The sequence below is a fragment of the Glutamicibacter sp. 363 genome (assembly GCF_052379505.1).
GTDB lineage: Bacteria > Actinomycetota > Actinomycetes > Actinomycetales > Micrococcaceae > Glutamicibacter.
On the sequence record NZ_JBQSYR010000026.1, the window covers coordinates 1 to 56,770 of the forward strand.

General features: G+C 62.4%; 50 protein-coding genes and 5 riboswitches. Of the genes, 28 read left to right on the forward strand and 22 right to left on the reverse strand.

Annotated elements, in window-relative coordinates; all coding sequences use genetic code 11:
* On the reverse strand, positions 1-139 hold a 139-nt coding region (locus ACT3UA_RS14885; RefSeq protein WP_444617166.1), incomplete at its 3' end, for a MerR family DNA-binding transcriptional regulator.
* Between the two features lie 177 nt (positions 140-316).
* Between ACT3UA_RS14885 and ACT3UA_RS14890 the strand changes: the two genes are divergently transcribed.
* The 3 genes from ACT3UA_RS14890 (at position 317) to ACT3UA_RS14900 (ending at position 2,813) form a co-directional block, all read left to right on the forward strand.
* A complete protein-coding gene (locus ACT3UA_RS14890; protein ID WP_141393522.1) occupies positions 317-970 on the forward strand; it encodes a Pr6Pr family membrane protein in 654 nt (217 codons plus the stop codon).
* Between the two features lie 155 nt (positions 971-1,125).
* Positions 1,126-2,415, forward strand: a complete 1,290-nt coding sequence (locus tag ACT3UA_RS14895; protein ID WP_096285746.1) for an adenylosuccinate synthase — start codon at positions 1,126-1,128, stop codon at positions 2,413-2,415.
* Positions 2,416-2,453: 38 nt separating this feature from the next.
* Positions 2,454-2,813 carry an NUDIX domain-containing protein gene (locus ACT3UA_RS14900; protein ID WP_096285744.1) on the forward strand — a complete coding sequence of 120 codons (360 nt, stop codon included), beginning with the start codon at positions 2,454-2,456 and terminating at the stop codon, positions 2,811-2,813.
* Here ACT3UA_RS14900 and ACT3UA_RS14905 read toward each other — a convergent pair.
* The 3 genes from ACT3UA_RS14905 to ACT3UA_RS14915 form a co-directional block, all read right to left on the reverse strand.
* Positions 2,794-4,080 carry a HipA domain-containing protein gene (locus ACT3UA_RS14905; protein ID WP_444617122.1) on the reverse strand — a complete coding sequence of 429 codons (1,287 nt, stop codon included), beginning with the start codon at positions 4,078-4,080 and terminating at the stop codon, positions 2,794-2,796. The two genes, ACT3UA_RS14900 and ACT3UA_RS14905, sit on opposite strands and share 20 nt — an antisense overlap.
* A 1-nt stretch (position 4,081) precedes the next feature.
* Entirely contained in the window at positions 4,082-4,363 is a 282-nt protein-coding gene (locus ACT3UA_RS14910; RefSeq protein WP_096285740.1) for a helix-turn-helix domain-containing protein, read from the reverse strand.
* 594 nt (positions 4,364-4,957) lie between these two features.
* Positions 4,958-6,487, reverse strand: coding sequence for a sodium:solute symporter (locus ACT3UA_RS14915; protein WP_444617125.1), 1,530 nt, complete (start codon positions 6,485-6,487; stop codon positions 4,958-4,960).
* A 438-nt stretch (positions 6,488-6,925) separates the two neighbouring features.
* Here ACT3UA_RS14915 and ACT3UA_RS14920 point away from each other — a divergent pair, with 438 nt between their 5' ends.
* The 3 genes from ACT3UA_RS14920 to ACT3UA_RS14930 all read left to right on the forward strand — a co-directional run bounded on the left by ACT3UA_RS14920 (position 6,926) and on the right by ACT3UA_RS14930 (position 9,790).
* Entirely contained in the window at positions 6,926-8,581 is a 1,656-nt protein-coding gene (locus ACT3UA_RS14920) for a thiamine pyrophosphate-dependent enzyme (protein WP_096285736.1), read from the forward strand.
* 266 nt (positions 8,582-8,847) lie between these two features.
* Positions 8,848-9,216, forward strand: a complete 369-nt coding sequence (locus tag ACT3UA_RS14925; RefSeq protein WP_444617127.1) for a hypothetical protein — start codon at positions 8,848-8,850, stop codon at positions 9,214-9,216.
* 142 nt (positions 9,217-9,358) lie between these two features.
* Positions 9,359-9,790 carry an SRPBCC family protein gene (locus tag ACT3UA_RS14930; protein ID WP_176484155.1) on the forward strand — a complete coding sequence of 144 codons (432 nt, stop codon included), beginning with the start codon at positions 9,359-9,361 and terminating at the stop codon, positions 9,788-9,790.
* Between the two features lie 6 nt (positions 9,791-9,796).
* On the opposite strand, the gene ACT3UA_RS14935 is transcribed toward ACT3UA_RS14930, so the two are convergent.
* The 8 genes from ACT3UA_RS14935 to ACT3UA_RS14970 form a co-directional block, all read right to left on the reverse strand.
* The gene (locus ACT3UA_RS14935; protein WP_444617129.1) at positions 9,797-10,540 is read right to left on the reverse strand and encodes a polysaccharide deacetylase family protein; all 744 of its coding nucleotides are present in this window, start codon (positions 10,538-10,540) and stop codon (positions 9,797-9,799) included.
* Positions 10,541-10,856: 316 nt separating this feature from the next.
* Positions 10,857-11,135, reverse strand: a complete 279-nt coding sequence (locus tag ACT3UA_RS14940) for an HPr family phosphocarrier protein (RefSeq protein ID WP_444617131.1) — start codon at positions 11,133-11,135, stop codon at positions 10,857-10,859.
* Positions 11,136-11,189: 54 nt separating this feature from the next.
* Positions 11,190-12,899, reverse strand: a complete 1,710-nt coding sequence (gene ptsP, locus ACT3UA_RS14945; RefSeq protein ID WP_444617133.1) for a phosphoenolpyruvate--protein phosphotransferase — start codon at positions 12,897-12,899, stop codon at positions 11,190-11,192.
* A complete protein-coding gene (locus ACT3UA_RS14950; protein ID WP_444617135.1) occupies positions 12,896-14,890 on the reverse strand; it encodes a PTS fructose transporter subunit IIABC in 1,995 nt (664 codons plus the stop codon). The genes ptsP and ACT3UA_RS14950 overlap by 4 nt, the downstream gene beginning before the upstream one ends.
* Before the next feature lie 2 nt (positions 14,891-14,892).
* A complete protein-coding gene (locus ACT3UA_RS14955; RefSeq protein ID WP_096285721.1) occupies positions 14,893-15,870 on the reverse strand; it encodes a 1-phosphofructokinase family hexose kinase in 978 nt (325 codons plus the stop codon).
* On the reverse strand, positions 15,867-16,643 hold the full coding sequence (locus tag ACT3UA_RS14960; protein WP_096286019.1) for a DeoR/GlpR family DNA-binding transcription regulator: 777 nt from the start codon (positions 16,641-16,643) through the stop codon (positions 15,867-15,869). Before ACT3UA_RS14960 ends, ACT3UA_RS14955 begins: the two co-directional genes overlap by 4 nt.
* A 202-nt stretch (positions 16,644-16,845) precedes the next feature.
* Positions 16,846-17,340 carry a CoA-binding protein gene (locus ACT3UA_RS14965; protein ID WP_096285719.1) on the reverse strand — a complete coding sequence of 165 codons (495 nt, stop codon included), beginning with the start codon at positions 17,338-17,340 and terminating at the stop codon, positions 16,846-16,848.
* Positions 17,340-18,707, reverse strand: coding sequence for an O-acetylhomoserine aminocarboxypropyltransferase/cysteine synthase family protein (locus ACT3UA_RS14970; protein WP_096285717.1), 1,368 nt, complete (start codon positions 18,705-18,707; stop codon positions 17,340-17,342). Before ACT3UA_RS14970 ends, ACT3UA_RS14965 begins: the two co-directional genes overlap by 1 nt.
* 85 nt (positions 18,708-18,792) lie before the next feature.
* A riboswitch (SAM riboswitch) is annotated at positions 18,793-18,887 on the reverse strand.
* Positions 18,888-18,925: 38 nt separating this feature from the next.
* Here ACT3UA_RS14970 and ACT3UA_RS14975 point away from each other — a divergent pair.
* From ACT3UA_RS14975 to glpX, 5 genes are all read left to right on the forward strand, one after another.
* Positions 18,926-19,564, forward strand: a complete 639-nt coding sequence (locus ACT3UA_RS14975) for a histidine phosphatase family protein (RefSeq protein WP_181150529.1) — start codon at positions 18,926-18,928, stop codon at positions 19,562-19,564.
* A gap of 159 nt (positions 19,565-19,723) precedes the next feature.
* Entirely contained in the window at positions 19,724-20,224 is a 501-nt protein-coding gene (locus ACT3UA_RS14980; RefSeq protein WP_096285713.1) for an RNA polymerase sigma factor, read from the forward strand.
* Positions 20,221-20,850, forward strand: coding sequence for a methylated-DNA--[protein]-cysteine S-methyltransferase (locus ACT3UA_RS14985; protein WP_096285711.1), 630 nt, complete (start codon positions 20,221-20,223; stop codon positions 20,848-20,850). Before ACT3UA_RS14980 ends, ACT3UA_RS14985 begins: the two co-directional genes overlap by 4 nt.
* A gap of 460 nt (positions 20,851-21,310) precedes the next feature.
* Positions 21,311-22,588 (forward strand): Na+/H+ antiporter NhaA, encoded by a 1,278-nt coding sequence (gene nhaA / locus ACT3UA_RS14990; RefSeq protein ID WP_176484153.1) that lies wholly within the window; start codon positions 21,311-21,313, stop codon positions 22,586-22,588.
* 85 nt (positions 22,589-22,673) lie between these two features.
* The gene (glpX, locus tag ACT3UA_RS14995; RefSeq protein ID WP_096285709.1) at positions 22,674-23,648 is read left to right on the forward strand and encodes a class II fructose-bisphosphatase; all 975 of its coding nucleotides are present in this window, start codon (positions 22,674-22,676) and stop codon (positions 23,646-23,648) included.
* Between the two features lie 155 nt (positions 23,649-23,803).
* Here glpX and katG read toward each other — a convergent pair whose 3' ends face one another.
* The 6 genes from katG to ACT3UA_RS15025 all read right to left on the reverse strand — a co-directional run bounded on the left by katG (position 23,804) and on the right by ACT3UA_RS15025 (position 31,395).
* Positions 23,804-25,984: a catalase/peroxidase HPI gene (gene katG, locus ACT3UA_RS15000; protein ID WP_096285707.1), complete on the reverse strand. Its 2,181-nt coding sequence runs from the start codon at positions 25,982-25,984 to the stop codon at positions 23,804-23,806.
* A gap of 95 nt (positions 25,985-26,079) precedes the next feature.
* Positions 26,080-26,532: a Fur family transcriptional regulator gene (locus tag ACT3UA_RS15005; protein ID WP_096285705.1), complete on the reverse strand. Its 453-nt coding sequence runs from the start codon at positions 26,530-26,532 to the stop codon at positions 26,080-26,082.
* Between the two features lie 147 nt (positions 26,533-26,679).
* On the reverse strand, positions 26,680-28,644 hold the full coding sequence (gene acs / locus ACT3UA_RS15010) for an acetate--CoA ligase (protein ID WP_096285703.1): 1,965 nt from the start codon (positions 28,642-28,644) through the stop codon (positions 26,680-26,682).
* 32 nt (positions 28,645-28,676) lie between these two features.
* A complete protein-coding gene (locus ACT3UA_RS15015; protein WP_096285701.1) occupies positions 28,677-29,498 on the reverse strand; it encodes an ABC transporter permease in 822 nt (273 codons plus the stop codon).
* Positions 29,499-29,503: 5 nt separating this feature from the next.
* Positions 29,504-30,520, reverse strand: a complete 1,017-nt coding sequence (locus tag ACT3UA_RS15020) for an aliphatic sulfonate ABC transporter substrate-binding protein (RefSeq protein ID WP_444617141.1) — start codon at positions 30,518-30,520, stop codon at positions 29,504-29,506.
* A gap of 62 nt (positions 30,521-30,582) precedes the next feature.
* Entirely contained in the window at positions 30,583-31,395 is an 813-nt protein-coding gene (locus ACT3UA_RS15025) for an ABC transporter ATP-binding protein (RefSeq protein WP_096286015.1), read from the reverse strand.
* 5 nt (positions 31,396-31,400) lie between these two features.
* Positions 31,401-31,508: riboswitch (SAM riboswitch) on the reverse strand.
* Between the two features lie 265 nt (positions 31,509-31,773).
* Positions 31,774-31,873: riboswitch (SAM riboswitch) on the forward strand.
* A gap of 16 nt (positions 31,874-31,889) precedes the next feature.
* Between ACT3UA_RS15025 and ACT3UA_RS15030 the strand changes: the two genes are divergently transcribed.
* Together ACT3UA_RS15030 and ACT3UA_RS15035 are read left to right on the forward strand one after the other, a co-directional pair.
* Entirely contained in the window at positions 31,890-33,224 is a 1,335-nt protein-coding gene (locus ACT3UA_RS15030; RefSeq protein WP_096285697.1) for an acyl-CoA dehydrogenase, read from the forward strand.
* 64 nt (positions 33,225-33,288) lie between these two features.
* A complete protein-coding gene (locus ACT3UA_RS15035) occupies positions 33,289-34,692 on the forward strand; it encodes an LLM class flavin-dependent oxidoreductase (RefSeq protein ID WP_096285694.1) in 1,404 nt (467 codons plus the stop codon).
* 81 nt (positions 34,693-34,773) lie between these two features.
* On the opposite strand, the gene ggt is transcribed toward ACT3UA_RS15035, so the two are convergent.
* On the reverse strand, positions 34,774-36,597 hold the full coding sequence (gene ggt, locus ACT3UA_RS15040; protein ID WP_444617144.1) for a gamma-glutamyltransferase: 1,824 nt from the start codon (positions 36,595-36,597) through the stop codon (positions 34,774-34,776).
* Positions 36,598-36,846: 249 nt separating this feature from the next.
* On the opposite strand from ggt, the gene ACT3UA_RS15045 reads away from it, so the two are divergent.
* From ACT3UA_RS15045 to ACT3UA_RS15110, 14 genes are all read left to right on the forward strand, one after another.
* Positions 36,847-37,362, forward strand: a complete 516-nt coding sequence (locus ACT3UA_RS15045) for an ASCH domain-containing protein (protein ID WP_096285690.1) — start codon at positions 36,847-36,849, stop codon at positions 37,360-37,362.
* Between the two features lie 276 nt (positions 37,363-37,638).
* Positions 37,639-37,728, forward strand: a riboswitch (SAM riboswitch).
* A gap of 146 nt (positions 37,729-37,874) precedes the next feature.
* Positions 37,875-38,909: a methionine ABC transporter ATP-binding protein gene (locus tag ACT3UA_RS15050; RefSeq protein WP_096285688.1), complete on the forward strand. Its 1,035-nt coding sequence runs from the start codon at positions 37,875-37,877 to the stop codon at positions 38,907-38,909.
* Positions 38,906-39,601, forward strand: a complete 696-nt coding sequence (locus ACT3UA_RS15055; RefSeq protein ID WP_096285686.1) for a methionine ABC transporter permease — start codon at positions 38,906-38,908, stop codon at positions 39,599-39,601. The genes ACT3UA_RS15050 and ACT3UA_RS15055 overlap by 4 nt, the downstream gene beginning before the upstream one ends.
* 25 nt (positions 39,602-39,626) lie before the next feature.
* Positions 39,627-40,538 (forward strand): MetQ/NlpA family ABC transporter substrate-binding protein, encoded by a 912-nt coding sequence (locus ACT3UA_RS15060; RefSeq protein ID WP_444617148.1) that lies wholly within the window; start codon positions 39,627-39,629, stop codon positions 40,536-40,538.
* Between the two features lie 316 nt (positions 40,539-40,854).
* Positions 40,855-40,945: riboswitch (SAM riboswitch) on the forward strand.
* Positions 40,946-41,067: 122 nt separating this feature from the next.
* Positions 41,068-42,708, forward strand: a complete 1,641-nt coding sequence (locus ACT3UA_RS15065) for an ABC transporter substrate-binding protein (RefSeq protein ID WP_444617150.1) — start codon at positions 41,068-41,070, stop codon at positions 42,706-42,708.
* An 11-nt stretch (positions 42,709-42,719) separates the two neighbouring features.
* On the forward strand, positions 42,720-43,676 hold the full coding sequence (locus ACT3UA_RS15070) for an ABC transporter permease (protein ID WP_105553530.1): 957 nt from the start codon (positions 42,720-42,722) through the stop codon (positions 43,674-43,676).
* Between the two features lie 15 nt (positions 43,677-43,691).
* The gene (locus ACT3UA_RS15075; protein ID WP_105553529.1) at positions 43,692-44,582 is read left to right on the forward strand and encodes an ABC transporter permease; all 891 of its coding nucleotides are present in this window, start codon (positions 43,692-43,694) and stop codon (positions 44,580-44,582) included.
* A gap of 38 nt (positions 44,583-44,620) precedes the next feature.
* A complete protein-coding gene (locus tag ACT3UA_RS15080) occupies positions 44,621-46,243 on the forward strand; it encodes an ABC transporter ATP-binding protein (RefSeq protein ID WP_096285675.1) in 1,623 nt (540 codons plus the stop codon).
* A gap of 50 nt (positions 46,244-46,293) precedes the next feature.
* The gene (locus ACT3UA_RS15085) at positions 46,294-47,517 is read left to right on the forward strand and encodes an acyl-CoA dehydrogenase family protein (protein WP_096285673.1); all 1,224 of its coding nucleotides are present in this window, start codon (positions 46,294-46,296) and stop codon (positions 47,515-47,517) included.
* Between the two features lies 1 nt (position 47,518).
* The gene (locus ACT3UA_RS15090; RefSeq protein ID WP_444617153.1) at positions 47,519-48,931 is read left to right on the forward strand and encodes an NtaA/DmoA family FMN-dependent monooxygenase; all 1,413 of its coding nucleotides are present in this window, start codon (positions 47,519-47,521) and stop codon (positions 48,929-48,931) included.
* A 78-nt stretch (positions 48,932-49,009) separates the two neighbouring features.
* Positions 49,010-49,426, forward strand: coding sequence for a CoA-binding protein (locus tag ACT3UA_RS15095; RefSeq protein ID WP_444617155.1), 417 nt, complete (start codon positions 49,010-49,012; stop codon positions 49,424-49,426).
* An 86-nt stretch (positions 49,427-49,512) separates the two neighbouring features.
* A complete protein-coding gene (locus ACT3UA_RS15100; RefSeq protein WP_444617157.1) occupies positions 49,513-49,929 on the forward strand; it encodes an MmcQ/YjbR family DNA-binding protein in 417 nt (138 codons plus the stop codon).
* 5 nt (positions 49,930-49,934) lie between these two features.
* The gene (locus ACT3UA_RS15105; protein ID WP_176484151.1) at positions 49,935-50,258 is read left to right on the forward strand and encodes a putative quinol monooxygenase; all 324 of its coding nucleotides are present in this window, start codon (positions 49,935-49,937) and stop codon (positions 50,256-50,258) included.
* 159 nt (positions 50,259-50,417) lie between these two features.
* Complete coding sequence (locus tag ACT3UA_RS15110; RefSeq protein ID WP_444617168.1) at positions 50,418-51,779, forward strand: FAD-dependent oxidoreductase; 1,362 nt, start codon at positions 50,418-50,420, stop codon at positions 51,777-51,779.
* 70 nt (positions 51,780-51,849) lie between these two features.
* Here ACT3UA_RS15110 and ACT3UA_RS15115 read toward each other — a convergent pair whose 3' ends face one another.
* Positions 51,850-54,078: a 5'-nucleotidase C-terminal domain-containing protein gene (locus ACT3UA_RS15115; RefSeq protein WP_444617159.1), complete on the reverse strand. Its 2,229-nt coding sequence runs from the start codon at positions 54,076-54,078 to the stop codon at positions 51,850-51,852.
* Positions 54,079-54,270: 192 nt separating this feature from the next.
* Here ACT3UA_RS15115 and ACT3UA_RS15120 point away from each other — a divergent pair, with 192 nt between their 5' ends.
* Complete coding sequence (locus ACT3UA_RS15120) at positions 54,271-54,627, forward strand: zinc ribbon domain-containing protein YjdM (RefSeq protein ID WP_096285659.1); 357 nt, start codon at positions 54,271-54,273, stop codon at positions 54,625-54,627.
* A gap of 4 nt (positions 54,628-54,631) precedes the next feature.
* Here ACT3UA_RS15120 and ACT3UA_RS15125 read toward each other — a convergent pair whose 3' ends face one another.
* Both ACT3UA_RS15125 and ACT3UA_RS15130 read right to left on the reverse strand, forming a co-directional pair.
* A complete protein-coding gene (locus tag ACT3UA_RS15125) occupies positions 54,632-54,838 on the reverse strand; it encodes a hypothetical protein (protein ID WP_096285657.1) in 207 nt (68 codons plus the stop codon).
* Positions 54,839-55,007: 169 nt separating this feature from the next.
* Positions 55,008-55,715, reverse strand: a complete 708-nt coding sequence (locus ACT3UA_RS15130) for a GmrSD restriction endonuclease domain-containing protein (RefSeq protein ID WP_444617162.1) — start codon at positions 55,713-55,715, stop codon at positions 55,008-55,010.
* Positions 55,716-56,770 lie beyond the last annotated feature (1,055 nt).

Consider the following 56,770-nt stretch of genomic DNA (forward strand, 5'->3'; position numbering starts at 1 on the left):
CTAGCTGCGCAGGATCATACGAGCGATAGCCGCTGAACTCGTCGACGTGGGCGGGCACAAGCAGCCCGGCGGTGTCCCAGTGCCGAAGCATCCGGTGAGTCACCTGACCGATCTGCGCAAACGCTCCAATGGATAACATGCTTTAAGTTCTCCGCCCTGACACCGTGTGAGAGTCAAGCCCTCGGTTGGTTCTGGGGCTATTGTTGCACCGCAACGGGTGCCATTGGCGTTTCCTGGGTCCGGTAATTTTCCGGAAGCTACAGGTCGCTTAGCTAAAGCCATTGGATACTACAGCGCTAGACGATAATCTTCGAAGGTGAAGACGCCTCAAAAAACCGTGCGCTATCTCAACCTCGCTCGAATCTTCTGGGCGCTGGTCACCCTGGGCGCTATTTTGGCCACTTATGCGGACACCGCGTCGCGAGGCCCGGTGCAAGCGATGAATTTCTTTGGCTACTTCACGATCCAGTCGAACCTGATCGTGGTAGGCGTCGGGCTCGTCGCCGGGGTGATGGGCCTAGCCAAGGGTGCCGCGGTGCCACGCTGGGTTGTGGGCCTGCGGGCCTTGGCCAGTATGTGCATGGTGGCCGTCGGGCTGATCTATATCACCTTGCTGGCACCCTTGGGAGCTGCCGGCGGGGTGCCGCTGCCGTGGGCGAATTGGGTGATGCATATTCTCGGCCCAATCCTGGTTCTGGCCGATTGGCTCTTGGCTAAGAAGCGGAAGGCCTTGCCCTACACGGCGGTACCGGTGCTCCTGCTTTACCCGCTGCTCTGGACCGGGGTGGTGCTGGTTCGCGGGGCCGTCGATGGGTGGGTCCCCTATCCCTTCCTCGACCCGGATCAGGGATACGGAGTCATCGGCTTGTACGTTGTTTCCATTGCCGTGGCCTTCGCGGGAATAGCCTTTCTCGTCGTCGCATATGGCCGGCGGGGACGACACCGTGACGCTGAGCTCGAGATTCCCTAATCGTTTCGGTAAACTTTGGTCGTAAGAGCCCCTAACTCTTACATTGAGCCCATTGGGCCAAGTGAGAAGTACAGGGGCATATTTTTTGCCCGGCACCGTGCCGGGACGGCGTGAAGAGCGCCGTAACCGCTGCTTTATGCAAGGGGGAGGATCCCATGCCAGCAATCGTGATCGTCGGAGCCCAGTGGGGCGATGAAGGCAAAGGCAAGGCTACCGATTTGCTCGGTGGACACGTCGACTATGTAGTCAAGCCAAACGGCGGCAACAACGCCGGGCACACCGTGGTCGTCGGCGGTGAGAAGTACGAGCTCAAGCTCCTTCCAGCCGGCATCCTGTCGCCAAATGCCACTCCGATCATCGGCAACGGTTGCGTGGTGAACCTCGAAGCGCTCTTCGAAGAAATCGATGGCCTCGAAGCCCGCGGCGCCGATACCTCGAAGCTGCGCGTTTCGGCCAACGCCCATCTGGTGGCCCCGTACCACCAGACCATGGACAAGGTCACCGAGCGTTTCCTGGGCAAGCGTGCCATTGGCACCACCGGCCGCGGCATCGGCCCCGCTTACATGGACAAGGTTGGACGCCTCGGCATCCGCGTGCAGGACGTCTTCGACGAGTCGATCCTGCGCCAGAAGGTCGAAGGCGCGCTGCGCCAGAAGAACGAACTGCTGGTGAAGATCTACAACCGGCGCACCGTGATCGTCGAGGACATCGTGGCGTACTTCCTGTCCTATGCCGATCGCCTGCGCCCGTTGATGATCGATTCCACCTTCGAGCTGAACAACGCGCTGGACGAGGGCAAGGTGGTGCTCATGGAGGGCGGCCAGGCCACCTTCCTGGACGTTGACCACGGCACCTACCCGTTTGTCACTTCCTCGAACCCCACCGCTGGCGGCGCCTCGGTCGGTTCGGGCATCGGCCCGACCCGCATCAGCCGTTCGATCGGCATCATCAAGGCCTACACCACTCGCGTGGGCGCAGGCCCTTTCCCCACCGAGTTGTTCGACGAGATGGGGATCTACCTGCAGACCACCGGCGGCGAATTCGGTGTGAACACCGGTCGCCCGCGCCGTTGCGGCTGGTATGACGCGGTGCTCGCCCGCCATGCCTCGCGTGTAAACGGCTTCACCGATTACTTCGTGACCAAGCTGGATGTGCTCACCAACATTGAGCAGATTCCGGTCTGCGTGGCCTACGACGTTGACGGCGTGCGCCACGACGAAATGCCGATGACGCAGACCGAGTTCCACCACGCGAAGCCGATCTTCGAGTACTTCCCGGGTTGGACCGAGGACATCTCCGAAGCCCGGAGCATGGAAGATCTGCCAGAGAATGCGCGCAACTACATCCTGGCCCTGGAGAAGATCAGCGGCACGCGGATCTCCGCCATCGGCGTGGGTCCGGACCGCGATCAGACCATCGTGCGCCACGATCTGCTTAAGGATTAATTTCTAGACATTTGGGAGCCGTCGCAGTTCATTGATTGATGAACTGCGACGGCTCTTTTTTCGTGCGCTCGAACCTAAGACGTGTTGGTAGTGGGATTCAGGCACCCCAAGATGAAGTCCTAGGATTGGATGGCGGGCATGGTGGTTTCTCCGAACATGCACACCCAGCCCGTGGGTGGATCAAGAAGAAACTCGAATTCCAGAACAGATTACTGTCAGCGGGCATTACCGGGCACGAGGCCGGGCAGGTTCTGGCAGTCCGCAAACGAGGTACGGCAACTTTCATGGTCCCGGGTGGCAAGCCTGAACCAGGCGAGTCTCCTCTCGATGCGGGCGTGCGCGAAGTGAGTGAGGAACTAGGGTCCAGCTCCCTTTTCGCTAGGCACTTGGCGGGGTGAGCCGGCCGATGCGTTTTCTGGTGTCATCGGCAACGTCGAGGATCATGGGGGTGAACCAGCCTTCTGCGCGCGATTGCTCGATGAGCGCCGGGAGCGCATCAAGCATCTCTCCCAGGGCGGTACGGATCTGCCTGGCGGCAATTTTCGAAGGGACACCCCAGGAGGCCGCTTCATCCATCAGATGCCTTCCATCGACCTCGTCGATGTGCGCACCGGCGCCTACGTGCAGGGACAGCTCGCGATCGGCATGCGCCCATGCGGCGGTGGGGACCACATCGTAGGCCGGCGCCAGTCGCACGGTTCCGCGGTCGATGGTCAATCCGATGTTCCGGGCGTGCATGTCGCAGTTCCCCAAGGCCAGATTCACGGTCAGGTATTTGAGCAGCAGTTCTCGCTCTTGCGGAGGATTTGAAGCGTTGTCGGTGAGGACCTGGGCGACTAGCTTCAGCGTGGGGGAGTTCTCTGCGGGTTTCTGGTACTTCTGCTTCATGCCGAGCGCTTGGCAGAAGTCCTCCTGGTGGATGCGCCGCACCGGTTTGGATCGGGCGTCGCGGTCGTAGCGTTCAACCAGGATTGCTTTGCGGCCTTGGACGGTGATGACTTCGGCGGCGGCGGCGATTTGGCGTTTGGAGCGGCTCAGGCGCACGGAGGCTTCGACCAGTCTCAGGCCGAACAGTTCCAGCTCGGCGATGGACGGCCATTGTTCGGTGCCGTCTTCATTCAGCCGCGCGGGTTTGAGGATGTGGGTGGTGGGACTGCCGTCCAGGGGCATGCCGATGCGGGGTCCGTCGCGGACTACGAGCAGCTTGCCTTGGAGTCCTCCCAGGCTCACCCGGATGGAGCTGTCGATGCCGATGCCCAGGGGTGCTGTGGGCAGGCTGGCGATGGCTTTGGCCAGTTCCTCGTCGGTGGTCCAGCGGATTTTGTGCGGTTCGTTGTTGGGCTCTTCGCCCAGGGGGAGCACTTGGACGGCGCCGGCGCAGTCCTTGCCGTAGGCGCCGAGCATCATGAAGGTGTCCTCGTGCGGGATTCTCGCCTTGTCGGCGAGCATTTTGCGGACGTCGTCTTCTGGCAGCAGGCCGTCCAGGAAGTGGACGCATTCGACCCAGGGGTAGGGTTCTTCCCGGATGGGCAGCTTGGTGGACAGCAGTGCGCTGCTGTTTTGAGCTTCGGGGGTGTACTGCAGGGATATGGTGCCGAAGCCGTGATCGGTGATGGTGGCCGTGTGCACTCCGTCGAACCATAGCGCCAGTTGCGGGTCTGCCACGTCAGCTCCTCTTGACTCGGTGGTGGATGCTGCGGGCGTTGCGGGCCATGCTGTTGCGGATGGCGTTGGTTTCGCCGGAGTGGCGTGGGGCGATGAGCAGATCCAGGCCGAGGAGGGACATGATTTCGAGCAGGATGTTGGCGTTGCCGAGCTTGCCGTTTTCGATCGCGCTGATGGTGTTGCGGGAGATGCCGAGCTGGTCGGCGACGTCCTCTTGGCTCAGTCCGAGGTCGATGCGCTGTTTGCGCAAGGTGCTTCCTATGGCTTTGGGGTCGTTTCGCATGCGCCCGCCTTTCTCTTAAAGCCCATTTTATCGTGAATTAACCCCAATGACATCATAATGTACTGATTTTTGCGTTTTAGTAGGTCGGTGACTTTAATGAGCAGAATCCTGTGCATTAGTGCATGGTGAGCATTAACGCCCAGAAGTTTGGTCTTTAATTGCCGTGCGCCGCTAAAGGCCAAAAAACTGCGCATTACCGCTAAGGTGCCAAAAGGCCAGCACCACCAGCAAGCTGATCATCATGGTCACCGTGGCAATCATCATGCTCGGCCTAGGGTAGCTGCCGCACCTACTATTTCAGGTGATGAAAATATGAGCATTAACGACAGATCGGAAATAAAGGGTTTCAATTTGGCGGGAGCGATAAAGATGCCGAGATTCCAACGCTGCAAAACTGCTGTTTCCAAGTTCCCGTACGGCAAAGACGCGTCCTGCTGAATTGTGAACTCATAATTTCATGGCCCTCCCGGATTCCTGCGCAGCCTATTCCGTGACGCTGGATGCCGAATAACAAAACGAGCCCCGTGCTCAGCGACGTTCACGGCTGAGCGCGGGACTCGAATACGAGGGTTCGCCCCGATGTTGCCTACTGGTCTAGAGTGCTGACTCCTGTGCCGTAGTGCTGGCCGGAGCGTCCTGGATCTTGCCTGCCACTCGTTGATTCCAATGCTCGATGACCTGCGCGGAGGTGGGTCGGGTGAGCAGGGAGACGATCACGAAGGTCAGCGCCGAGGCAATTAGTCCGTAGTAGATCGGCTCATTTGCGTATACGCCGGCGAATTTTTCCTCGGCCTGGATCTCTAAGATGATCATAGTGCCCAGGGTGACGACTGTACCGGCCGCCATGGAGACCGCGGCACCGATGCCGTTTCCGCGCTTCCAAATCAGCCCGCCAATGATGGCGACCAGCAGTCCGCCGACCAGAATGTCATAGGCGATGGTGAGCGCAGCGACCACATCATCAACCAGAATCGCCAGCGAGACCGTGACTATGCCGAGGAGCAGGACCCAGATGCGGTTTGCGCGCACGTCATGCTCCGGATTTTCGTCGGAGTTGGCCTGGACGGTCTTGCCGAACCAGCTGGCAACAAAGGGGGTGACGTCGGCGCGTGCCACGGTGGCCGCGGCGATCAATGCGCCGGATGCGGTTGACATCATTGCAGCCACCGCAGCGGCCATGACCAAGCCGCCTACGGCAACCGGCAGCAACTGGGTTGCGACCTCCGCGTAGACCACGTCCTGGTTGGAGTCAGCTCCGACGATGTCCGGCAGGGCTACACGGGCCGCCATGCCGATAATCGCTCCGGCAGCGCCATAGATGATGCAGTAAATTCCTGCGGTGGTGCCGCCCCAGCGGGCCACCTTTGGGGTTTTAGCGGTGAATACGCGCTGCCAGATGTCCTGGCCGATGAGCAAGCCAAGGGTATAGACAACAAAGTAGGTGATGATTGACTGCAACCCGATGCCGGTGAAGCTGAAGAACTCGGCATCCACTCGTTCGCGGATGCCAGCCATTCCGCCGGCTGCGTTCAAGGCGAAGGGCAGCATCAAGAAGAAGATGCCGATCGTTTTGATGATGAACTGCACCTGGTCTGCCAGGGTGATTGACCACATGCCGCCGATAGTCGAGTAGACCACCACGATCGCCCCGCCGATGGCGATGGCGTGCCACTTCTCCCAATCGAAGAGCACCAAGAAGATCGTCGCGTACGCACTGGTGGATGTCGCGCAGAGCATCAGGGTGTAGGCGAGCATGACCATGCCCGAGGTGTTGGTGGCCGACTTGCTGCCGTAGCGCAGGGTCAGCATTTGCGACACTGTGAAGACCTTCAGTCTTTGCAATGTCGGCGCGAAGCAGAGCGAGAGCAGGATGACTCCGGCCCCGATGGCGACCACCAGCCACATTCCCGAGATGCCCCATTTATAGCCCAGCCCGACGCCGCCCACGGTGGAGGCGCCGCCGAGCACGACGGCCGCCATGGTGCCGGTGTAGAGGAAGGGGCCTAGCCGGCGTCCGGCGACGAGGTAGTCGCTGCTGTTCTTGGTGCGCGATTTTCCCCACCATCCGAAGAGCAGCATTGCCGCCAGATAAGCTGCAACGATTATTCCGTTGATGTATTCCATGAAGGTGGCCTGTGTTCTGTGAGGGCGGGCAATCGAGATTACCGTAAGTAAACTTTTGTTGCTCTACAGGCTATTGGTGATAGCGGTGTGTCGTCAAACACATGAAGCTTGCCCGGTGATTGCCTCGACGGTTGCGGGGCATCCGAGGCGCGGCCCGGCAGGCTGCGGGTGAAGTGCGGTGCGACCTGCCCGATTTACCCTTGGTTGCTGTGATGGAACACACTGACCTACCCGCCGTAATTTTATGGACAATTTGACGAGCGATATGAATGATCGCTGGGCAGTCTGTCATATTTGCGTAGCAATCCATGGATCTTGTGCGATGCTGCGTGGACTCGAGTACTGTTTCAGGACGACGCAACGTTGCATCCGGTGCCTCTGTGGCACCTTTTTTCGTATGCGCGTCCCCCGAGTTTTCGATAGAAAGACGCCTAAAAGATGAGTGAAAATGGTCAGCCGTCGACAATGAAGTCGGCCGGACACGTCATTGTCGACACCCTTGCAGCCCATGGCGTGGAGCGCGCCTACGTCGTACCGGGCGAAAGCTACCTCGACGTCCTTGACGGCCTGCACCACTCGGCCATCGACACCATCGTCTGCCGCCATGAAGGCGGAGCCACTTATATGGCCGAAGCCGATGGCAAAATGCACCAGCGCCCGGGAATCGCGATGGTCACCCGTGGCCCGGGTGCCGCGAACGCCCACGTCGGTTTGCACACCGCGTGGCAGGACTCCACTCCGCTGGTGCTCTTCGTGGGGCTGATTCCCTTCGAACACCGGGGCAAGGAGGCCTTCCAGGAATTCGATCCAAAGGCCTGGTTCGGTACCGGCGCCAAACGCGTGATGATCCTGGACCACCCCGATCGCGCCTCGGAAATCGTCGCCGAAGCCATGTTCGCCGCCATGTCCGGACGCCCTGGCCCGGTGGTGGTCGGACTGCCCGAAGATATCATCACCCGGCAGGTGCCTGCGGAGGTGCACCCTGCGATCCCTGTCGCTACCGGCGGCATGACGGTCACCGACTGGAAGGCGTTGAACGAGGCGCTGCAGGAAGCCGATAAGCCGCTGTTCATTTTCGGCGGCAACGACTGGTCCCATGAGGGGGCGGCAAACTTCACCAGCTGGCTCGAAGAGCACGACCTGCCGGCCGCCGCCGAATGGCGTTGCGAAGGAACCGTACCGTTCAACTCCCCGTCATATGTGGGGCCCATCGGGTACGGCCGTCCCAAGCCCACCTATGACCTGCTTGAAGAAACGGACCTGCTCATCTTCGTAGGCACCGTGCCCGGAGACGTGATTACCGATGGCTTCAACATCCGCCAGAACTGGGATAAGAAGAATTTCCTGGTCACCATCGACCCCTCGCTGCGTGGCCGTTCGGGGCCCGTCTCGCACCAGATCGTGGCCAAGCCCGACGTTTTCGTCCGCGACCTGATGCTCATGGATCTGAAGGTCAAGGATTCCTGGCGCGCATGGACTGGCCGCATGCGCGGCGAGCAGGAGAAGTTCGCCCAACTGCCTTCGGCGGTTCCGGCGGAAGGCCAAGCCCGGATGGCAACTCTCATGGCCAACCTGGTCGATTCCCTCCCGGAAGATGCCATGGTGACCTTCGGGGCCGGCGAGCACACCAACTGGGCGCATCGCTACTTCCCCACCAACGGCTACGCCTCGATGCTCTCGGCGCGTAACGGTTCGATGGGTTATTCCATCCCTTCGGCGGTGGCCGCTTCGCTGTCCTACCCGGGACGCCAGGTGGTCAGCATCGCCGGGGACGGCGAATTCATGATGAACGGCCAGGAGCTGGCCACCGCCACCCAGTATGGCGCCACCCCGCTGGTCATCGTCATGGACAACCAGCAGTACGGCACCATCCGCACCCACCAGGAACGCCAGTACCCGGGCCGCGTCTCCGGCACGCAGCTGCAGAACCCGGACTTCGCGCTGATGGCCCAGGCCTTCGGCGGGTACGGGGCGCGCGTCGAAAAGGACGCGGACGTTCCCGCGGCAGTCGAAGCGGCGCTCGCCGCAATCGACGGAGAGAAAACCTTTGCGTTGATCCATTTGATCGTGGAGCAGGGCGTCAAGGCCTACTAGGCGGCTCCAAGGCGCAGCGCCCAGCGAGTGCCCCGACGGCGCTCGCTGGGCGCTTTAACCTCTGCCAGGCACCCGGAAACCGGCCTCCCGAGCGATGCGAAAGCTGCCGCGGAGGACCGGGCCTTCTGCCGATGGCGTGGCGTGCGCACGCGGGCAATGATAAATCCCACTCCTATCGCCTTGGCATGCCCCGTGGGACGGTTTAAGCTGAATTCCTACGGAATACGAGAGCAATCCAATCCCAACCCACCAAGGCGGAGAATCAGATGGCACAAATGAGCGAAGAGCTCATTGAGCAGTGGGCCGATGCCACTGCCGAAATCTACAACGAATCCCTATCCGGCATCTCGCTGACCCGATTGCCGGGCGCCGTGGGGCAATACATTGAGCTGTTTGCGCAGAGTGAAGACCTGACCTTCAATCGGGGAGCCACTCCACTGGATTACTTTGAGCGCCACCCGTTCCTTGCGGTGACAGCGATCCTGAACAACGACGAAGCGCTTGAGGCGCTGGACGAGGATCAGCAAGAAGCCTTGGACGAGATGGTGGGCTTCACCGAAGCCTGGTACAACTTCGACCAGGAGCAGGAACCCGAATTGGGGACCTCCGAAGCCGATGACGAGGACGACTGGTAAACCCAGATCCCCCAGCACGAAGCCGATCCGCCCATGGTGCGCCGTGGACGGGTCGGTTTTTTGCTCGCCGAAACCGGCAGGCCGGAGCGGAAAAATGGATCCTGCTATTTCCATATCGCATGATTGGTGGGACGATGCCGTTATGAGCCAGTTCAGCGTCTTTGAAAGCACCGTGGTGATTCACCTGCCGGTGCACCGCGTCTGGGAACTGCTGACCGACTGGGCAGCCACCCCGTTATGGATGCCGGGCATTGCCACCATGCACTCTGATGACGTGCAGCTACGCGTAGGCACGCAGTTGATCTATCGGGTAGGCAAGCACGAACGCCACTACCGGATCCACGACCTGATCGAGAACCGACTGCTGGTGGCGCACACTTCCGAAAATCCAGATGGCCTCTCCTACCGTTTCGACCTGAAAGACGATGCCGGATACACCGAAGTGGTGCTCCAGGTGGCGGTGATCAATCCGGACCTCACCGTTGAGCAATGCGAAGAGCTTGCCGCCTCGGTGCGCGAGGCCGAGGGAGATATGCTCGATCAGCTCAGGCTCTACGCCGAGCAGGCTCCATAGCGGAACCTATTGGCTGTGCGGCATGCTGCGCTTGTCATAGGCCTTGGAATCCTTGAACTCGGTTCCGGAGAAAAGCTGCTCGATGGTCACCAGGGTGTAGCCCGCCTGCCGAAGTTCTTCCACCAGCTGCGGCACGGCCTGGACCGAACTTTCATGGATGTCGTGCATCAAGATGATGGAGCCGGGGTTGACTTCCTCCATGGCTATTTCCACGGTCTTCTTCGGGTCGTGATGCTGCCAGTCCAGGGTGTCCACATCCCATAGCACCAGCGGGTAGGGCACCAGCCGGTCATAAACCGCGCCGTGGGAACCGTAGGGCGGGCGGAGGATGGCGGGGCGCACCCCGGCGGCCTCTTCGATCGCTACCTCGGTCCATTGCACCTCCTGCTCGATGCCTTCGGCGGTCAACGTGGTCAGATCCTTGTGGTCAAAGGTGTGGCTGCCGATCTGGTGTCCCTCTTGGGCCATGCGCTCCAGGGTTTTCGGGTACTTCTTGACGTTTTTGCCCAGCACAAAAAAGGTGGCCGGGGTGTGCTGCGCGCCCAATTCGTCCAAAAGCCTGTCGGTGAACTCCCCGGGCCCATCGTCAAAGGTCAGCGCGGCGCACTTGGTGGCCGCGCAGTCCACGGCTGCGGGGCTTGGCTCGGCAGGTGTCTGCTGCGCCGCAGGCTGCGCGGCGCAGCCGGCAAGCAAGGCGATGGCGATAGCCAGCACGGAAAAGCGGTAGCCGCGGCGGGAGAACGAACTCATCCTTCAACCATCTACCTCCCATGGCGCTGGCGCCAAGTTGCCACGCCCCACGGCGCGAATTTCACGGCTAACTCTGCGCAGCCGGCTGCGCGGCAGCGCGCATGATGAGCAGCGCATAATCCCGGTGGGCGAATGGCTTGACTAGACGCAGCACCGAGGCCTGCAATCTGCTCATGGGTGCTCCTGCATAAACGTGTGTAAGACCAATCATCCAGCCACTGATTGAATTTTGTCAATCAGTAAATTCCGGTGCACGCAAAAGCCCCGTGCCGCACCCTTGACGGGTGCTGCACGGGGCTAAGCAGAGAAGCCTTGGCTACTCGGAGTCGTGGTCAATTTCCAGGAGCGTTACCAGCTGATCCAGGGAGGCCTCGGCTCCTTCGCCTTCGGCGCGCAGCACTACCTTGGTGCCGTATTCGGCTCCCAGCCCCATCAGCGAGAGGATGCTCGAGGCATCCAGCGCGTCCTCGGCAGGTTCTCCTTCCAGCGCGATGGTGACCTCGACCGGAAGCTCACCGGCGGCTTCGGCGAAGATTGCAGCCGGACGGGCATGCAGGCCAACCCGGCTTCCAATGATTGCTGTACGTTCTGCCATGATGGCTCCTTCTGATCGGTGGTATTCGTAAGCTTAAAGTACTTAGGTCTTCGGTTACAGTCCGAAACGGTCCAGTTCGGGCAGCTGCGCGCGCACCAGAGCGCGAGCCTCATCCGCCGAGGCCGCCTGCAAGGCGAGGCGTGCCAAATCCTGCGCGGCCGCCAGGTCCACGGTGCGCAGCACCGCCGCTACCGGAGCGAGCGCACGCTTATTCATCGACAGCGTGCTGACTCCCAGCCCGGCCAGCACCACCGCGAGCGCGGGATCCGCCGCGGCTTCACCGCACACGCCTACCGGTTTGGCCCCGGCGCCTTGCGCCCCGGCGCCTTGCGCCCCGGCGCAGGTGGCCGCGACCATGTGCAGCACCGCAGGCTGCCAGGGGTCGTTGAGTTCCGCCAGCGAACCCAACTGCCGGTCGGCGGCCATGGTGTACTGCGTCAGGTCGTTGGTTCCGATGGAGACAAAATCGCAGCGTTCCAGGATCCGCTCGGCCAGCAGTGCGGCCGAGGGCACCTCGATCATCACCCCGGCGGTGGGCAGTTTCGCCGCGGCGACCAGCGCCGCGAAATCCTGTGCCTCGGCGGGCGTGGAAATCATCGGGGCCATGGTCCAGACCTCGGCCTGGTGGGCGGCGGCCGCCTCGGAGATCGCGGTGAGCTGGCGGGCCAGCACGCCGGGACTGGTGGTATCGGTGCGGTAGCCGCGCACCCCGAGGGCCGGGTTCGGCTCGCTGGCATCGGTGAGGAATGGCAATGGCTTGTCGGCGCCGGCATCCAGCGTGCGCACCACGACCTTCTGCTGCGCGAACGCCGCGAAGACCGCACCGTAGGCCGCGACCTGCTCCTCGTGGGAAGGTTCCTTTTCGCGTCCCAGGAAGCAGAACTCGGTACGCAGCAGGCCCACGCCTTCGGCTCCGGCCGCGGCGGCCGCCTGCGCGTCCTCGCCGCTTCCGACGTTGGCCAGCAGCGGGACGCGGTGCCCGTCGGCCAGCACGCCGCTGCCGTCGAAGTCCGGCAGCTGCTCGCGGTTGGCGTAGGTGCGCGCGATGGCGACCTCGACCTCGGTGGGGTTGCGCACCACCAGCCCGTCGATGCCGTCCACGTACACCCGGTCCGCATCACGCAGCGCGGTGGTCTCGCTCGCCGCGACGATGGCAGGCAAGCCCAGGGAGCGGGCGATGATCGCGGTGTGGGACTGCGGGCCGCCGTCGCTGGTGACCAGGGCCAAGACCTTGGCCGGATCCAGGGTGGCCGTATCCGCCGGCGCCAGGTCCACCGCAACGAGCACAAAGGGCTCGTCCGAATCGGGGATTCCCGGGGCGGGGACCCCGCGCAGCTGGGCCACGATGCGCGCCCGCACATCCAGCACGTCGCCGGCGCGTTCGGCCATGTAGCCGCCGAGCGCCGCAAGCTGGGTGGCCACCGCGTCGGCGGCTTCCCAAAGCGCCGACTCGGCGCAGGTGCCCGAGGCGACAAGCTTCGTCGCGGACTTCAGCAGGCTGCGGTCGCTGGCCATCAGCGCGGTGGCCTTGAGCACCGCTTGCGCGTCTCCGGTGGCATGCGCCGCGCGTTCCTTCAGCTGTGCCGCGACCGCCGCGGTGGCCTCGGCCAGGCGGGCGGTTTCGCTCTCCACGCTGGCCCCCGGGGCAAACGGGGCGCCGTCGGCCGGGGCGCTGATCGGATCGGGCATGCGCCGCACGGTGCCGATGACCCGGCCCGCGCTGACCCCGACGCCGGAGAACTTTTCTACGCTGTGGGTGCTCATGCGCCGACCTTCGCATTCTCTACGCCCGGCGTCGCGGACTTGCGGACGAATTTCTTCAAGATAATCACCAGCGCCGCGGAAACCAGCGTGCCGATGAGCGTTGCCAGCAAGAACATCGGCCAGGTGTTGTTCATCGCGAAGAAGACGAAGGCTCCGCCGTGCGGTGCCTGGCTGACCACATCAAAGGTCATGATCAGCGAACCGGTGACCCCGGCGCCGACCATCGAGGCCGGGATGACGCGCAGCGGATCCGCCGCGGCGAAGGGGATCGCCCCTTCTGAGATGAACGCGGCACCGAGCAGCCAGGCAGCCTTGCCGTTTTCGCGTTCGGCCCCGGTGAAGAGCCTCGGGGAGACCGCGGTGGCCAGCGCCATGGCCAGTGGTGGAACCATGCCCGCGGCCATAACCGCCGCCATGATCATCAGCGGTGCCGGATTATCGGTAATCGAGCCGGCTCCCAGACCTGCCACGGCGAAGGAGTAAGCGACCTTGTTGACCGGTCCGCCCAGATCCACCGCCATCATCAGGCCGAGAATCAGTCCAAGAATTGCCGCGGCGGTGCCCGACATGCCCGATAGCCATGAGTTCAAGGCTTCGGTGAGTTTTGCGATCGGGCCGCCGAGGAAGAGGATCATCAGCCCCGAGGCGATGATCGAGCCCAGTAGCGGCACGATGACCACCGGCATCAGGCCGCGCAGCCAGCGCGGAACGTTCCACGAGCTGATCCAGCGTGCCGCCAGTCCGGCAATCAGGCCGCCGACGATACCGCCGAGGAAACCGGCTCCCATGAACCCGGCCACCGCACCGGCGGTGAAACCGGGGGCGATGCCCGGACGGTCGGCGTAGGCGTAGGCGATGTAGCCGGCCAGCGCCGGCACCAGGAAGCCCATGGACAACCCGCCGATCTTGAAGGCGACCGCGCCGAGGAAGGCCAGGAGCCCCTCGTCCGGCAGATTGAACAGCGTCGTCTCCGCCAGGTACTGATCGGCCACGTCGGTGATGTCGTAACCGCCGAGCAGGAAGCCTAAGGCGATCAGCAAACCGCCGCCGGCGACAAACGGGATCATGTAGGAGACGCCGGTGAGCAGTGCACGCTTCAGGTCGGCGCCGAAGCCTTGCTTGCCGCCGCCCTGTTCGGATTCCGCGGCGGCCGTGCCGGCGGGAACCTTGCGTGCGTTGGGATCGGTGGCCGCGGCGATGGCATCCTGCAAGAGCTTTTCCGGCTCGTCGATGCCGCGTTTGACGGGAACCTGGATCACCGGTTTGCCGGCGAAACGCGAGCGGTCACGCACGTCGACGTCTACCGCGAAGATCACCGCGTCGGCGGCTTCGATAACCGCCGGGTCCAAGGCGGTTGAGCCGGAGGAGCCCTGGGTTTCCACGGCGAAGTCGATGCCGAGCTCCTCGGCGCTTTGCGCCAGCGAGTCGGCCGCCATGTAGGTGTGCGCGATGCCCGTGGGGCAGGCGGTGACCGCAACGATCCTGGAGACCTTCGCGGTAGCAGCCGGCGCTTCGGGCTGCGCGGCAGGCACCGTGGGGCTATCGGAGATCACCGCGGAGACCAGTGCGACGATTTCCTCGTCGCTCTTGGCTTCACGCAGGGCGCCGGTGAAGGTCTTCTTGACCAGTGCGCGGGCCAGCTTGGAGAGCAGCTTCAAATGATCCTTGTCGGCGCCTTCCGGGGCGGCGATGAAGAAGATCAGATCCGCCGGGCCGTCCTTGGCTCCGAAGTCCACCGGGGTGGCCAGGCGCGCCATGGCCAGGGTCGGGATGGTCACGGCCGCCGAACGGCAGTGCGGGATCGCGATGCCCCCGGGGACGCCGGTTGCCGTTTTGGCTTCTCGGGCCAGCGCATGCTCGGCCAAAGCCGAGGCGTCGGTGGCGCGGGAGGCCTGGGCCACCAAATGCGCCAGATGGTTGATGACCTCGGAGGTCGAGGTGCCCAAGTGCGCGTCGAGGGTGACGAGCTGGGTGGTGATCAGGTCGCTCATAGCTATGATCCTTGCCTTGGGGTTAGTGCGAGAACGGTGACGGCGTCCACGGTGAGATCGGATGGTGCGGGAATGGTTGAGCCGGGAAGTGAGGCCGCCGCCGCGCCGTAGGCGATGGCGGAGCCAAGACACTGATCCGGTGCTGCCCCGGAGATGGCCGCTAGCAGGTAGCCTGCCAGCGAAGAGTCTCCGGCGCCCACGGTGCTGCGGGCGGTGATCGGCTGGTGCCAGCCATGCCAGGCGCCCTGGCCCGTTGCCAGCACGGCGCCGTGCGCTCCGAGGGTGGCAAGCACCGCGCCGGCCCCGCGTTCGAGCAGGTCGCGGCAGGTGCTCGCGGTCAGCTCGGCGTCGGCCTCGAGCTGCTCCTCGGTGAGCTGCGAGCCCACCAGTTCGGCCAGTTCCTCGGCATTTGGCTTGATCAGATCCGGGACGTGGCTTGGGCCGTGGGCAAAGAGCTGGCGCAGCGGTTCACCGGAGGTGTCCACGGCGATGTGCGGGCAATTCACCCCGAGCGCATCGCGCAGTGCCGCGGTGAGCTGGGCGTAGAAATCTGCGGGTGCTCCCGGTGGCAGCGAGCCGGCCATCACCACCCATTGGGCTGCGCCAGCGGATTCCAGCACCAGCGCGCTCAGTGCGTTCAGCGCCTCGGCCGTGAGCACCGGACCCGATTCGTTGATCTTCGTGGTGGTGCCGTCCGGGTCGGTGATGGCGATGTTGGTGCGCAAGGGCCCATCGATGGGCAGCGCCTTGAACTCAAGCCCGTCGCCGCGCAGCGCCGCGATCAAGGGGTCATTGGCCGCTCCGGGGAGCAATGCCAGGCTCTGGGCACCGGCGATCGAGATCGCCCGGGAAACATTGACTCCCTTGCCGGCGGCTTGGGTGTGGCTTCTGGCCGCGCGCTGGACCGCTCCGTGGGCCAGCGGATCCAGCAGCTCGATGGTCTTGTCCAGGGCCGGGTTGCAGGTCAGGGTGATAATCATGCGACCACTACCTCTACCTCGGCTAGTTCCAGGGCGCGGGACAGCTCGGCTTCCGGGGCGTGATCGGTGACGATCGTGTCCACCTGGTCCAGCCGCGCGAAGCGGACCAGGGTTTCCTGCTCGAATTTCGAGGAATCCACCAGGAGGACCACCCGGCGGGCGCTGGCGACCAGCGCCGTTTTGACGGCGGCTTCCAACGGGTCCGGGGTGCTCAGCCCGAAGCCGGCATGCAGGCCGTTGGTTCCGATAAAAGCAATGTCTGCGCGGTAGTTCGCGTATTCCTGTGCGGTGCGCGCCCCGCTGCTGGCGCCGGTGATTCCGCGAACTCGTCCGCCAATCATTTCCAAGGCAATCTGCGGGCTTTGCATCAGCGCGGTGGCGATCGGCAGCGCGTGGGTGATCACCACGAGCCCCGACCCTGCATTGGTTTTCACCATGCGTTCGGCGAGAATCTCGGTGGTGGTTCCCGCATCGAGAATGACCGAGGCATCGGAGACCGGGAGCAGGCTCAGCGCGCGCTGGGCAATCCGGGCCTTGGCCTCGGCGTGGATGGCAGTGCGGGCTACATAGCTTTCCTCGCGGGTGCTCGCCTCGCTGGCCGCGACCGCACCGCCGTGCACCCGGCGCAAGAGGTTCTCTGATTCCATCTGGGCCAGATCGCGGCGGACCGTTTCGGCGGTGATCTCGAAGCGCTGGGCCAGCTGAGCGACGGTTACTTTCCCGGCATTCGCCAACTGATCAGTGATTAGCCGGTGTCTTTCCTCGGCAAACATCTGCGCCTCCATGAAGTCATGATCTACAACACACGAATCTGTGTTTCCATGACTTTATGCCCGTTTGCGTGGGGTAGTCAAGATGAAATCCAAAAATATTGTGGATTAATCTTTGCTTGCGTGGGGTTATCCGTTCAAAAGACAAAAATCGGTGGGTCCTCTCCGCAGAGGGAACCCACCGATCGAGGTATTGAGCCGAGCGCTACGCCAGGATCTGGCGTTTGGAAGAAATGACTCCGGTGTTGAAGCCGGCCAGGCGCAAGCCGCCGTGGAAGCGTGCGTGCTCAATCTTGACGCAGCGATCCATGACCACGTTCAGGCCCGCCGCCTCGCCGCGTGCGGCGACTTCCTCATGCCAGGATCCAAGCTGCAGCCACAGCGTTTTCGCGCCCACCGCCACGGCCTCATCCAGTACGCCGGGAAGGTCATCGTGCTTTCGGAAGACCTCAACCAGATCCGGGGTCTCCGGCAGATCCGCCAGCGACTTGTAGACCGGCTGGCCCAGAATCTCGTCGAGCACCGGGTTGATGAAGTACACCTTGTACTTCGAGGAGGACAGCAGGTAGGTGGCGACGAAATAGCTCGCACGCGAGGGCTTATTCGAGGCGCCAACAATGGCGATGACCTTTGTATCGCGCAGGATCTGCAGGCGTTCGGCCGCGCCGGGCGCCTGCCAGGTGCGTTCTTCGATGCTCATTAGTTCGCTCCCTTCGAAGCGGCTGGCACGGCGCAGGCGGCGCCGTCATAGGTGGGAGTGTCGAGCTGTTCGTCCGCGGTGGCTGCCTGCGAGGCGCTCAGCGCCTGATCAAGGTCCCAGATGATGTCTTCGACGTCCTCCAGGCCAACCGACAAGCGGATCAGGTCCTCCGGAACGCCGGCGGCAATCATCTGCGCGGCGCTCAGCTGCTGGTGCGTGGTGGAGCCCGGGTGCAGCACCAAGGTGCGCGCATCGCCGATATTCGCCAGGTGGCTGGCCAGCTGCAACGCCTCGATGAACTTGGTGCCGGCCGCACGCCCACCCTTCACGCCGAAGCTGAAGACCGAGCCGACGCCCAGGGGAAGCAATTCGGTGGCCCGCTCATGCTGTGGGTGGGATTCCAGGCCCGCGTAGTTCACATAGCCGACGCGGTCATCGGCTTCGAGCCACGCGGCGATCTGCTTCGCGTTGGCCAAGTGGTTGTCCATGCGCTGCGGCAGCGTCTCCAAACCCTGCAGCAGCTGGAAGGCCGACTGGGCCGGCAGGGAGGGACCGAAGTCGCGCAGCTGCTCGCTGCGCAGCTTGGTCAGGAAGCCGTACTCGCCGAAGTTATCCCACCAGGACACGTTGCCGTAGCTCGGCACCGGTTCGGTCATAGTGGGGAACTTGCCGTTGCCCCAGTTGAAGGTGCCGGCCTCGATGACCACACCACCCAAGGTGGTGCCGTGGCCGCCGATGAACTTGGTCGCCGAGTGGATCACGATGTCCGCACCGTGCTCGATAGGGCGCAGCAGGTACGGCGGGGTCAGCGTGGAGTCGACCACCAGCGGCAGGTTGTGCCGGTGCGCCACCTCGGCCAGGCCCTTCAGGTCTGCAATGTCGCCGGAGGGGTTCGCCACGATCTCGGTGTAGACGGCCTTGGTGTTTTCCTGGATGGCAGCCTCAAAGTCGGCCGCCTCGTTGGAATCGACGAAGGTGGTGTTGATGCCGAAGCGGCGCAGGGAGACGTCCAGCTGGGTGATGGTGCCGCCGTAGAGCTTGGAAGAGGCCACGATGTGGTCTCCGGCCTGTGCCAGCGCCGCGAAGGTGACGAACTCGGCTGCCATGCCGGAGCCGGTGGCTACCGCGCCGATGCCCCCTTCGAGGGAGGCCATGCGCTCCTCGAAAGCCGCCACGGTCGGATTGCCGATGCGCGAATAGATGTTGCCGTATTTCTGCAGGGCGAACAGGTTCGCCGCATCATCGGTGTCTTTGAAGACGAATGAGGTGCTCTGGTAGATCGGCACGGCGCGTGCGCCATGCTCGGCATCGGGGGTGCCGCCTGCGTGTAGCGCGCGGGTGCGGAATCCAAACTTGTGGTCGGCCATGGTGGCTTACGACTCCTTGTCGACTGGGTCTTCGGCAGGAATCCCGGGTCAATGTCGCATAACCCCTGGAGTCCAGTGGAAAGCAGCTCCATCGGTTCTGGCGGTAGCACCTGATCCACCGGCTGTGGCAGGTTGCTGCGGCGTCATCAAACCAGATCTCTCGGCCGCTCGGGATGGTTAAGTAATAGTCTGTCAATATGTCCTGGGATGACCCAACAATGAGTCCTAAGGTTGCGAAGGTTGAAGCGCAGACTGATTCGGGTGCGGCGCCGCGGTTACCCTATGCTCGAATTATGGACACCGCGCTAGCACTGGTACGACACGGGCAGACCGACTGGAATCTTGCGGGTCGGCTCCAGGGCCGCACGGACATCGAGCTGAACGAGACCGGCCGCGAACAGGCGCGCGCGGCCGGGCGAGCGCTCATGGGGGAGGGGTGGGATCTGGTGCTCGCCTCCCCGCTGTCCCGCGCCCAGGAGACCGCCGCGCTCATCGCCGCGGAACTCGGCGTCGACACCGGTGCCCCGGTTGCTCACGCGGTTGAACGCGGCTTCGGTCCGCTCGAAGGGCGGGTCATGATCGAAGTGACCGAGCGGGAAGCGGCTGCGCTGGCGGGGCAAGCCGAGAGCCGTGAACTGGTGCTGCAGCGGATGCTGCTCGCCTTGACCGAACTGATTCAGGCAAACCCCGGCCGCCGCATGCTGGTGGTCAGCCATGGGGCCGCCATGCGCATCACCCGCGACGCGCTCGCCGGGACCCGCGCCGAGCGGGGAGTGGAAAATGGAGAAGTCATTCCGGTCAGCCTTGCCCGGCTCGCCGAACTCGTTCAGGAACACGATCTTGCGGACGCCCGCTAGGCTCGTTTGCCACCCAGTGATTATCCGGCACCGGGCCGGTACTGCTTAAGCACCGCTAGGCAGCCGCGGAGAATCTTTCTCGAAGAAAAATCCCCACGAAACCTCACAAAACATCGCGGCGGTACGTTTACATGGTGAAAGCACCGAACCAGGAGCAGCATGAAACAGCCATTCGAACGCATCGTCCAGGCCCACGGGCTGAGCGTCCTTCGGGTTTGCCGCGCCCTGCTCGATGAGCACCGCGCGCAGGATGCCTGGTCCGAAACGTTTCTCTCCGCGCTGAAGGCGTACCCGGAGCTGGATGAGGAGGCGAATGTCCAGGCGTGGCTGGTGCGCATCGCCCATCGCAAGGCCATCGATGAGCTCCGCCGGCACAAACCAGAACTCAGCCAAGCAGAGGTCCAGCCAGCCACTCGGGCATCGTCCGAGACCAGCGCGGAGGACCACGTGGCAAACATGGAGCTGTGGCAGGCAGTGAAGCTGCTGCCACAAAAGCAGCGGCTGGTCGTGGCCTACCGTTATCTGGGTGGGCTCGGCTATGCCCAAATCGCCGAGATTCTCTCCGGCAGCGCGGATGCTGCCCGGCGTGCTTCAGCCGACGGAATCAAGAACCTGCGAACCCACCTGTCGCAGGATCAACTACCAGGAGGCGACCGATGAACACGCAAACTCCAGACTCCAACCCGACCTCATCCGAGGCGCAGCTGCTGCGCGAGCTCCATACGCGCCTGGAGCGTAGCGCGGGGGAGCAGCAGTTGATCGATATCGCCTATCGGGTAGTGGATTCGCCCATCGGGCGGCTGCTTATGGCCTGCACGGAGGTGGGGCTGGTTCGGGTCGCCTTCGAAAGCGAGGGGCATGAATCGATCCTCGATATCCTGTCCGGCAAAGTGGGTGCGCGGATCTTGCGCGCGCCAGCAAAACTGGACAATGTCGCCTGGCAGCTCGAAGAGTACTTTGCCGGGGACCGGCAGGAATTCGAAGTGCCCTTGGACCTGCGCCTCTCGACCGAATTCCGCAGGCAAGTCCAGCTGGAACTGAGCCAGATAGGCTACGGCGAAACCTGGAGCTATGCCCGGATGGCCGAAAGGCTCGGCAAGCCCAAGGCGGTGCGCGCGGTTGGATCGGCCTGCGCCACCAATCCGCTGCCTATCGTCCTGCCCTGCCACCGGGTCCTGCGCACCGATGGTTCGCTCGGCGGCTATCTGGGTGGGCTGGAGACCAAGACCTACCTGCTCCGGATGGAAAATCCGGATCGTTCAGAACAAGCCCCGGTCCTTTTCTAGCCCGAGCCACGGAGCTAAGCCGCACAGACCTGGGGATGGTGCTCGGGGAGCGCTTGATAGCTCGGTAACGCAATGAACTATTCATCCGCGAACTCCGCGGCAAAGTGCCTCCACCTCGGGGCCCGCCCCACATGTTTTCTACCGCCGTTCTGCCCGCGTACTGGTGGCGTATTCCAATCGCTGCCTGCCCGGTTCATGTTAGTGTTGAAGCATGCCCTTTTTGGTTTCGTCCCACGTGCAGCGGTTGATCGCTGCGGTGTTCCCGAACTCAAAATTACTGACGAAACGGGCTAGCGGCACTAACGGGTGGATGAGTTCCTGGGGAACCAATGCCCATGGCGAGATCGCCGGCTGTCCACCACCGCGCTCCTGATCTGCGCGGCTCTCTGCTCTCTTTCTTGATCGGTGGATTCCGCGCGCCATCGCGCCCGCATACCTCTTCTGAGAAAGACACCTTACTTTGTCGCACCATTCTTCCGACGTAATTCGTCAAGCACCCCATTCCATCTGGCGTGGAATCCACCAGACATTAAAGCAGGACTCGGTCGGCGGCTTGTTGCTGCTGTGCGCAACGGTCGCTGCGCTGATCCTCGCCAATTCCCCCGCCGCGTCCTGGTATGAGGATCTACGGAACTTCACTTTCGGCCCCGAAGCGCTGCACCTGAATCTTTCGGTAGGCACGTGGGCAGCCGACGGGCTGCTGGCAATCTTCTTCTTCGTGGTCGGCCTGGAATTGAAGGAAGAGTTCGTTGTCGGCAAGCTTCGCAACCCACGCACCGCGTTGGTCCCCATCGCTGCCGCAATCGGCGGCGTAGCCCTGCCTGCGCTGTTCTACGCGTGGGTGATCACCAGCGCCGGGAGCGACGCGATCAACGGCTGGGCGATTCCTGCTGCCACCGATATCGCCTTCGCGATCGCGGTCATCGCAGTCGTCGGAAAGTTCCTCCCGCCGGCGCTGCGCACGTTCTTGCTGACCCTTGCGGTGGTTGACGACCTCTTGGCGATTTCGATCATCGCGATCTTCTACACCGATGATCTAGCGTGGCTGCCGCTGGCTCTGGCCCTGATTCCACTGTTGGTGTTTGCGTTCGCCGTGCAGCGCGGCGTGCGTGCGTGGTGGATCCTGATGCCACTAGGCATTGCGGTGTGGGCGCTAGTGCATGCCTCGGGTATCCACGCGACCGTGGCCGGGGTGCTGCTAGGTTTCATGGTTCCGGTGGTCGCAACCTCGCGGGCGCGGGTGAAGATCGGCACGACCAATGACGGCCAACCGGTATATGACGGGCTAGCGGCGCATTTTGCGGACCGCTGGAGCGTGCCCTCATCGGTAGTCGCCATCCCCGTGTTCGCCTTCTTCGCCGCGGGCGTGGCCGTGGGCGGGCTTTCGGGGCTGGCCGAGTCACTGCTCAGCCCGGTGGCCGTAGGCATCATTGCCGGCCTGGTGCTGGGTAAATCCATTGGCATCACCGCCTCCACCTTCCTGGTCACGAGGATTCCGGGGATCACGCTGGACCGGTCGATCAAGTGGGTGGATGTACTCGGGATGGCCTTCGTCGCCGGAATCGGCTTCACGGTCTCGCTGCTGGTTGGTGAACTCGCCTTTGGCGCAGATGGTGCCGAGGCACAGTATGTCAAGATCGGGGTGCTGTGCGGCTCGCTGCTTGCCGCCGTGATCGGCGCCTTGATCCTCGCAGTGCGTAACCGGAAGTACCGCGCAGACTCATCTTCTTCGGCATAGCTTCGAAAGCTATTGCCCGGGAGCCTGCCTGTGGTTCAAAAATTAGGTCCTGCAAGGGCCAGCGTAGTAGAAAGCAGTTGACCTGATGCCTGATATTTCTTCTCTGCATGCCGACCGAAACCTGGCCTTGGAGCTGGTGCGGGCCACCGAAGCGGCGGCTATCGCCTCTGGCCCGTGGGTGGGTGCGGGGGATAAGCTGCGCGCAGATGGGGCGGCCGTGGACGCGATGCGTTCGCTGCTTGCCTCGGTGCGATTCGACGGGACCGTGGTGATCGGCGAGGGTGAAAAAGATCAGGCACCTATGCTGTTCAACGGTGAACGCGTGGGCACCGGCGAGGGGGCGAAATGCGATGTGGCAGTCGACCCGATCGATGGCACCCGGCTGACCGCCATGGGCCTTGAAAATGCGCTGTCCGTGCTGGCCGTCGCCGAGGCCGGGTCAATGCTCGATGCCTCTTCGGTGTTCTATATGGAGAAATTAGTGACCGGCCCCGAAGCCGCGGAATACGTGGATTTGCGGTTGCCGGTGAAGGAAAACCTGCGGTTGATCGCGAAGGCAAAGTCGGTCGATATTCGCCAGTTGACGGTGAGCGTACTCGATCGTGAACGGCACCAGAATCTGGTTCAGGAAATTCACGCGGCCGGCGCTCGGACCAAGGCACTGGTCGACGGTGATGTGGCGGCGGCGATCGCGGCGGTACGTGAAGGAACCGGCATCGACGCGTTGATGGGCGTTGGCGGCTCCCCGGAAGGCGTGATCACCGCGTGCGCCGTCAAGGCCCTCGGCGGAGTGATCCAGGGGCGGATGCATCCAACCAGCGGCGAAGAGCGCGAACGCGGTCTGGCTGCGGGCCTGGATATGGACAAGGTGTATTCCACCGGTGACTTGGTCCGCAGCGACAACTGCTATTTCGCGGCCACAGGCATCACCGACGGTGACTTGCTGCAGGGCCTGCGGACCGGGCCGCGGACCATCCGCACGCAATCGATCGTGATGCGCTCGAAATCCCGAACGGTCCGCGTGATCGATGCGGAGCATTCAACCAGCAAATGGGCGTAGCGGCTAAACCCCGATAGCGAGGGCGGCCCGGCCATGCGCAATGGCGTGGCTGCGGCGCAGCAAACCAACGAATTGGATGCGTACCCTCGTGGCTCATTTAAGAACAATGGCCGCCACCCCGCAAGGGGTGGCGGCCATCGTCATGAGGCTAGAAACTACTTATTGCGCAGTTCGAAGCGGTCGGCATCCATGAGCTTGGCCCATGCTGCGGCGAAGTCCTTGGCGAACTTCTCCTTGGCATCGTCCGCGGCGTAGACCTCGGCCAGTGCACGCAGCTCGGAGTTCGAACCGAAGACCAGATCAACGCGGCTGCCAACCCAGCGGCCGTCGGTGGTCGAGTAGGTCTTCTCCTCGGCGTCCGGGGTCCACTCGAGGCCCAGCTCCAACAAGTTCGCGAAGAAATCGTTGGTCAGCGCGCCCGGGGTTTCGGTGAAGACGCCGGTGTTCGAGCCGTCCCAGTTGTTGCCCAGTACGCGCAGGCCGCCGAGGAGCACGGTCGCCTCCGGGGCGGTCAAGCCCAGCAGGTTGGCGCGGTCCAGCAGCAGGTATTCAGAAGGCAGCTGCAGGAAGCCCGAATCGTAGTTGCGGAAGCCGTCGGCTACCGGCTCCAGCCAGGCGAACTGCTCCACGTCGGTCTGCTCCTGGGTTGCGTCAACGCGCCCCGGAGTGAACGGAACGTTTAGCTGCTGGCCGGCGGCCAGCGCTGCCTGCTCGACACCCACGTTGCCGGCCAGAACCACAACGTCGGCGAAGGAAGCCTTCACGGCCGAGGTCGCGTTGAATTCGGCAACGATGCTTTCCAGCGCCGCGATGACCGGCTTGAGCTGCTCAGGCTGGTTCACCGTCCAGGAAACCTGTGGTTCCAGGCGGATGCGGCCGCCGTTGGCGCCGCCACGCTTGTCCGAGGAGCGGAAGCTTGCTGCGGCCTTCCACGCGGTGGAAACCAGCTGCTGAACCGACAGCCCGGATTCGGCGATCAGGGACTTCAATGCGGCGATCTCGGTGTCACCCAGGGTGACCTCCGGAGCTGCCGGCAATGGATCCTGCCAGGTGAGGTCCTCAGCCGGAACTTCTGGGCCGAAGTAGCGGGACTTCGGGCCCATGTCGCGGTGGGTCAGCTTGAACCAGGCACGGCCGAAGGCATCGGCGAACTTCTCCTGGTTGTTCTTGAAGTCCTCCGAGATTGGACCGTAGATCGGGTCGAAGCGCAGCGCCAGGTCACTGGTCAGCATGCGTGGTTCGCGGCGTGCGGCTGCGTTGTGGGCCATTGGCACCATGTCGTCGCCTGCCCCGTCCTTCGGGCGCCACTGCTGCGCGCCGGCCTCGGAGTAGAACAGCTCCCACTCGTAGGCGAAGAGGATGTGGAAGAACTCGTTGTCCCAGCGGGTTGGGTGGTAGGTCCAAGTGACTTCCAAGCCCGAGCCGATGGTGTCATCGCCGTGCCCGGTGCCGAAGTCCGACTTCCAGCCCAGTCCCTGCATTTCCAGCGGAGCCGATTCCGGATCGCCGCCCTTGTGGGATTCGGCGCTGGCGCCGTGGGTCTTGCCGAAGGTGTGGCCGCCGGCGATCAACGCGACGGTTTCCTCGTCGTCCATGCCCATGCGGCGGAAGGTTTCGCGGATATCGATGGCCGAAGCCAATGGATCTGCCACGCCATCCGGACCCTCTGGGTTCACGTAGATCAGGCCCATCTGGACTGCTGCCAGTGGCGCCTCCAGATTGCGTGCGCCGGTGTAGCGTTCGCTCTCCAGCCAGACCTTCTCCGGACCCCAGTAAATGTCGTCGTCGGCTTCCCAAACGTCCTTGCGGCCGCCGGCGAAACCGAAGGTTTCGAAGCCCATGTCTTCAAGGGCCACATTGCCGGTCAGCACGATCAGGTCGGCCCAGGACAGCGACTGGCCATACTTCTTCTTGACCGGCCATAGCAGGCGACGTGCCTTGTCCAGGTTCACGTTATCCGGCCAGGAGTTCAATGGTGCGAAACGCTGCTGGCCGGCGCCTGCGCCACCGCGGCCGTCATGCGAGCGGTAGGTGCCCGCCGCGTGCCACGCCATGCGGATGAAGAACGGACCGTAGTGGCCGAAGTCAGCTGGCCACCAGTCGTAGGACTTGGTCATCAGTTCGGCAATATCGGCCTTGACGGCAGCAAGATCCAGCGCCTCGAAGGCCGCGATGTAGTCGAAGTCGGGATCCAGCGGGTTGGTGGCTTCCTGGTTCTTCGAAAGAATCTTCAGGTTGAGCTTATTTGGCCACCATTCGGTATTCGCATGACCCTGGGTAGGGTGAACGCGTCCGGCTCCTACTACTGGGCACTGACCTGCAGTCGTTTCTGACATGTAGTCTTCCTTCCGATAAGGGATTGGTTTGGTACTCCGTCTCCGTGCGCCGTTGGCCCGCGGAGACGAAAATTAGTTCCTTGCGGTACTTCTTTTCAGACAGTTCCCGTAGCCGGCTGCGCTGTCTTGGCTTGTTGGCAGTCCGGGCAGAGCCCCCAGTAGATGACCTCTGCCTCGTCGATGCTGAAACCGTGGTGATCCGAGGCATGCAAGCACGGTGCGGCTCCGACGGCGCAGTCCACGTCCGCCAGCGTTCCGCAATTGCGGCACACCACATGATGGTGGTTGTCGCCTACGCGGGTTTCGTACCGGGCGATATGACCGTGGGGCTGGATTTGGCGGAGCAGTCCAAGGCTGGTGAGAAGCTTCAGCGAATCGTAGACCGCCTGGTGGGATACCAGCGGGTGCTCTTGGCGCACTGCCTCGATAATGGTTTCGGTATCCGCATGGGGATGAGCTGTCACCGCGGCGAGCACCGCGACGCGCGGGCGGGTGACCCGCATCGATGCTTCGCGCAGCACCTTCTCGATTCCCTCGGATGTTGTCATGGTACTAGCTTGCCCTATTTATTTTGAATGAGTCAAGATAATTACTCGTATCTTTTCGCTCCGCTGAAAATTCGTGGTCAGAATCGGTTAAATGAATCTGGCCGACCTTCGCAAGAGCGGATGAAGGTCGGCCAGATCCAGTGGCGGCTAGGGACGAGCGCGGCAGATCTCGTTGAGCCGGGCAATGCATGGTTCATTTTGCAAGCTGGTGGTGTCCCCTAGTCTGGTGCCTTCGAAAAGCTGGGTCAGCAGGCGGCGCATGATTTTGCCCGAGCGGGTCTTGGGCACATCGGGGACCAGGACAATATCGCGTGGTTTGGCGATCGGTCCGATCTGCGTGGTGACGGTTGCGCGCAGCTCGGCGATGAACTGCTGCTGGCGGACGAGCGTCTGCGCATCGGGTTGCGCCGCGACCAGCGAGGCATCCAGCGGCACCACGAACGCGGTGGCCGCGTGCCCGGTTTTCTGATCGGGGGTCGGGCAGACTCCCGCCTCGACCACACCTGGGTGGGTGACCAGTGCGGATTCGATCTCGATGGTGGACAGCCGGTGTCCGGAAATGTTGATCACGTCATCGGTGCGTCCCAGAATGTAGATGTCCCCATCCTCATCGAAGCGCGCGCCATCCCCGGCCAGGAACCAGCCCTGCGCGGCGTACTGCTCCCAGTAGCTGGTGTAGTAGCGTTCCGGGTTTCCCCAGACCGTGCGGGCCATGGACGGGCCGGTCTGGGTGATCACGATATTTCCCTGCTCGTTGGGCCCCACGCGGCCGCCGGAGGCGTCCACGATGTCCACCGAAACGCCGGGCAGCGCCCGCGAAGCGCAGCCGGGCTTGAAATGCTCGTCGGTAGGCAGCGGGGAGAGGACGGTTGCGCCGGACTCGGACTGCCACCAGGTATCGACCATCGGGATGCCGCCGGGGGTGTCGCGCCCCAGCTGAGCGCGCAGCCAGCGCCACGCCTCGGGGTTGACCGACTCGCCCACGGTGCCGCCCACCCGAACCGAGGACAGGTCATAGCCGGCCGGAACCCCCTCGGGGAACCAGCCCATCAGCGAACGGACCAGGGTCGGCGCGGTGTAGTAGCTGGTGACCTTGTAGCGTTCGATGATTTCGAAGTGGCGGCCCGGGTGCGGTGCGTTGGGCACGCCCTCGTAGATCACCTGGGTGACGCCGTTGGCCAGCGGGCCGTAGATCTCGTAGGTGTGCGCGGTGACCCAAGCCAGGTCCGCGGTGCACCAGTGCACGTCGCTCGCGCGTTGGGATTCGTCGGGGTTGCCGAACAGGAGATTGTGGCTGTACGCGGCCTGGGTCAGGTACCCGCCGGTGGTGTGCACCAGCCCCTTGGGCTGCCCGGTGGTTCCGGAGGTGTACATGATGAACAGCGGGGTCTCTGAATCGAAAGCCTGCGCTGCGTGCTCGGTGGACTGAGTTTCCACCGCCTCGTGCCACCACACATCGCGTCCGGCGGTCCACGGGATCTCATCCCCGGTCCGGCGGATCACCAGAACCTTTTCGATGCTGTTTTCCCCGGATACCGCAAGATCTGCGTTGGCCTTGACCGGAACCGAGGTGCCGCGGCGGAACTGGCCGTCGGTGGTGACCAGCAGCTTGGCCTTGGTGTCCTCCACCCGGAACTTCAACGCCTCCGCGGAAAAGCCGCCGAAGACCAGCGAATGGATCGCCCCGATGCGTGCGCAGGCCAGGGTGATGACGATGGTTTCGACAAGCACCGGCAGATAGATGACCACGCGGTCCCCCTTGGCCACGCCGAGCTCCTGCAGGGCGTTCGCCGCCTGGCTGACGCGCTCCTGGAGGTTCCGGTAGGTCACCGCGATGCGGTCACCGGGCTCGCCCTCGAAGTAGAGGGCGACCTTCTCGCCGTTGCCGGCGGCCACATGGCGGTCGGCGCAGTTCACCGCGGCGTTGAGCTTGCCCCCGAGGTACCAGGAGATCTGCGGGCCGCGCTTGGCTTGTGCGTCTGCCGGGATGATCTGGCTGGTGGTGTGCCATGGGGTGTCCCAGTCAAGCAGGTTCGCCGCCTCGTCCCAGAACTCCTGGCGTGCCTCGGCGTTGGAGGGCTGATTTGTACTGGCCAATTCGATGGTGGTCATTGCGGTCCTTGAACGTGATTCGAGTTGTTGGCTTAGGTCCAGCGGTTGATCGCCCAGCGTTCTGCTACCGAGAGCAGGGCATCGGTGATCTTTCCGAAGACGGCGAGCAGGATAATTGTCAGGATCAACCGGTCGATGCGACCGTTGTTCTGCGAGTCGGTGAGCAGATAGCCCAGCCCCATGGAGGCGCCGAGCAGTTCGGCGGCGACCAGGAACAGCCAGGCCTGGGCCAAGGCGAGGCGAAGCCCGGAGAAGACCGAGGGAACCACCGCGGGAAGCTGCACGGTGCGCAGCAGCTTCAGGCCGTTCAGTCCGAACGCGCGCGCGGCTTCGATGAGCTGGCGGTCCACGTGGCGCAGGGCCAAGGCAACGGTGGTGAACACCGGGAAGAATGCGCCGATGATGACCAGCGTGACCTTGGAGTCCTCGCCCATCTTCATCCACAGGATGAGCAGCGGAACCCAGGCCAGCGAAGGCACGGCGCGCAGCGCCCCGATGCTCAGGCCGAGCAGTGCGTCGGCGAGCCGGGACAGTCCGACCAGCGCGCCGAACAGCAGGCCGAGCAGCGAGCCGAAGAAGAATCCGAGCAGTACACGCTGGGTCGAAATGCCCACATGTTTGCCCAGCTCGCCGCCTTCGAGCAGTTCGCCGGCCGCGGCCACCACGGCCGCCGGAGTCGGCAAGGACCACGGCGCGACGATGCCGGTGGTCGTCACCACCTGCCAGGTGAGCAAGACGATGAGCGGCAGGATCAGCGCGAGCAGCCAGTGCGGTAGCTTCAGAAGCCTGGCGCCAAGGCTTTCGCGTGCCTGCACCGGCGTGCTGGCTTGCTGGGTTTGGTTCGCTGAAGACATGTTGCTTATTCCCCGGCGATCTTCGTCGCGTCGGCCTGGGCAGCGAACTGCTCATCCACCAGGGATTCCAGCGCTTGATCGACTGCGTCCTGGGTGGAGACGTCCTTGTTGGCCACGAAGGTAGGTCCGATATTGCGCAGCACCGAAATGAAATCCTCACCCGGCACGGTGTCCACGTCGAGGTTCGAGCGTTCCTCGATCACCTGGGTGGCGACCGGGGCCTCCAGATCTGCAACCTCGGCCAGAATGCTCGCCGTTTCACCAGGATTGGCGGCGGCCCATCCGCGAGCCTTCTCGTAGGAGTCCACCACCAGCTGGGCGAGTTCGGGGCTTTCCTCGATGAAATCTTCGCGGGCATTCAACGCGCCATAGGTGTTGAAGTCCAAGTTACGGTAGAGCAGCTTCGCGCCGTCCTGTTCGGCATCGGCCATGATCGGATCCAGGCCGCTCCAGGCATCGACCGAACCGTTGACCAGCGCGGTGCGCCCATCGGCGTGCTGCACGTTCTGCAAGGTGATGTCCGAATCGCTCAGACCGGCTTCGGCCAAGGATTGCAGCAAGAAGAAGTAGGGGTCGGTGCCCTTGGTGGCCGCGACCTGTTTGCCCTCAAGGTCCTTGACCGACTTGATATCCGAGTCCTCGTTCACCACTAGGGCGGACCATTCGGGCTGCGAATACAGCGAGATGGTCTTGATAGGTGAGCCGTTGGAGCGGGCCAGCAGTGCTGCCGAACCGGCGGTGGATCCCACATCCACGGCATCGGCGCGCAGCGCCTCGTTGGCCTTGTTCGAGCCGGCCGACTGGATCCATTCGACGCTGACCCCTTGTTCCTTAGCGGCGGCGTCCAGCCACCCCTTTTCTTTCAGGACCAGGCTCAGCGGATTGTAGGTGGCGAAGTCGATGGACAGCGTCTGGCCGTCGGCTGCGGCGTTCTCGCCCGCGCATCCGGTCAGCACCAGGGCCGAAATGCCAAGCGTTGCTACGGATAGTGCGGCGCGACGGGAAAAACGATTCGAGAGCATGGAAAATCCTTGATTTGTGCGAAGGGAAGGCCCGCGGGACCAAATGAGTGCGGTAGAAAGTGCTAGTGGTTCGTCGGATCAACGCCGAGCAGGCTCAGCAGCGCTGTGCGGTGGGCGACGAATTCGCTGCTCGTATGGCTGCGCGGGTGCGCCGCGGACAGGACTCGATCCTCGATCACAGTCGCCGAGGCCTGGCCCTCGGGTCGGCCCAGCACGACGATGCGGTCGGCGAGAGTCAGCGCCTCATCGACGTCGTGGGTCACCAGCAGCACGGTAGTCGGGAAAGACTTATGGATGGCCAGCAGCAGATCCTGCATTTTCATTCGGGTCAGCGCATCGAGCGCACCAAAGGGTTCGTCGAGAAGCAGGACGCCCGGGCGCCGGGCCAACGCGCGAGCAAGCGAAACCCGCTGAGCCATGCCCCCGGAAATTTCACGTGGGCGCAGATCTGCTGCGTGGCTCAAGCCGGTCAGCTCCAGCAGCTCGGCGATCAGCTGGCGCCCGGATTGCTTGTCGGTTCCCGGCGCAAGGCCGATGGACACGTTGTCTCGGACCGAGCGCCAAGGCAATAGCCGTGGTTCCTGGAATGCAACGGCGCACCGCTCATCTATCCCCGTCACGGCGCGGCTTCCGATGACCACCGACCCGGTGGAGGGGCGGTCCAGGCCGGAGGCCGCCCGCAAGAGAGTGGATTTGCCGCAACCGCTTGCGCCGAGAATTGCAACAATCTGGCCCGCTTCGAGGCGCAGATTCACGTCGCGAAGCACCGTGTTGCTTTCCTTCTTGGCGGTGAAAGTACGCGATAGCTCGAGGAACTCCACGTCGAGCGCCGTTGCGCTTTGGACGGTCTCGGGCAAGGCAAAGGCTGTAGTCATTTTCATCTCCATCGTTCCTGGCGGTAGCACCGGACACCGTTTGGTTTATTAACCGTGTGTGGTGGTTGCTGCGGCGTCACAGAGCCAGATCTCTTAGCCGCTCGGGATGGTTACACGACTATTACAGGCCTTCGAACGATTTCAATGCAAATCTTTCGTAACATGAAAAATATTCGATAGATGCGTCACATCATCGTGATGTTTCGATTTTTATTTCATCAATCGCGTATTTGGCCGAAAAATCGCTAAACGCTAGGTATTGCGTTCGACCTCGCTAGGCAAGTGCTGTCCTTGATGCATTTCAATCTCCATCCGCACACGACGAAATGTGACTAACCGGGTTGATGGCGATGTAAACCTCAGGCTACAAATGATTACGAACCATCCAGAGCGACCGAGAGATCTGGCTCGTCGACGTCGCAGCAACCACCCACCAAATATTGGCGCGGGACGGTGCTACAGCCAGGACCGATGGAAAGAATTGAGGACTTCCGATGTCATTTGGCGATCCCGCTGGCGACTTTAATGCGCTCAGCGACCCGTCTATTGCGGGTAGCGCGGTGGGGCTTGACGACCTTCCACAAGAACTTCCTACCCGGCAGCTGCTGAAGATCACCCCGGGCCCCGGCGCTGACGAGCAGTATGAACGGCTTGCCGGCATTTTCCGTCCGGTATTCGCGCAGATCGCCTCGGGTGCAAGAGAACGCGACCGGCAGCGGATCCTGCCATTTGAACAGGTTGGCTTGCTGAACCGCGAGCGCTTCGGTGCGCTGCGCCTGCCGGTCGCCGACGGCGGCCACGGGGCACGCTTGAGCGATGTCTTCCGGCTGCTCATCGAATTAGCCGAGGCGGACTCGCATGTGGCCCAGCTATGGCGCGCGCATATTGCCTTCGTGGAAAACGCGGTGCGCCTGGAAGATGCGCAGCTCCGCAGCAAATGGGTTGCCCGGATCAGCTCCGGGCAGATCGTGGGCAACGCCTACACCGAGGAAGGCGGCAACGCCCTCGGGTTGCTCAACACCAAGGTCACCGAGGAGGGGTCGCGCTGGCTGGTCAACGGGCGGAAGTTCTATTGCACCGGCACCATCTTCGCCGACTGGACCACCGTAGCGGTGGCGCACCCGCAACTCCCAGGGCGCCAGATCGCGGTAGTTTCCACCCAGCACAGCGGCGTGAAAATCCTCGATGACTGGGACGGTTTCGGCCAACAGCTCACCGGTACCGGCAGCACCGAATTCCACGAAGTTCCGGTGGACACCTTCATGCCGGAGGACCCCACGGATCCGGAAGCCGCGATCTTCCAACTCGTGCTCATGGCGGTACAGGCCGGAATCGGACGCGCGGCACTGAACGACCTGCGCTCCTCGGTGCAGGCGCGTACCCGCAGTTTCAGCACCGGCACCGGAGTTCCGGTGCACCGCGAACCGCAGGTATTGCAGCTCGTCGGCGAGGTCTCCGCCGAAATCTTCGCCGCGGAGTCCGTGGTCATGGGCGCGGTGCTGGAGGTCGAATCAGCCATGGCAGATGCGAACCTGAATGCCGAGGAGCGCTTTGCCGTGTGCGAACTGGCGGCCAACCGCGCCCAGACGATCGTGCAGCCGCTGGTCATCGGTGCGACCAGCAAGCTCTTCGACGCGCTGGGTGCATCCTCCACCCGCAATAGCTGCAATATGGACCGCCACTGGCGCAACGCCCGCACCATCGCGACGCACAATCCGGCGATCTACAAGGCGCGCATCGTGGGGGACTACGAGATCAACGGCGTGCAGCCCCAACGGCTGTCCGTCACCGGCACGGTAACCGGAGCAAACCGGTTCTCCGGCAGCTAGGCAACACTCTTCGAACACTGATTTTTAGACTTACCAGATTTCTTCTATGGATAGGGGCACACCAATGAGCGAGAACAAGCGCGAAATCCTTTTTAACGCCTTTGATATGAACTGCGTAGTGCACCAGTCGCCGGGCCTCTGGCGCCACCCGGATGACAAGGCGTCGACCTACAACACCCTGGGCTACTGGACCCACCTGGCCAAGGTGCTGGAAAAGGGCAAATTCGACGGGCTGTTCCTCGCCGACGTGCTGGGCACCTACGACGTCTACAAGGGCACCAACGAAACTCCGCTGCGCAGCGGTGCACAGGCGCCGGTCAACGACCCGATGATGCTCGTCTCCGCGATGGCCGCGGTCACCGAGAACCTCGGCTTCGGCGTCACCGCGGGTACCGCCTATGAGCACCCTTATGCCTTCGCGCGCCGCCTGGCCACCCTGGACCACCTGACCAATGGCCGCGTGGGCTGGAATGTGGTCACCGGCTACCTGCCGTCGGCCGCCCGAAACATGGGCCAAGAAGACCAGATGGAGCACGACGAGCGCTACAACCACGCCGATGAGTACCTCGAAGTGGTCTACAAGCTGCTCGAAGGCTCGTGGGAAGAGGACGCGGTGCAGAACAACAAGGAATCCGGCGTCTACACCGACCATTCCAAGGTGCACCCGATCAATCACGAGGGCAAGTACTTCAAGGTTCCAGGCATCGCCATCACCGAGCCAAGCACGCAGCGCACCCCGGTGATCTACCAGGCCGGCGCCTCCAAGCGCGGCACCGAATTCGCCGCGTCGAACGCCGAAGCGATCTTCGTGAATTGCCCAACGCGAGATTTGCTCAAAGAAGCGGTCGCCAAAATCCGCGACGCTGCCGAAGCCGCAGGCCGTGGCCGCCACGACATCAAGATCTTCGCCATGCAGACCATCATCACCGCCGAAACTTCGGAACTTGCCCAGGCAAAGTTCGAGGACTACAGCTCCTACGTGGATATCGACGGCGCGCTGGCATTGCTTTCGGGTTGGACCGGCATCGACATGTCCGCTTACGGACCGGATGACGTGATTGGCGACGACGTGAAGTCCAACGCCATCCAGTCCTCGGTGGAAACCTTCAAGAAGGCCAGCGGTGATACCGGCAAGCCATGGACCATCCGCCAGCTGGCCGAATGGATCGGCGTGGGCGGATTCGGTCCGGTCTCCGTCGGTTCCGGTGCCGAGGTTGCCGAGAAGCTCATCGATTGGGTTGAATACACCGACGTAGATGGCTTCAACCTGGCCTATGCTGTCACCCCAGGTACCTTCGAGGACGTCGTCGAGTACGTGGTTCCCGAGCTTCAGGCACGCGGGGTCTACAAGACCGAATACACCGAGGGCTCGCTGCGCCACAAGCTCTTCGGTGAAGGTGACCGGGTGAAGGACACCCACCGTGCCGCCCAGTACAAGATCTCCAACCGATTGGCCACCAAGGCCTAAATCCTTGAAGATCAAGCGCTAGCAAAGCCAGCGAGTCCCCGCGAAATGTTGAATTCCGCGGGGACTCGCTGGCTTTAACGGCTATTTGGCCGGGTTCACCACCATGGCCGAACCGCCTCCGCGGCGGTTTGGTTCAGCCGCCGCGATCAAGGTCCCGTCTGCGGCGATTTCCACCGCCTCAACCGCACCGATCTCAGCCTGCGGGGTGAAGGAATCACCGGCGGCGGTGAGCTTGTGCCCGAAAGCCTCAAGCGCCGGCCCATAGGCCTCGATGAATTCGGGCTCCGCCGTCACCGCCGCGGTATTGCGCTGCGAGGCGCGCGGGGCCGCGATGGCTTCGCTCAGATCCATGCCCAGGTCAATGCGGTTCACCAGGGTCTGCAGCACCGTGGTGATGATGGTGGAGCCGCCGGGGGAGCCGATGGCGAGCATCGGTTCGCCATCGCGCAGCACGATCGTGGGCGCCATCGAGGAGCGCGGACGCTTGCCCGGCTCGATCCGGTTCGGGTCGGCGGGATCGTACACCGTGGAGAAATCGGTCAGCTCGTTGTTCAGCAGGAAGCCGCGCTCGGGCACCACGATGCCCGAACCTCCGGTCTGCTCGATGGTCAGGGTGTAGGAGACGACATTGCCCCAGCGGTCCACCACCGAAAGGTGGGTGGTGGAGATATTCTCGGTATCCTGCTCAACCACCGGCTCGCTGGTTGCCGCAGGGCACACTCCGTCATAGCCCTCGATATCGCCCGGAGCCACCGGCTTCTCCGCGGCCTGTTCGGGGTTTACCGCGCACGCCCGGTCGACGCCGAAGAGCTTGTCGGTCAGGATTTCGGTGGGAACATCCACAAAGGCCGGGTCGCCGACAAACTTGCCACGGTCGGCGTAGGCCAGGGCTGTCGCCTCGAAGTAGTGGTGAAGCGCGGTGGGCCGCTCCATGCCGGCGAGGTCGAACTCGCCGAGAATATTCAGCGATTCACCGATGGTGGTTCCTCCGCTGGAGGATGGCGCCATGCCGAAAACATCGAGGCCGCGGTAGCTGACCTGGGTTGGCTGCTGCTCCACGACCTCGTATTCCGCGAGATCGGTGGTGCTCACATAGCCAGCCGGAACCGGGAGTTCGGTGTCCGCGGACGTGGGCGGAGCCTGCACCGTCTGGGATATTTCTTCGGCCATTTCGCCCTGGTAGAACGCCGAGGGGCCCTGCTTCGCCAGCAACCGGTAGGTCTGGGCAAGATCCGGGTTCTTGAAGATGCTGCCAACGTGCGGCGCATCGCCATCGGGCAGGAATAGCTCGCTGGTGGAGCCGAAGGTCGCGAAGCGTTCCTTGTTATCCAGGGTCTGTTCGCGGAATGTTTCATCGACAACGAAGCCGCGTGAAGCTACCTGGGTGGCTGGGTGCAGAACTTTCTTCAGGCTTTGGGAACCCCAATTGTCCAGCGCGCGCTGCCAGGTGGCCAGGGTGCCGGGCACGCCGACCGCCACGCCGCTGGTCACCAGTTCGGGAGTGAAGTTGTAGGGCTCGCCGGTTTCCGGATCGATGAAGGCATCTTGGGGCATTGCTGCCGGTGCGGTCTCCCGGCCGTCGATGGTGCTGATTTTTCCGGTTTTCGCGTCGTAGTACATGAAGTAGCCGCCGCCGCCGATGCCCGCGCTATAAGGCTCGGTCACGCCCAGCGCGGCCGCCGTTGCGACCGCCGCATCAACCGCGTTGCCGCCTTTGCGCAGGATCTCGATTCCGGCGGCGGTCGCTTCCGGGTCTACGGAGGAGACTGCGCCGCCGCTGCCTTTGGCCGTAGGCGTTTTGTCGGTCGCCCTGGGATCGGCGCTGGCCGGAAGGGCGGTGAAAGTTCCCAGTCCCAGCGCCAGTGCCGCGGCGCTGGCGATAGCTCTCGTACTTGCTCGTGACATACTTTGATCTCCTGAAAAGGTGGGGATGAAGCAAGCGCCAATTTACGGGAGAAGCACCTGAGACTTAGGCTGTGACACGCGTCACCGCGCATGCTTGTCGCTCATTACGCTCAGGTGAAGACTTCACTAGCGTCGGATTCACCGCCGTCGCCTCAAGGGCTTCGGAGGGCATGCCGCCACCGCGGCAGCCAGCGATCCGGCCACCGAATACAGCAGCTTCGGTGGCCGGACTGCGTTTAGGCTAGGAGAATGAGCAATGAACCTACCTCCGAGCTGCCCCCGGTAGATCTCGCCGCCGCCGCGCAAATGTGGGCTGACTACCGAAACAGCTGTGCCACCGATCCGGGCGACTACGTGGTGGAATACTTCGGAGACAGCGCTGAGCTCGCCGAGGCACTGCTGCATCAGGTAACCCACGGGCAGAAACGTGCCACCTCAAGCCTTGAAAACGAGTACCTTGCCGAGAACGAACCGCTTCCGCGGGTCGGTTCGCACTGGATCGCCTGCGACGGCTCCGGGACACCGAAAATTATCCTGCGTACCAGCGAGGTGACGCTGAAATCATTCGACCAGGTGGATGCAGATTTTGCCTTTGCCGAGGGCGAGGATGACCGTAGTCTGGCCAGCTGGCGCCGGGAACACGAAAAGTTCTGGAAACGGACGCAGCAGGCAGATTTCGCCAAGCAGTGGGAACCGGCAATGACCGGCGTGCCCGGTGAGCGGATCGTGTGCGAACGCTTCGAAGTGGTCTGGCCGCGCAGCTAGCTTCCAGGCACCTAATTCATCTCCACCTTTCGGTTCTGGAAGCTTGCTTTGCGTTCAGGCCCAGGGGCGTCCTCGCACCCGCCGAGTTCTCCTGAGTCAAGATGCGAATTCAGCGTCGTCACGTGGCGACATATGACGGGTGAGTCGCGCATTTATGGCCGGTTTTCCGCCGATCTGCGCACCGAGGTCGACTTCATGACGCGTATATAACGTCATGGTTGTTCACGAAGCGGGCACGGGCACAGACTGAAACTGTTCGATTCACCTATCGAATGGTAACCATCCAGAGCGACCGAGAGACCTGGCTCAACGACGTCGCAGCAACCACCCTCACGGGGCCGGTGCTACAGCCAGGACCGATGGAGCAGTCTGAAACACCGGCTTTGTTCCCGAGATTCAGAGCCTGGCGAAAGCCAGCGGCATCCTGAATCCGTGGATCGTCGCTGTTTGAGACTCTGCGCGGTGCCAGCACCAAGGAGAACAAATGCAAACGACGTTATCTGGACGATCACATGATTGAGATTCGCCAGCTGCATAAGCACTACGAAACGGCCCAGGGCCGTGTGGAGGTCCTCAAGGGGATCGACCTGGACGTTCAATCGGGGACAATCACCGCGGTGGTTGGGCCCTCAGGCGCCGGGAAGTCCACCTTGTCCCATTGCATCTCGCTGTTGGAAAAGCCCAGCAGCGGTCAGATCCTGGTAGAAGGCAAGGACTTGTCGGTGCTCTCTGGCAAAGAACTATGCGCCGAACGTCGTGCCATCGGCACGATCTTCCAGAACTCGGCCCTTTTGCGCCGCATGACGGTAGCCGAAAACGTTGCGTTGCCGCTGCGAAACCTGGGAGTAGTCCACCACGAGATGGAAAACCGGGTCGCCGAACTCCTGAATCGCGTAGGTCTGGCGGATTGGGCAAATTCGTACCCCGGAGAACTTTCCGGTGGCCAACGCCAACGCGTGGGCATTGCCCGAGCGCTGGCGCTGCGTCCGCGTCTGCTGCTCTCCGATGAAGCAACCTCGGGGCTCGACCCGGAATCCACCACGCAGGTGCTGGAACTGCTTGATTCCCTGCGCACCGACTTGGGCTTGGCGATTATCTTGATCACCCACGAGATGGATGTGGTGCGCCATATCGCCGACCGCGTCGCGCAACTCGATGGCGGTCGAATCGCCGAGTACGGCGAACTTCGAGGCCTGGTAGCGGATCCGGGATCGGTGACCGGTTCAAAGCTTCTGCCATTGCGCCCCGATCTGGTGCCCGCCGGCTACGACTTCACGCTGACCGTGGCCTACCAGGCGGCAAATGTGGACCCAGCCTGGATATCCCGGCTGGGAACCGAACATGGCGCGCGGGTCGCGCTGCTCGGTGGCTCCGTGGAAGCACACCACGAGGGAACGCTGGGCCGCGTTGAAATCGGTCTCGCGGGCATTGCCGCAGAACGAGCTATTGCCGTCTTGGCTGGATGGGGATTGCGCGCCACGCCACGATCCCAGCAGCTCCTCGCGAGTGTGGCCGACCGCGCGGAACGCATCGAGGTGGCGGTATGAGAATCCCAACCGAAAGCGCAGCGGTCGGTACCGACACCCCATGGAACGAACTGCCCGCCCTGATGCTTCCTGCCTATGGACAGACCTGGGCAATGGTCGGCATCGTGATGGTCTTGGTGATCATTTTTGGCGGCATCATGGGTTTGGCGCTGTTCAACACCGACCGGCAGGGTCTCTTTCCGCACGACAAGAGCCATGCGGCACTGAGCTGGTTCGTCAACATGGGACGCTCATTGCCGTTCCTGGTCTTGATGGCGGCGATTATTCCATTCACCAAATGGGTGACCGGAACCACCATCGGCATTTGGGCAGCAGTGGTGCCGATGACCATTGCGGGCATTCCCTTCTTCGCGCGGCTCGTGCAGAACGCGCTCAATGATCTGCCTAAGGAGAACCTGGCCGTCGGGCTGGTGACCGGTGGATCGCCGCTGCAAATCATCGGGGCAACCCAGATCCGTGAGGCGCTGCCCGCCCTGGCCTCCGCCGTCACGCTGAACACCATCTCGATGGTCGAGTATTCGGCCATCGCGGGAACCATCGGGGCCGGCGGCATCGGCTATCTGGCGGTCACCTACGGCTATCAGCGGTTCGACATGAATGTCATGCTTGCCACGATCCTTGCGCTCATTCTGACCGTGCAAGCAGTCCAATTCCTCGGCGATCGCATCGCCCGCGCGCTGGCCCGCCCCTAAGCGCCCTAGAACAAACGAGAAGAACATGACGACTTCACCCAAAGGCCATGACCATGGCTTCACTCTGCGTAAAAACACCGCGAAACTGCCTTGGACCATCGCGGCATGCGCGACCATTGTGGCGCTCGTCCTTGGCGCGTTGCTGGTTCAGCAAAAGTCCGCTCCAGCGCTCGCGTCCACCGAGCCCGGCAAAACGAATTTCAAGGTCCATTTTGAACCGGCAATGGCCGGGGAAGAGAAGATCCTGAAATTCGTGGCCGAGACCATCGCGCCGGATTATGGAATCGAGATAGAACCCATTGGGCTTCAGGATCCAATCCAGGCGAACCGCGCCGTGGCCGAAGGGCAGTTCGACGCGACCATCTTTGAACATGAGTGGTACATGCGGCAATCGGCAGAAGCCGCCGGCGTGGAATTGACGCCAACCGTTGAACTGTACCAATGGGGCTTCGGTCTGTATTCCACCCGCTACGAATCGGTCGAGGTTCTCCCCGAGGGGTCGACGCTGCTCCTGCCTAACGACGTCGCCAACCAGGGGCAAGCGCTCTGGCTCCTGGAGCGCGAGGGACTGCTCGGCCTGAATCCCGGCATCGAGCCGCGTACCGCGAAGATGGCCGACGTGGTTGACAACCCGCGCGGCTTCGAGCTGAAGGAAGCAGACCTCCTCGCCATGCCGCGCATGCTAGACGATGTGGATGCAGCCATCGGATACGTGTCGCAGTTCGATGCCGGAAAGGTCGGCCGCGACAAGGGAATCCTGTTCCCGGAACCGCCTAGAACCTTCGCCTCCAAGCTGATCTTCGGCACCGAGTTCTCCAAAACTGCCGATGCAGCCAAGCTAATCGAGGTGTTCTCCGATCCAAGACTGCAGGAATACCTGAAGAACACCGAGGATCCGTTGGTCCAAGGAGTGCTGACTCCGGTATCCGCCGAGTAGGGCCGCTCACTGGAACTATGCGAACGGCCAGCCTGAACCAGAGAGGTTCGGGCTGGCCGTTCGCTTTTATCCCGAATGTTTCGTTGGCGAGCGAGCAAATCCACCCTTGATCACGCGGGGCCGGGGATACTGCTGTCAAGGAAATCTTTTCAGCAGCGTCACGAACTGACTTATGACGATTAGTGACCGGCTTCAGGGCTTGTATTAGTCCCAAAGTGTGTATTGGGATGACTTCGTGACGCGCATATAACGTCATGGTTGGTCACACCGCACCTGCGCGCGCAGACTTAAATTGTTCGGCAAAGACACCGAATGATAACCATCCAGAGCGACCGAGAGACCTGGCTCGTTGACGTTGCAGCAACCATCCCGGCAGGGAGCGGTGCTAAGGCCAGGACCGATGGAGATTGCTAGATTTCGCAACGGTCCGCACAGGGGAGAAGTCTGCCTTCTTCCCGCCCCGCAATACCGCGGCAGGATCGGGATTTCGGCGTAATCCTCGGGAACTTACCGAGAGGAACACCAGAAAATGCGCAACACACCACTGAGCCTGAAGGCCGCGGCACTACTCGCAGTTCTAGGTCTTTCGCTGACCGCCTGCGGCGGCAACAGCGCATCCACCGGGGGGAGCTCCGAGCCGGCAGCTTCCGCGGAAGCAGGCACGCCGGTAGCGGGCGGAACCTTCACCTTTGCCGAGGTAACCCCGATCAACAACTGGCAGACCCAGGCCGCTCGCTTCTACGAGAAGGCGAATGTGCTGAACTCGGTGCTGGACCGGTTGACCTATTTTGATACCGAGTCCGGCAAGCTCGTAGGCTGGATCGCCTCCGAGTTCACCGCCAATGAGGCACAGACCGAATTCACCTTCACCATTCGTGATGGCGTCACCTTCTCGGACGGCACGGCCCTGGATGCCGAAGCAGTCAAGGAAAATCTGGACGCGCTGGGCTTAGGCGTGAAATCCGCGCAGATTCAACCGAACGTCGACTTTTCAGCCTACAAGGGCTCCGCGGTCGTCGGCGAGGACCAGGTCAAGGTGACCTTGAAACGCCCGGATGCGAATTTCCTGCGCTCCACCTCCTCGGTGACCGCCGGGCTGGTATCCCCGGGCACCCTGGAACTGGACAATGCAGGGCAAACCGCAATATCGCAGATCGTCGGTTCCGGACCGTTCGTCTTCGAATCCGAAAAGCCAGATGAAGAGGTCGTCTTCACCAGCCGCGATGACTACGCCTGGGCCCCGGAAACCGCAGCAAACCAGGGCGACGCGTACCTTGAAAAGCTGGTCGTCAAGTACCTGCCAGAAGTTGCCCACCGGGCCGGCGCGGCGCAGTCCGGCCAGGTCGATTTGGTCCGCGGACTGCAGCCCGTTGACGAAGAGGTGCTCAGCGCCGGAGGCGGGCAGATCTTCGCCGCCCAGGGCGTGGACCTGACGACCAACCATGCCGCGATTCGAATCGGTTCGGGCAAGCTGGCCGAGACCAAGGTGCGCCAGGCGTTGCAGGCGGGAATCGACCGCCAGGCGCTGAAGGACACGGTCCTCTCGGACAGCTACGTGCTCGCAGGTTCGATCCTCAACCACCAGGCACCGGGCTTCGTGGACCTGTCTGCCGAGCTCGGCTATGACCCGGAGAAGTCCAAGGCCTTGCTTGAAGAAGCCGGCTGGAGCGTTGGCGCGGACGGGATCCGTGAGAAGGACGGCAAGAAGCTTGAAATCACGGTGGCCAGCTCGAATAACTCCGTGGTCATCAAGCCAGCCTTCGAGCTGATCGAACAGCAATGGCGGGAGATCGGAGTGCAGCTGGTCAACCGTGCTGCGGACAATTCATTTTTGACCAACGCCATGGTCGATGACCAGATCGAATTCTTCGGAACCCGCCAGTTCGCCTACGGCGGCCTGGGGCCGGTCTACGCGCCGGCGACAAATAACCAGACGTTGAACGCCGACAAGGAACTGAACGAATTGTTCACCCGCGAGCAGGCGGCGACCACCGAAGAAGAGCATCTGAAGCTCGTCGGCGAGGAGCAGCGCGCGCTGGTACTGGACAAGGCACTGACCCTCGTGTTGTGGGACGAAGTGCAGGTGTACGGCGCCAACAAGGACGCGCACATCGACTTCACCTCCGGCACCGCACCAATCTTCCAGGGCGCCTGGAAGAGCAACGGCTAAAGGAACTCATCATGGGTGGATACATCGCTCAACGCATCGGTCAGGCACTGCTGGTGATCCTGCTGGCCTACACCGCGGTCTTCCTCGCGGTGCAGGCCCTGCCGAACGACCCGGTCACGATCTTCCTCTCCGCCGACTCGTCCGCGGATCCGGCAACGATCGCGCAGATGAAGGCCTACTACGGCTATGACCAGCCGCTGATCGTGCAGTACTTCACCCAGCTCGGTGCGCTGCTGACCGGGGATCTGGGCTATTCCCTGTCCTCCGGCTCGGCGGTGTCCACCCGTATCGGCGAGGTCATCGGCTCCACACTGGTGCTCGCCGGGAGCGCCTTTGCCCTGGCGCTGGTGCTGGCGGTCGCGCTGACCGCCGCCGCCAGCCTGTCGCGCCGCACCCGGGTCCGCAACGCCCTGCTGAATCTGCCACCGCTGATGATTTCCATCCCGGTGTTCTGGCTCGGACTGGTGCTGCTTCAGGTGCTCGCGGTGCAGCTCGGGGTGATGTCGCTGTTCCCGGACGGCTCGTTCCTCTCGCTGGCGGTGCCGATCCTCGTTCTGGCCATCCACCTCAGCGCACCCATCACCCAGGTGCTGATCAAGAGCGTGCACGAGGTGAACACCCAGCCCTTCGTCGACGTCTTGCGGGCCAAGGGCGCCAGCGAGGCGTGGATCTTCTACCGGCACACGCTGAAAAACGCCGCACCGGCGGCGCTATCCATTGCCGGGATCACCATCGGCACGCTGCTCGCCGGTTCCGTCATCACCGAGACGGTTTTTGCCCGCGCCGGCCTGGGCCAGCTGGTACTGCAGGCGGTCACGGTGCAGGACATCCCGCTGGTGCAGGGACTGGTGCTGCTCACCGCCGCCGCCTTCACCGCGGTAAATCTGCTCGTCGACCTGATCCACCCGAAGCTTGATCCACGCATCATCACCTCCCACGCCGGTTCGCCTCGCGCGCTGGCGGCCTAGGGAAAGGAACCGATCATGAGTCTTTTGACCGAACGAGGCAACCCGGCCGTGGAGCTGGCCCCTGGCAGCGCGCTCCAACCGGAGCATGGCGCCACGCCCAGAACCACGCTGCTTGGCTGGTTGCGGAACTGGTGGGTGCTCCTCCCGCTGGCGCTCCTGCTCGCCTGGGCGGTATTGCCGGGGCTGTTCACCGGACAGGACCCGCTCACCGGGGTGCCGCAGCAGAAGCTCGCGGAACCGTCGCTGGCTCATCCCTTCGGAACCGACCACCTGGGGCGCGACGTCTATGCCCGGGTGGTCCACGGCACCAGCCAGACGCTGCTGACCGCCGGGCTGGCCTGCCTGATCGGCAGCGTGGTGGGCAGCCTGCTGGGTCTGCTCGCCGCCACCGCCGGCCGTTTCGCCGACTCGGTCGCGATGCGGTTCGTCGACGTGGTGCTGGCGGTGCCGGCCTTCCTGATCGCGCTGATCCTGGTCACCGCGACCGAACCCGGTCCATTCTCGCTGGGGCTCGGCGTGGGCATCGCCTCGATCGCGGCCTTCGCACGGCTTGTCCGCACCGAGGTGCTGCGCGTACGTTCGCGCGACTTCGTGCAGGCGGCGCTGATGAGCGGTGGCGGCTACCTCACCGTGCTGCGCCGCCATATCATCCCGCATGTGATCGGCCCGGTGCTCGCCCTCTTGGCGGTCGACCTGGGGGCGGCGATCCTGGCGATCTCCGGGCTTGGTTTCCTGGGGTTCGGCTCGCCGCCGCCAACACCCGAATGGGGGCTGCTGATCTCCGAAGGCCGCCAATACCTCACCGTCGCCTGGTGGCTGACCACCCTGCCGGGGCTGGTGATCGTCGCGGCAGTGATGCTCACCGCCGTGCTCGGCCGCGCAATCAACAAGGCATTCCGCTTCTAACCGGCACCGGGTACCCAAATTTGTGAAGGGATCAGATTATGACTACCAAGAACACCGGCACCAACCCGGTCGTGCGCATCGAGGATCTTTCGGTGCGGTACGCCCAAGGCACCCTCGCCGCGCAGGGGATCAACCTCGAAATCCCGGCCGGGCAGATCGTGGCAATCGTTGGCGAATCGGGTTCGGGGAAATCGACGCTGACCAAGGCGCTGATCGGGCTGCTTCCCCAGGACGCCAGCACCACCGGCAGCATCCGCTTTGGCGGCACCGAAGTCACCGCGCTGAGCTTGCGTCAATGGCGCGATATCCGGGGCGCCGGTATCGGGCTGGTCCCGCAGGACCCGGGCGCCTCGCTTGACCCGGTGAAGACCATCGGCTCGCAGCTCATCGAGGTGTTCCGCCTGCACCCGACCCGTTCGGTGCCCAAGAACCGGTGGCGTGAAAAAGCCATCGAACTGCTCGGCAGCGTCGGGATCGACCGGGCGGAGCAACGCCTGAGCCAGTACCCGCACGAGCTATCCGGCGGGCTGAAGCAACGCGTGCTGATCGCCATCGCCTTCGCGCTGAATCCGCAGCTGCTGATCGCCGACGAGCCAACCAGCGCACTGGATGTCACCGTGCAGCGCACGGTGCTTGAAGTCTTCGTGTCCCTGGCCCGGCAGAAGGGGACCACCGTCCTGTTCGTCACCCACGACCTCGCCGTAGCTACCGACATTGCCGACCGGGTGCTGGTGATGAACGGTGGCGAGGTGCTCGAAGACCGTTCGGTCCGCGAGCTGATTGCCAGCAGCACCAATGACTACACCAAGGCCCTGCTCGATCAGGCGTACGCCACCAACCAGCGCCGAGACACGGCCGAAATCAGCGACGTGGCGATTCGCGTGACGGACCTCGGCAAGGAGTTCGGCCAGGGCTCCAAGGCACATCAGGCGGTCCAGCAGGTCAGCTTCGAGGTGGCTCGCGGCACAACCTTCTCGCTGGTTGGAGAGTCGGGATCAGGAAAGTCGACGACTGCCAAAATCATCATGGGGCTGCTTGGCGCAAGCCAGGGCAGCGTCGAGGTGAACGGCCAGGACATCAGCTCAATCGGCGGCAAGCAGCGCTATGCGTTGTGGCGCGAGGCGCAACTGGTTTACCAGAACCCCGACTCGGCTCTGGACCCCCGCCAATCGGTCCGTTCGGTCATCCAAGAGCCGATGCGCAACTACAAGCTTGGCGATGCCGCCTGGCGCGAAGCACGCACGAGCGAGCTGATGGCGCAGGTGAATCTCGCCCCGGAACTGGCCGGCAAGCGCTCGCCGGAACTTTCCGGGGGCCAGCGCCAACGCGTGGCCATCGCCCGCGCCCTGGCCAGCGGCGCGAAGATCCTGGTCCTCGACGAAGCATTGAGCGCGCTCGATGTGCTCACCCAGGAACAAATCCTCAACTTGCTCGATCGGCTCCAGACCGAACAGCAATTGACCTACCTGTTCATCTCCCATGACCTGCACGTGGTCGAACGGATCAGCCACCGGGTGGGCGTGATGCGCCGCGGCGAACTGGTGGAAACCGGAACCGTCGAGCAGGTGTTCTCCAACCCCCGCCATGAATACACGCGCACCCTGCTCGCGGCGAACCCCGGCGCGGTGCTGCGCGAATTCGAGCACCTGCGCAGCGCCTGAACGGCAGAATCATCCCAGACAGATTTCCAGTGAAAAGGAATGAGAAGCACATGAGCATTGACCTCAGCCAAACCCTGAGCCCCGAAGCCACCTACCAGCGCCTGGCTGAGCGTTTCGCTCCGGTCTTCGCCCGCGTGGGCGAAGGCGCTACGCAGCGCGAGCAGCAGCGGATCCTGCCCTTCGAGCAGGTGCAGTGGCTCAAGGACGCCGGCTTCACCACGTTGCGTGTGCCGCGCAGCCACGGCGGGGAACCGGTCAGCCACGAGCACCTTTTCCGGCTGCTGATCGAATTGGCCTCCGCGGATTCGAACGTCGCCCACCTGCTGCGCAGCCACTTTTCCTTTGTCGAAACCATCGCGCTGCAGCCCCAAGAATTCCAGGACCGCTGGTTCCCCCGCGTGCTCGCCGGCCAGATCTTCGGCAATGCGGCCACCGAACGAGGCGGCAATGCGCTGGGAACCACCAACACCCGTTTGAGCCAGAGAGCTGGAGGCTGGGTGCTCAACGGCGAAAAGTACTACACCACCGGCTCGATCTTCGCCGATTGGGTGGTCGTGATGGCCTCCACCGACGGAGTCGAAGGGCGCCAGTACGCGATCGTTGACCGCCACGGCGAAGGGGTGGAGATCCTTGACGATTGGGATGGCTTCGGCCAGCCGCTGACCGGTACCGGAACCGGCATTTTCACCGATGTTCCCGTTGATGAGGCAAATATCCTGCAACGCAAGGTCGCCTCCACGCTGGAGCCCGCGTTCTTCCAGCTTTGCCTGCTCGCGGTACTCGTCGGCATCGGCAAGGCAGCCCGCGACGAGGCCGCCCGCATCGTGGAAACTCGCACCCGGACCTTCAACACCGGCTCCGGAGAATTGTTCCGCAACGATCCGCAGATTCAGGAACTGGTGGGCCGGCTTGCGGCGAACGTATACGCCGCGGAAGCTATTGTGGTCACCGCGGCCCGCGAACTGGATGCCGCCCACGACCCGGCGCTGAACCTGGATGACGAAGCCGCCTTCCTGCGCGCGGAGATCGCGGTGCAGCAGGCACACGTCGTCACGCCCAAGCTGGTGCTTGATGCGACGAGCGAGCTATTCGACGTCACCGGCGCCTCGGCGGTGTCCACCAGCAAGTCGCTGGACCGCTACTGGCGCAACGCACGCACCGTCGCCACGCACAATCCAGTGGCATTCAAGGCCCGCTCGGTAGGCGACTACTTCATCAATGGCACGATTCCGACCGGCCTGAACTCAATCGGCGAAGCCAAGGGAGCAAAGTAAAATGGGTACCTTCGAAACACGGCCACGCTTCATCCTCTCGGCATTCCTGATGAATACTTCTAGCCATATCCTCGGCGGAATGTGGCGTCATCCGGAAGCGCAGCAGGACCGGTTCCATGAGCTGGGACTTTGGGTGGATCTGGCCAAGAAGCTCGAAGTTGCGAAATTCGACAACCTGTTCTTCGCCGACGTGGCCGGACTGTACGCAGATCACGAGGGCGGTTGGGCCTCCCTGGCACGCAAGGGAATGCAAATCCCGAGCCACGACCCGCTGGTGCTGCTTTCGGCGCTAGCCGCCAGCACCAAGGAGATCGGGCTGGCTATGACCAGTTCGGTCGTCCAGTCCCACCCATTCCAATTCGCACGCCAGATCTCCACGCTGGACCATCTCTCCCAAGGACGCGTGGCATGGAATATCGTGACCAGCGTGCTGGAGAACTCGCACCGCAATTTCGGCGCGAAGAACCTCATGGCCCACGACGACCGTTATGGGTGGGCCGAGGAATACGTCGATGCCGCCTACAAGCTCTGGGAAGGCTCATGGGAAGACGATGCGCTGAAAGCCGACAAGGAATCCGGGATTTACGCCGATCCGGCGCGCATTAACAAGATCAATCACCGCGGCGAGATCTATTCGATCGATGGCCCGCATCAGGCGATTCCCAGCGCCCAGCGCACACCATTCCTCTTCCAAGCGGGATCATCGCCTCGTGGAAGCCAGTTCGCAGCCACCCATGCGGAGGCGACGTTCCTCTTCGCCCCGCATCCGGCGTATGTGGCCAAAAAGGTCGCCTCGTTGACGCAGAACCTCAACGCCGCGGGCCGAAGCCGCGAGGATCTCAAGGTCTTTGCAGGTCTTTCCTTCGTGGTCGGTTCCACCGAGGCGGAGGCCAAAGCGCTGGAAACCGAATACGACCAGTACCTTGATCCGCATGCGATCATCGCTCACATCGGTGGCGGCATCGGCGTGGATTTGGGCGGGTTGGATTTGGACACCCCGCTGGGCGAGGTGAAAACCGAGGGCGCCCAAGGAGTCCTGGAAGCCGCGCTGGCTTCCACCCCGGGCCGCAACCCGACACTGCGCGACCTCGCGCACTACCGGGCCAAAGCCCAGCAGATTGTGGGAACCCCGGAACAGATCACCGACAAGCTGCTCGAATGGCAGGATGCGGGGATCGACGGGCTGAATGTCATCAACCACATTTTGCCGGGCTCCTATGACAACTTCATCGAGGGGCTGCTTCCCGAGCTGCAGCGTCGCGGATTAGCACAGACCGAATATGCTCCGGGTAGCCTGCGTGCGAAGGTTTTTGGACGCGGAGACAAGCTTCCGGAGAACCACCCCGCGGCGCAGTACCGTGGCGCCTTCGGAGAGTTCTCCGCGACGAACACCGAAACGGCGCTCCAGCATTAGAACGCAAACCGTTTAGGCCGCCGGGGCAGGCTGTGCACCGGCGGTCTTTACGTATCCATTCCCTGTAGGGTGACGAGCATGGACGAAAATCAGGTTAATGATCCCGAGCTCATCCGCCGGTTATTGACGACTCCGGCACGCTGGGCGGTGGTGGGTTTGAGCGCCAACCCGCATCGCGTGGCGCCGTCGATTGCCCGGTACCTGCGCGACGAGTTGGGCATGGAGATCGTTCCGGTGTCCTTGCGCGCAGAGAATGCGCTCGGCGAACAAGGCTATGCCAAGCTCGCCGATATCCCAGGAAAGATCGATGTGGTGAACTGCTTTGTGAACTCGCATAAGGTGGGTGACGTTGTCGACCAGGCGATCAGCGTTGGAGCGTCAGCCATCTGGATGCAATTGGGCGTCAGAGACGACGCGGCTGCTCAACGGGCCAAGGATGCCGGCCTGGAAGTTGTCATGGATACCTGCCCGAAAATTGAGTATCCGCTGCTCTGAAAAGTAGACCTCGCCAAAGTCCGGCCGGGAAAACTTGGGTACCGTGGCAGGCAGCAACCCAGAGCCGTAAATGAAGGGGCAAATCGATGGCCGAAGCTTCGAGTGAAGAAATCCACGAACGGTGGCGCGCCCTCTGCCTGGAGCTGCCCGGGGCATTTGAGGACCACCCTTTTGGTGAAGACAGCACCGTGTTCAAGGTTGCCGGCCGCGACCGCGCAAAAGCCAAGATGTTCGGGCTGCTCATGGTGCACCGAGGCGAGGTGCTGCTGAACCTCAAATGCGAACCCGCGATCGCAGACCAGCTGCGCAGCGAATATGACGAGATCATTCCCGGATATCACATGAGCAAAAAACACTGGAATTCGGTGCGTCCGGGGTTGGAGCCGCAGCACCTGCGGGAACTTGTTGAGGACTCCTACGACCTGGTGATCGAAGGCATGCCGAGGCGTGACCGAGAATTCATCCGCATGCAAACAAAAATTGCGCACGAATCGCTAGACTGACTTACATGTACTTCATCGTCGTTAAATATCAGGTAAAGCCGGAATTTTCCGAAAGCTTCATGTCCCACGTTGCACAGTTCACCCAGGCTACCCGTGCCGAGGAAGGCAACATGTGGTTCGACTGGTCGCGAAGTGTCGAGGACGCGAACCAATACGTTCTCGTCGAGGCCTTCCGCGATGACGAAGCCGCAGCGGCTCACGTTAACTCGGAGCACTTCGCAGCCGGGCTTGAGTCGATGCGTCCATTGCTCGTTGAGACCCCAAAGATCATCTCGCGCAAGATCGAAGGCGAAGACTGGGACGAAATGGGCGAGCTCCAGATCGGCTAGCCTTGCAGGCAGCGAAGCGGCGCGGCGCGTAGTTGGAAGAAGTTCCAACTACGGGCCGCGCCTTTCCTATTCCCCGAGTCCATGGGTTGCTTTGGAGCTACGCACGGAGAAGACTCGGAGTGGAAGCAGAAAACCAATTGTGAGGATGTGGTTGTGGCTATGGAACTTGATGTCATTGTCATTGGCTGGGGCAAGGGCGGCAAAACTCTCGCCGGAACGCTAGCCCGCGCAGGACAACGGGTGGCTATCGTTGAGCAGTCGACGTCGATGTATGGCGGCACCTGCATCAACATTGGATGCGTTCCAACGAAGACCTTGATCCATGACGCGGAACAGCATCGGGGCAATAGGGCAGATGCCCACTACTTCTACAAATCGGTCGAACGCCGCGACGAACTCACCGCGAAGATGCGCCAAAAGAACTTCTCGATGCTGAACGATCTGGACTCCGTTCTGGTGCTCACGGGCAGGGCCAGTTTCACCGGCCCGCACAGCATCAAGGTGGAAGGCGGCGAGGAGGTACTAGAGCTCAGCGCCCCGAGGATCGTCATCAACACCGGGGCGCTACCTTCCGTTCCGCCTATCAGCGGCGCGGAAATTGGCGGGCGAATCCACGATTCAACGACCCTGCAACATGCGGAATTCCCGGCCAAGCTTCTTGTGGTGGGCGGTGGTTACGTGGGGCTGGAATTCGCTTCCATGTTTGCGCAATTCGGTGCGGAGGTGACCGTACTGGATCGCGGAGCGCGGCCATTGAAGCGCGAAGACGAAGACGTTGCCGCCGAGGTGGCCTCGGCTCTATCTGATGCCGGAGTGAACATCCTCGATTCCGCCAGTGTCACCTCGATGCGTCAGGATGCCGAAAGTGTCACGGTGACCTATCAACGCGACGGACGGCAGCGGAGCATCGAAGCCGACGCGGTGCTCCTGGCACTTGGACGAACACCTGCCACCCAGGGGCTGAACTTGGCGACGACCAACGTTCGTCTGGGCGAAAGGGGCGAGATCAAGGTTGATAAGCATTTGGCCACCAGCTCGGAGGGGATCTACGCATTGGGCGATGTCATCGGAGGACCGCAGTTCACCTACACCTCATTAGATGACCAGCGGATCCTCAAAGACCAGTTCTTGGGGGAGGGTGTACGGAACCTCGAAGACCGGGTGGCGGTGCCAACCACCATGTTCAGCACCCCGCCCCTGGCCCGGGTAGGTCTCAGCGAAAACCAGGGGCGTGCCCAAGGACTGGACATTAAGGTGGCAGTGAAAAAAGTTGCCGATATCGCGGCGATGCCACGGCCGAAAATTGTGCGGGATCCGCGAGGCATCATCAAATTTGTGGTGGATCGAAACAGCGACCAGATACTTGGTGCGGCGCTGATGCACGTAGACGCACAGGAAGTCATCAACCTGGTGGCGCTAGCCATGCGCTCCGGGATCACCGCCAGCACGCTGCGCGACTCGATTTTCACCCACCCCTCTTCGACCGAGGCCCTGAACGAGGTATTAGCAGAGTTTGACTAGTGCGTAGTTCCTGAAAGGCCAACGGCACCCCGGATGGATTCCGGGGTGCCGTTGGCCTGTGCGCTCCTGCTTAGTGGGTGTTCTTCTTGCGGCTGCGAATCACCAGCAAGATGATTCCGGCGACCAGCACCACCCCTGCGGCGATGCCGATCCAGCTAGTGGCGAACCCGGTGTCCGCCAGAGAGTCCTTGTCGCGAGGCTGCTCGCTAGGCGACTGCTTGGTGTCCTCGGAAGGTGTTGCGCTTGGCGACTGCGACGGACTTTGCGATGGCTCCTCGCTTGGGCTCTGCGAAGGTTCCTCGGTCGGTTCGGCGCTCGGAGTCGGCTCCGCGGCCGACTCGATTACGGTGAAGTCCACCGAGATGTCCTCGCGCTGCACCTGGGAGAGAACCAGCGAGTTTGCCCCTAGCTTGGCATCGGCTGGAACGGCAAGCTCGAAGGAGGTCTTGCCTTCCGCATCCGCGGCAGGGATATCATCTACTACCAATTCGCCGTCGAAGGCGGTGGCTGTTACTTCTGCCCCTTCTTCGAGGCCCATCACGGAGACCTGAGCGCCTTCACCGGGAACGATCTCGGAAGGCGAAATCTCCACGCTGGCCCAGTCGGTACCCGACAAGGTGGCGCGGCCCAATGGTGCTGGGGAAACTACGTCGTGGGATTTGAAGTAGTTCACGGTTGCGTCCAGATCAATTTGGCCGCTGTCCGTGTGGCCGGTGCCTTCAGCAAAGGCGGCGAAGTTATCGCCACCGGTTGCGAGGAACGCGTTGGCCGCGACCGTGAAGGATGCGCTCTCATCAAGTGGCTCACCGTTGAAGGTGATGTCCTTGATATGCTCGCCGGCAGCTGCATCTTCAACGTAGGTGTATTCCAATCCCTCGGAGATGCCCAGATGCAGTTTGGTACGTTCCGAGCCTTCCGGCTGCCATTGCTGCTCCAAGGCCTCACGGATCTGCTCTCCGGTCATCTCGAAGGTGATCAACGTGTTGGCAAAGGGCTGGACGTCGGCGGCGGCCTTGTAGGTCACCGTGCCATCTTGGCCGTAGAGCAGATCGGCGCGCAGGCCGCCTGGGTTCATGAAGGCGATCTCCGCCGGCTCTCCGGCGAAGTTCTCGTTCGAGGTGGCCCACAGGTGGATGTCTGCCACGGTGTTTCCCAGTGTCGACTCGATACCGCGGTCGGATCCCGGTTCTTCGCCGCCGCGCAGGATGTCCTCGGAAATCTGGCCGACCTTCACGCTGCCGACTTCTTCCGACTTGTCTACTGCTTCATCGACAATGGCCTGGACCTCGGCATTTGCCTCGAAGTTTGGCGACCAATCGCCATTGGCATCTTCAGTTGCCAGCGGGACGAGTTCGGTTGCACTCTCAACGACGTCACCGGTGGTGGCGTCGAGCTCTAGGGAAACCTTGCCCAAGGTGGTGCCGTACTGATGCGACTGGATGACCGATCGGCCCGCAATATCGCAGTTATAGGCCTGATGCGTGTGGCCGGAGAAGATCGCATCGATCTCCGGGCTGGCATCGCGGATGAGCGTGCCGTAGTCGCTGTCCTCGTCGGCGATAACCTCGCAGGTATCGTTCTCCGAGCCGTTGTGAGTCAGTAGGACCAGGACGTCGGCTTCGCCGTTGGCCTCGTCGCCATCGGAAAGCTGGGCCGCGACTCGATTAGCCGCTTCCAATTCACTTCCGAAGTCAAGGGAGGAGATACCGTTCGGGCTGACCAGCGAAGGGACATCGGCGGTGACGGTGCCGATGATTCCAACGCGCAGCCCGTCCACCTCGCGGATCGCGTATTCACGCAAGGCGGGATTCTTGGTCCCCTTGTCATAGACGTTGGCGCCAAGCGCGAAGTCGGCGCCATCCGCACCGGATTGCTGCCCGTAGCGTTCGATGACGCGGTCGCTGAGGTCCTCGTATCCGCCGTCGAACTCATGATTGCCCACCGCTGCGGCGTCCAACCCGCCGGCGACAAGCGAATCGATGGTCGGTTCATCTTCTTGAGAAGCGGAGGCGAAGGTTGAAGCTCCGATGTTATCCCCGGCCGAGACGAACAAGGTGTTCGGGTTCGCTGCGCGTTGGGCATCGACGGCGCCGGCCAAGACCGCGGCGCCTGCCGAATCCCGGTCGGCTGCGATACGGCCATGGAAATCGTTGATCCCGATAAGGTCGAGACTGACATTTTCGCCAGCAGCGGGTGCTTCCGTCGCGGTTGCCTGAGCGGCAATTGCGCCCGAGGTGAGCAGGGACAATGCGGCTAGCGAAGCTAGTCCAGTGTTCCTTATCTGCTTGAATGCAGACATAGATCCTCCTAGTAGTGTGCGAGTGACATGCATCATGTCTATCGCATGCAGGTGAACCTGTCGATGACTTCTCGTGAAATTTGTCCATCTATATGGAAATTACGCCGTTTCCGGTGCGGGCGGTGCCTGCCGGTTCGCCGCTTGACCCTCCAGGGTGCGGGCGCCGATCACCAGCATTGATAAGCTATTTTCATGAGTGAAACCTTGCCGCCGTGCCCCGAATGCTCTAGCGAATACACCTATGCCATGGACTCGCTACTTGTCTGCCCCGAATGCGCGCACGAATGGAATGCGCACATTGCTGGGGAGGGGGGCAACAATGCCGCAGGCGCCGAAATAAAGGATGCCGTGGGCAATGTCTTGCAGGATGGCGACTCGGTGACCATTGTGAAGACCATGAAAGTTAAGGGAGCGCAGGCTGCGCTGAAGTCTGGAACCAAGGTGCGTAATATCAGGCTGACTCCGGGCAGCGGTGACCATGATATCTTCGCCAAGGTCGATGGCTTCGGTCCCATGGAACTGAAGTCTTCCATCGTAAAGAAAGCCTAGTTCGCTAGACCTTTCGGCGGCGCGGATCGCCGGCGGTTACTTCGGATCTATCCAGCGTGCTGGTCACCAGAATCATTGCCGAGACAATGAACATCAGCGATGAGGTCACCCAGCAGGCGGTCGCGATCTCGCGTTGCTGGACGTCCAGGGCGAGCATGAAGACGCAGACGCTGGCGGCTAGAAGTATCGAGCCGAGCAGTCGTGCCTTCATGGTGCACCAGTTTCTGTTGATTCGTGTTCGTCGCGCCATGAGCTATTCCCAAAACGCTGGACTAATACAATTCTGCCACAGGTTCACCGATTTGAATATAAAACTTTTGGTGCAATTACGGCCTATTGCCCTCATCCTTTTGTATGATGGCGAGGCGATTGCCTGAGTTTTACAGGCATGACCTGAGGACTTTGGCAATGGAAATGTGCTCAGCCGGGGTCATCCACGCGCCATATTTTGCCTTCACCTGAGTTTGGCGTGAAACGTAAGCACAGCGGAAGCTCTTGTTTGGTGGAAGCCAGGTAGCTGCATCCTTGTCACCTTTGGAGGCATTTGCCGACCCATCCGAGGCAAGAAGGTTCAACGGGTCATTGGCGAATTCGAGCCGAGTCTGTGCGTCCCATTTCTGTGCGCCCTTTTGCCACGCATCAGACAACGCGACTACGTGATCAATCTGGACTTCGGAGCTGGTTCCTTGCCCGCGCCGGAACTCAATGGTTTCTCCCGTATACGGATCATGGAAGATGCCGCTGAGCACCACGCAGTCGACCCGTGCCGGCTTGAAGGCAACATCTTCCAGATCGCGGGCCAAGATATCGTTTCGTGCATCGCAGCCGTTGCGGTCCGGGTCCTTCCAGCCTTTGCCGAATAGATCCCGTGCATATCCGGTTTTCGGCGCTCGCCCCTTGCGATCGATCTGTTCAAGCAGCGTGAGGGATTTGGCGAACTCTTCTTTGTCGCCCAGTGTGGTTGCCGTCTGGGCAGCAGGCTCGGAGACCAAGTCTGAAAGCTCAAATGATCCCAGCGACGCGCAAGCACCCACGGCAAGGGTGGCGGCTACCAGCGTGATGGAAATAATTCGTCGCGATAAGCGCATGCCCGGGGAGTTCTCCTGCTTCGGTATTGATTAGGTGGATTTGTCCTCCACCGGTAGAACTCTATTCGTTGCTACCGACAAGTCGAGGGGTTCACCTGCGTGTTCATTTGTGAGATGTTTCGAGCCGCGATCTAGAGGGAGTAATTAGTAGAGAACTCCTGATCTGACACACCTTGTCTTGAATCGTTCAGACCCACGGTCATTCGAATGCTTCACTGCATTGGAATTTGGACAGGTGGGCGTTGGCGAACGAAACGTCTCTGCCTCGATCGGCAATTCGGTTCTGCCGTTGAGCTCCACATCAGACTTCCGAGTTGGAGAAACGGATCGCCCTTGATTAGCGCAGCGAGAGGCCCGAATTGCAGGTCACGGTCCGGAACTTCGCCCGATAGCTAGTTGGCGGGTGCAGTTTCCACGTTCTTGTTCCCCCGCCAGCAATTCCTTGGTCCATTGCACGAGATCATGGTTCAACGGTGAATTTTCTCCGACGAGCCCCAGATGATCCAGCCCGTCATATTCGCGTTAGAGCAGATCGCTTCCGGCTGCGCACGCGTCGAATAGTCGAGAGCTGGTGGACAGCGCGGCGGGTACGTCTTTGCCGAAGAAGCGCAACTGTGAGATGTGCTCGACAGCGGAGCGGGCCGATGAGTTCTGTTGCGCGGCGATCTCCAACTCGGGGTAGATCTTCTCCCAGGCGGAGGCAATATGGCTGGTGACGATCTTTCCCTAAGCCTCGTCCTTGAATCCTGTCGCAAGTCGAGTCAGGTCCGTTGCCGGAGCCATTCCGGCAGTATCGAGTACCTCCAGTTCAGGAGCATATCTCTCGGCACGAGCCGCACCGAAAAGGGCCGCATGACCGCCTGTGCATCGCTGGAATAGAGCCATGCGGTGGCGGCGCCGGTGGCAAGCAGAAGCACGAGGCAGCCGGCGGGAGCAAAGGTGAGCCCCGTCTGTCCCAGCAGGGAAGCCACCGAGGAGTCTTGGGAAGCCGGTGTTCAAAAGTTTCGCAAAGACGGTGCAGTCCCAGGAGAACTAGCCACCCGCAAAAGCTGCGC

Excerpts from the sequence above, each read along its gene's own strand:
- ACT3UA_RS14895 (WP_096285746.1), top strand. The coding sequence starts at position 1,126 with ATGCCAGCAATCGTGATCGTCGGAGCCCAGTGGGGCGATGAAGGCAAA.
- ACT3UA_RS14900 (WP_096285744.1), top strand. The coding sequence starts at position 2,454 with ATGAACTGCGACGGCTCTTTTTTCGTGCGCTCGAACCTAAGACGTGTT.
- ACT3UA_RS14910 (WP_096285740.1), bottom strand. The coding sequence starts at position 4,363 with ATGCGAAACGACCCCAAAGCCATAGGAAGCACCTTGCGCAAACAGCGC.
- ACT3UA_RS14915 (WP_444617125.1), bottom strand. The coding sequence starts at position 6,487 with ATGGAATACATCAACGGAATAATCGTTGCAGCTTATCTGGCGGCAATG.
- ACT3UA_RS14920 (WP_096285736.1), top strand. The coding sequence starts at position 6,926 with ATGAGTGAAAATGGTCAGCCGTCGACAATGAAGTCGGCCGGACACGTC.
- ACT3UA_RS14925 (WP_444617127.1), top strand. The coding sequence starts at position 8,848 with ATGGCACAAATGAGCGAAGAGCTCATTGAGCAGTGGGCCGATGCCACT.
- ACT3UA_RS14930 (WP_176484155.1), top strand. The coding sequence starts at position 9,359 with ATGAGCCAGTTCAGCGTCTTTGAAAGCACCGTGGTGATTCACCTGCCG.
- ACT3UA_RS14935 (WP_444617129.1), bottom strand. The coding sequence starts at position 10,540 with ATGAGTTCGTTCTCCCGCCGCGGCTACCGCTTTTCCGTGCTGGCTATC.
- ACT3UA_RS14940 (WP_444617131.1), bottom strand. The coding sequence starts at position 11,135 with ATGGCAGAACGTACAGCAATCATTGGAAGCCGGGTTGGCCTGCATGCC.
- ptsP (WP_444617133.1), bottom strand. The coding sequence starts at position 12,899 with ATGAGCACCCACAGCGTAGAAAAGTTCTCCGGCGTCGGGGTCAGCGCG.
- ACT3UA_RS14950 (WP_444617135.1), bottom strand. The coding sequence starts at position 14,890 with ATGAGCGACCTGATCACCACCCAGCTCGTCACCCTCGACGCGCACTTG.
- ACT3UA_RS14955 (WP_096285721.1), bottom strand. The coding sequence starts at position 15,870 with ATGATTATCACCCTGACCTGCAACCCGGCCCTGGACAAGACCATCGAG.
- ACT3UA_RS14960 (WP_096286019.1), bottom strand. The coding sequence starts at position 16,643 with ATGTTTGCCGAGGAAAGACACCGGCTAATCACTGATCAGTTGGCGAAT.
- ACT3UA_RS14965 (WP_096285719.1), bottom strand. The coding sequence starts at position 17,340 with ATGAGCATCGAAGAACGCACCTGGCAGGCGCCCGGCGCGGCCGAACGC.
- ACT3UA_RS14970 (WP_096285717.1), bottom strand. The coding sequence starts at position 18,707 with ATGGCCGACCACAAGTTTGGATTCCGCACCCGCGCGCTACACGCAGGC.
- ACT3UA_RS14975 (WP_181150529.1), top strand. The coding sequence starts at position 18,926 with ATGAGTCCTAAGGTTGCGAAGGTTGAAGCGCAGACTGATTCGGGTGCG.
- ACT3UA_RS14980 (WP_096285713.1), top strand. The coding sequence starts at position 19,724 with ATGAAACAGCCATTCGAACGCATCGTCCAGGCCCACGGGCTGAGCGTC.
- ACT3UA_RS14985 (WP_096285711.1), top strand. The coding sequence starts at position 20,221 with ATGAACACGCAAACTCCAGACTCCAACCCGACCTCATCCGAGGCGCAG.
- glpX (WP_096285709.1), top strand. The coding sequence starts at position 22,674 with ATGCCTGATATTTCTTCTCTGCATGCCGACCGAAACCTGGCCTTGGAG.
- katG (WP_096285707.1), bottom strand. The coding sequence starts at position 25,984 with ATGTCAGAAACGACTGCAGGTCAGTGCCCAGTAGTAGGAGCCGGACGC.
- ACT3UA_RS15005 (WP_096285705.1), bottom strand. The coding sequence starts at position 26,532 with ATGACAACATCCGAGGGAATCGAGAAGGTGCTGCGCGAAGCATCGATG.
- acs (WP_096285703.1), bottom strand. The coding sequence starts at position 28,644 with ATGACCACCATCGAATTGGCCAGTACAAATCAGCCCTCCAACGCCGAG.
- ACT3UA_RS15015 (WP_096285701.1), bottom strand. The coding sequence starts at position 29,498 with ATGTCTTCAGCGAACCAAACCCAGCAAGCCAGCACGCCGGTGCAGGCA.
- ACT3UA_RS15020 (WP_444617141.1), bottom strand. The coding sequence starts at position 30,520 with ATGCTCTCGAATCGTTTTTCCCGTCGCGCCGCACTATCCGTAGCAACG.
- ACT3UA_RS15025 (WP_096286015.1), bottom strand. The coding sequence starts at position 31,395 with ATGACTACAGCCTTTGCCTTGCCCGAGACCGTCCAAAGCGCAACGGCG.
- ACT3UA_RS15030 (WP_096285697.1), top strand. The coding sequence starts at position 31,890 with ATGTCATTTGGCGATCCCGCTGGCGACTTTAATGCGCTCAGCGACCCG.
- ACT3UA_RS15035 (WP_096285694.1), top strand. The coding sequence starts at position 33,289 with ATGAGCGAGAACAAGCGCGAAATCCTTTTTAACGCCTTTGATATGAAC.
- ggt (WP_444617144.1), bottom strand. The coding sequence starts at position 36,597 with ATGTCACGAGCAAGTACGAGAGCTATCGCCAGCGCCGCGGCACTGGCG.
- ACT3UA_RS15045 (WP_096285690.1), top strand. The coding sequence starts at position 36,847 with ATGAGCAATGAACCTACCTCCGAGCTGCCCCCGGTAGATCTCGCCGCC.
- ACT3UA_RS15050 (WP_096285688.1), top strand. The coding sequence starts at position 37,875 with ATGATTGAGATTCGCCAGCTGCATAAGCACTACGAAACGGCCCAGGGC.
- ACT3UA_RS15055 (WP_096285686.1), top strand. The coding sequence starts at position 38,906 with ATGAGAATCCCAACCGAAAGCGCAGCGGTCGGTACCGACACCCCATGG.
- ACT3UA_RS15060 (WP_444617148.1), top strand. The coding sequence starts at position 39,627 with ATGACGACTTCACCCAAAGGCCATGACCATGGCTTCACTCTGCGTAAA.
- ACT3UA_RS15065 (WP_444617150.1), top strand. The coding sequence starts at position 41,068 with ATGCGCAACACACCACTGAGCCTGAAGGCCGCGGCACTACTCGCAGTT.
- ACT3UA_RS15070 (WP_105553530.1), top strand. The coding sequence starts at position 42,720 with ATGGGTGGATACATCGCTCAACGCATCGGTCAGGCACTGCTGGTGATC.
- ACT3UA_RS15075 (WP_105553529.1), top strand. The coding sequence starts at position 43,692 with ATGAGTCTTTTGACCGAACGAGGCAACCCGGCCGTGGAGCTGGCCCCT.
- ACT3UA_RS15080 (WP_096285675.1), top strand. The coding sequence starts at position 44,621 with ATGACTACCAAGAACACCGGCACCAACCCGGTCGTGCGCATCGAGGAT.
- ACT3UA_RS15085 (WP_096285673.1), top strand. The coding sequence starts at position 46,294 with ATGAGCATTGACCTCAGCCAAACCCTGAGCCCCGAAGCCACCTACCAG.
- ACT3UA_RS15090 (WP_444617153.1), top strand. The coding sequence starts at position 47,519 with ATGGGTACCTTCGAAACACGGCCACGCTTCATCCTCTCGGCATTCCTG.
- ACT3UA_RS15095 (WP_444617155.1), top strand. The coding sequence starts at position 49,010 with ATGGACGAAAATCAGGTTAATGATCCCGAGCTCATCCGCCGGTTATTG.
- ACT3UA_RS15100 (WP_444617157.1), top strand. The coding sequence starts at position 49,513 with ATGGCCGAAGCTTCGAGTGAAGAAATCCACGAACGGTGGCGCGCCCTC.
- ACT3UA_RS15105 (WP_176484151.1), top strand. The coding sequence starts at position 49,935 with ATGTACTTCATCGTCGTTAAATATCAGGTAAAGCCGGAATTTTCCGAA.
- ACT3UA_RS15110 (WP_444617168.1), top strand. The coding sequence starts at position 50,418 with ATGGAACTTGATGTCATTGTCATTGGCTGGGGCAAGGGCGGCAAAACT.
- ACT3UA_RS15115 (WP_444617159.1), bottom strand. The coding sequence starts at position 54,078 with ATGTCTGCATTCAAGCAGATAAGGAACACTGGACTAGCTTCGCTAGCC.
- ACT3UA_RS15120 (WP_096285659.1), top strand. The coding sequence starts at position 54,271 with ATGAGTGAAACCTTGCCGCCGTGCCCCGAATGCTCTAGCGAATACACC.
- ACT3UA_RS15125 (WP_096285657.1), bottom strand. The coding sequence starts at position 54,838 with ATGAAGGCACGACTGCTCGGCTCGATACTTCTAGCCGCCAGCGTCTGC.
- ACT3UA_RS15130 (WP_444617162.1), bottom strand. The coding sequence starts at position 55,715 with ATGCGCTTATCGCGACGAATTATTTCCATCACGCTGGTAGCCGCCACC.